This window comes from Undibacterium sp. Di27W, from assembly GCF_049340345.1.
Classification (GTDB): domain Bacteria; phylum Pseudomonadota; class Gammaproteobacteria; order Burkholderiales; family Burkholderiaceae_D; genus Undibacterium.
Window position 1 is genome coordinate 1 of the sequence record NZ_JBMPOS010000005.1, and the last position, 57,671, is coordinate 57,671.

The following is a 57,671-nucleotide window of genomic DNA, read 5'->3' on the forward strand; positions in this document are numbered from 1 at the left end:
TAGTAATGCCACGTCAATCACTCCTGCTCCCTACTCATCAAGATAAGTAGGATTGTGTGCTAAACGTGGGTCAATTTTAGATGCAATTTATCCAGCAAAGTGGGTCAATTTTCAGTGCAAATCAACATATTGAACTCAAAGACCAACTTGTCAGCGCCGCCAAGACCTTTAATCTGTCTTTGCCACTGACCATCAAAGGGCGTATTGAAAATGAAGATAGCGGATATACAGGACCGCGCTTTGCTGGTTAAATAGGGCAAGACGAAGAATTTATTCGCGCATCGTCCTAGGTGCTGATGAAACGCAGTCACAACTTGGGGCAATCCTTGAACGTTTGCTGTCTACTGCGCAGGAAATGCGGGTAGCTGCTCTAGTGACACTGCCAAATAATTAGCCTTTAAACAAAGGGACTTTAAGGCTTAGATTTGAAGCTGCTAGAGCAAATGCGGTACAAAAGGCTGCAGCAGGTGGTGATATTGCTTTATCGACGCGGATATCAAATTTTCAATTCAAGAATATACGTATCAAAGCAGCAACGGAAATCGTAGATATCAGTGGTACAAATAAATTACTTGGTCACACTGAACAGGAAATCACTAAAAAGATCTACCGCGGGCTTGGTGAAGAAGTAAAACCCACCCGTTAAATATGAGAGTTGCGGAAGTAGTTTCCGCAACTCGGCCCTTTTTGGTGTTTCGCGTGGTTTCTTATACAAGAGAAAAACCACTGCACAAATAAAAAAGCCCTTGATAATCAAGGGCTTTTTCGTATTCGTTGGCGGAAGCTGTGAGATTCGAACTCACGAAGGCTATAACACCTCGCCAGTTTTCAAGACTGGTGCATTCAACCGCTCTGCCAAGCTTCCGAGCCCAGAAGTATAACCTGAGTGTGCGGCTTGAGCAAGGATCAAATCTCGAAATGGAAGTTTTTATCTAGCAAAGTAAGTAATTGCTGGGGGCTGACGGGTCGAGAATAGAGGTAGCCCTGCACTTCGTCGCAACCGGCATTGATGAGGAAAGCCAGTTGTTCTGGGGTTTCTACGCCTTCGGCGATGACTTTGTGGTTGAGTTGCTTGGCCATCATGATGATGGCGCTGGCGATGGCGCAGTCGTTTTGGTCTGTGGGGATGTTGAGGATGAAGGAGCGGTCTATCTTGAGCGTATCTATGGGGAAACGCTTGAGGTAAGAAAGGCTGGAATAACCTGTGCCAAAATCATCCAGCGCCAGCACGACATCCTGGGCAGTGATTTGTTCCATGATGGCGATGACGCTCTCCGTGCTGTGCATGAGCATGCTTTCGGTGATTTCCAGCTCCAGCCATTGCGGGGAAATCTGATAGCGCTGCAGGGCCTCTTTAACGCGCAATGGCAGGTTGTTGGTGAACTCCCTTGCAGTGACATTGACCGCGATGCGGAATGGCGCTATGCCGCTGTCTTGCCATTCCCTGGCCTGAGCACAGGCGGTTTCGAGTACCCAGGCGTCGATTTGCAGTATCAGGCCGGTTTCTTCTGCGACGGGGATGAATTCTGCCGGAGAGATCAAACCCTTTTCTGGATGCTGCCAGCGCAGCAAGGCTTCTGCACCGATGATTTTGCCGCTTTTTATATCGACCTTGGGTTGGTACTGTAAATAGAATTCCTGGTTTTCCAGGGCCTTGCGCATGCTCGATTCAAGGTACAGCCTGCCAGCAATACTCTGATTCATGCTGTCACTGTAAAAAACAAAGCTGCCAGATACATTTCCGGCGCTGCGCTTGGCCTTGTACATGGCGATGTCAGCTTTTTGCAGCAAGGCATTGGCGTCATTACCATCTTGTGGGAAAACGCTGATGCCTATGCTGGCACCGACGCGCAATTCATGGCCAGAGACGATGAAAGCATCATTCAAGGCATGCAGGAGTTTTTGCACCACCAGGCTGGCATGAAAATGCTGGTTGATATCTAGCACAGCAATGGCGAATTCATCACTACCTAAACGGGCAACAATATCGTTTTCACGCAGGGTCAGTAAAAATCTGGCGGCTACCTGACGCAGCAATTCATTCCCTATATCGTGACCCAGGGTGTCGTTAATGAGCTTGAAACGATTCAGGTCAAGAAAGATGATGGCGGCGCTGGTGTTATTTCTTTGTGAATGCAGTAGCGCATTATCAACCAGTTGCCTGAACAGGCTGCGATTGGGCAAATTGGTCAGGCCATCGTAATAAGCCAGGTGATTAATCTTTTGTTCGGCTTCTTTGCGGGCGGTGATATCGCTGAGGTAACCTATGATGCCTATGGGTAGTCCTTGTGCATCACACAAAGGAGAAAGATTGAGGCTGGCCCAAAAGACTTCACCAGATTTTTTCTTGCGGCGCACTTCCATTTCACGGCCGCCATGCTCCAGAAAACTGTCATACATTTGCATGCCAGTTTCATCTTCATCGTCGTACAGAAACAGAATGTTCTTGCCTATGACTTCTGGTGCAGCGTAGCCAAACAGTTTTTCTGCGCCACGGTTCCAGCTCAGGATGAAGCCTGCCAGGTCCATGGTAACGACAGATTCATGAATCTGATCAATGATCTGGTTCTGCTGCCATTGTGCCTGTGTCGACGCCTGCATTTCCTCGTCAAGTTTGGCACGCCTGGAAAACAATTTGGCTGTCAGGCTGGCGAGGGTGTTTAATTTTGCCAGGTCGGCTTCGTTGATTTGCCCTTTTTTGCCAGACAAGACGTAATAGGTTTCAGGCGACGCCATGCACAGTACATCGGCGTGCGCTTTTTGGGTATCAATCTTGCCGCGTTTAAATGCGGCATTGGCATTATGAAAAACTTCTTTGACTATGCGATTTAAAGCAGCGTCCAATTCTTCGCCGTGCAGGCACAAGACTGCCTCACCCAGACTGGCACCGACTTCAAGATCGTCTATCGCAGGTAGTCTGTTCATCTCTACATGTCCTGACAAACCTGATTGACCCACGCATAAGCGGTGATCACGCATTCATAATAATCGTCGGCGCTCAGGCCAAGCTCTTCTATCAAGCCAGAATTAAAATCCTTGAATGGCCGGTCTGCCCTTTCGACCAAATCCAGGCTTTTACCCAGGGCACCTGCCTTTTGCAGTAAGGCGCTCAGCACTTCAGAATTCAGGTTCAATGGCTGCAAGACTTCAATCAAGGGATTGCCAAACAATTTATCCAGCAAAGAAAACATGCCGACCATGAAGGCACAATCCAGTTCGTCTTTATTGCCGCCGCGTTTAAGGCAAATTGCTTCCATCAGGCTGGCACGGAAAGCGGCACGTGGCATCAAGGGATTTAAGCCACCATGATGATCTTGCTGACGGGCGTACAGCAATAACTGCAGCCATCTTTGCAACTGTCTGCGCCCCAATAAATTAATAGCCTGACCAAAGCTGGATACGCGTACAGTTTGCGCAAATGCGGCCGAGCTAACGAGCTTGAAAAGCATGAAGGAGAGCGTCGCATCCTGCTTGAATAATTCTTCCAGCTCGCGCGATTCAGCATCGCGTGCAACCAAGCCTAGCAGTTTGAGCAGGCGCGTTCTGGCTGTTGCATCCGCGGCCTTGTTATTGACGGGTGGATGGAATGCATAATCACCTGAGAACCATTTGAAACCAGCTTCATTGGCTTGTTCCTGCAAGGCGGCATTGGGCAGGTTGTGGGCTATATGATTGCCACCATGCAGACGTATCATCAAGGGTTTGACTTGTGCAGGGATATCTTTGCTACAGTCAGCACTGATTTTTTTTGCACCTTCCCAAATGGGATTGTCATATGCCTCAATTTCATCAATAACGATGCGTGCACCATGAGAGCTGAAATACTTGAGCCTGGTTTGCGCTTCTTTATCTTCTGTTGCCTTGGCGGGTACGGATAACAGCAGGCGCGCCAACGGCAGACGCGTATCAATATCGGACGGAACAAGAACAGGATCTGCAGCCCGGATCAAAACTGAGATGCCAGTGAGTTTGGAGAAAATCTCTTTTTCTTGCAAAAACTGGAGCAAAGAAATGACTTCACTGACAGGCAAGACGCCAAAATCAGCTTGCAAGGCAAGCAGTTGTTGCTTGCTATTCATTACAGGCAAGAAAGTGCCAATTCCACGGGCCAGTGTCATAGAGGGCGTACTTCAAATGTTACAAAAATTGGTAGAGATATTAGTTTGGGAATTAACCAATTGCAACACAATTTAAAGCGACGGATGAGGTTTTTTGATACTTTTTGGACGGAGCTGACACAATTATTAGAAACTTGGCGAAAAATCGCCGAACAGCTGCAGAACTGTTGATTTAGCAGCAGGTATTGCAATTACTGCTACATAGCTATCAGGATAGAGGATATTTTAGATTTCACCAATAAAGCTATAGCAAATATGCCATGCTTTATTGGTTAAATTATGTGAATAAATTAGTCACTGCCGAGGAATATTTGCTGCAGATCATTCAAAAATTGCTTGCCTAATGGTGTTGGGCAAATGATTTCATGATCGCGATAAAGCAAACCCTTCTTTTCGGCGATCAGCAATTCTTTTTCTATGCTATTGAGTAACATACCGGTGCGCTCTTGAAACAGGTTGACCTTGAAACCCTGCTGCAAGCGCAATGCATTCAACATGAATTCAAAACCCATTTCATCCGTTGGAATTTCAAGCGACTCTTGTACGCAATTACCGGCAGCCATGGCATCCATATAAGCCCTGGGTTGCTTGTAACGCGCCTGACGTATCACGCGATGCGGGAAGGATATTTTTGAATGTGCACCCGCACCTATGCCGAGGTAATCGCCAAAATTCCAGTAGTTCAGATTGTGTTTTGATGCCCTGCCCGCTTGCGCATAAGCAGAGACTTCATAATTGCCATAACCTGCAGCAGCCATGCGACCATGGATGATGTCCTGCATTTCTGCGCTGAGGTCATCATCAGGTATGGCAGGCGGGAATTTGGCGAAATAAGTATTGGGCTCCAGTGTCAGGTGGTATAGCGACAGATGCGGTGGCGCGAATGAGATGGCAGCCTCCACATCATCCCTGACTTCATCCAGAGTCTGGCCTGGCAACGCAAACATCAGGTCAAGGTTGAAGTTATCAAAATTTGCCTGGGCGATTTCTATGGCACGGCGCGCCTCATTACCATCATGGATACGACCCAGAGCTGCAAGGTGTTTAGAGTTGAAGCTTTGTATACCTATCGATAAGCGATTGATACCGCTTTGGCGATAAGAGCGAAATTTTTCTGCTTCAAAGGTACCGGGATTGGCTTCCATAGTGATTTCTGCGTTGCCATCAAGTGGCAACAGCGTACGTACATCAGAAAGCAATCTATCCAGCCCCGCTGCTGACATCAGGCTGGGCGTACCACCACCAATGAAAATGGTATATATCTTGCGACCCCAGATCAATGGCAAAGCAGCTTCCAGATCAGCACGCATGGCATCCAGGTAGGCTGACTCGTCAAAACTGCCTTTGACTTCATGCGAATTGAAATCGCAATAAGGACATTTGCGCACACACCAGGGGAAATGGATGTACAGCGATAGCGGTGGCAACTGCGTCAGGTTGAGGCTGCCTGGTGCAAGATACTGGCTGGCCACGTCACCGGGTATATTCGATAAATCCGGTGATTTTTTTGGTACAGGCTGGCTTGCCGCTATGGGCTTGATGGGTATCATTTCAGTTTTTCAACAAGGGCGCGCAAGGCTTGCCCACGGTGTGACAATTGATTCTTTTCTACTGCTGCGAGTTCTGCCACAGTCTTATTCAAACTGGGGATGAAGAAATGTGAGTCATAGCCAAAGCCATTTTCACCACGGGCATCGGCAATGATTTCACCCGCCCACACACCATCAGCGATGACAGGCTGCGGATCAAATTCTGAACGCACAAATACCAGCACACAATAATAATAGGCCGATTTGTCTGCTACACCAGCCAAATCTGCGATGAGTTTTTGGTTATTGCGCGCATCAGACTTGGGCTCACCGGCAAAACGGGCTGACAACACACCTGGCGCGCCCTTCAGGGCATTGACACAAATGCCGGAATCATCCGCAAGGGCAGGCAAGCCTGTCAGGCGGGATGCGTGCCTGGCCTTGGTCAGGGCGTTTTCTACAAAGCTGGGATAAGGCTCTTCAGCCTCAGGCACCTCAAATTCAGATTGCGCCCTGAGGTCTATGCCCAGAGGCGACAATATCTGATAAAACTCCTTGAGCTTGCCTTGGTTATTCGAGGCCAGGACTATTTGTTGGTTTTTGCTCATGCTTGTACTTATGTTCATGCTTACAATCAACTTACCTGCAAACCCAGGACTTCTTTTTGCAAGGCAATCAAATCAGCGATGCCGTCATGCGCCAGATTCAGCAAGGTGTTCATGGTCATGCGGTCAAATGCTTCACCCTCAGCAGTGCCCTGCACTTCCACAAAGTGGCCGTGTTCAGTCATGACGACATTCATGTCGGTATCACATTGCGAATCTTCAGGATAATCCAGGTCCAGCACAGGGTGCGATTGATAAACGCCCACCGAGATCGCTGCAACAAAATGTCTGAGTGGTACGCAGGGTATGAGTTCACGTTCTACCAGTTTGGAAAACGCATCATAAGCGGCAACCATGGCACCAGTGATGGATGCAGTACGCGTACCGCCATCAGCCTGAATGACGTCGCAATCAATATGCAGGGTACGTTCGCCAAAAGCTTCCAGGTCAAAAGCAGAACGCAGGGAGCGGCCTATCAGGCGCTGAATTTCCTGGGTACGTCCAGATTGCTTGCCCTTGGCCGCTTCCCTGTCCATGCGGCTATGGGTGGAGCGTGGCAGCATGCCATATTCTGCGGTCATCCAGCCCTGCCCTTTGCCCTTTAAAAAGCCGGGGACTTTATCTTCTATGCTGGCGGTGCAGATAACACGGGTATCACCAAATTCGATGAGGACTGAACCTTCTGCATGTTTGGTGAAATGACGGCTGATAACCACCGGACGCAATGCATCCGGTGCACGCCCGCTAGGGCGAAATGAATTTGACATGATATTTAGTTCTTGGAGGTGATGCGTGATGATTTGTGTATCGCGTTACGAATTTCTGCTATGGCTTTTTCAATTTCTGCGTCGTTAAAGACATCGCCATCAGTCACTTCCATTTCAGCATCAACAGGCGCTTGTATGGTAGTGGTGACCGAACCTATGGGCAAGGTATTGGTAGAGATGATGGTGGAGTTATCCATTCTGTCATCACCTTCCCACATCATGGCCAGGGCGGTGACATTGTCGCTTTGCTTGCCAGCGATATCGACTGCCGAGCGTATCAACTCAGGCACAGCACGCACGATGGTGTGATCATGCAGGCGCTGGGCCAGCATATGGTCAGGCAGGACAGACCAAAGGCCGTCAGAGCATAGCAGGAGCAAATCACCAGGCTGCAAAACGGCGCGGCGCGACAATTCAACGATAGGCGCGTTGGGTGCACCCAGGCAATTAAACAATTTATTGCGGTCAGGATGGGTATGTCTTTCTGCCGGATCAACCTTGCCCTGGGCAATCAATGTTTCGAGACGGGAGTGATCTTTAGTGCGCAGCAAAATCTGCCCCTGGCGCATCCAGTACAAACGTGAATCACCACAGTGCGCCCAATAGGCATAGCCATTTTGTATGAGACAGGCAACGATGGTGGTGCGCGGGGTTTCCGGCAAATTATTGATGGCGCGGTAACGATGTATCTCTTGATGAGCGGCCAGGAAGCTGTCCTCCATGAAACGCTCAGGTCGCCCTATCATGGGGTGGGCCTGTTGCTGGAACAGGTTGCCTATGGTTTGCATGGCAATGGCAGCGGCCATCTCGCCCATGATATGACCACCCATGCCGTCCGCCAGCAAAAGCAAAATCGAATCGCGGGTAAAGCTATACCCCATTCGATCCTGGTTAACCTTGCGGCCACCAATATGACTTTCTTGATAAACGGAAAAACGCATGAGATTTTAAAAACTTATAATAACTATTAATAGAAACAAAACCAATGATAAAGCATAGTCATTTATCCTGGGTTTTGGCCAGAAGCGGCATTCAATTCAGGGTGCTTTCCTGTATCGTTGTATGGTCGCTTTCTACTTTCTTTCTCTTGCCACTACCAATGAAAGTCTTGAACTTCAAGGTCATTTTTTCCATGAAAGTCAATTCGCGCTGCGGTTGCGCCTGAATAGCCAGGGCTTTTTGCAAGGCAAATACACTTTGTGGCCGTTCCAGCGGGTCAAGTTGCAGGCACCAGCGCACTACTTCTATCAGTTCAGAGGAGTACAAACCTTCCAGCTTGCGATAATGACCTTCCATCTTGTCACTGGTCTTGCGCTGATCGGATGGCTGCGGCGGCGCGCCCACCATACAGGCGAAGATAGAAGCGCCAATACTATAAATGTCAGTCCAGGGACCCAGATTACCATTCTTTTGATACAACTCTGGCGCAGCAAAACCCGGAGTATACATTGGGTAGAGCTTGGGGATGTCGGTTTTCAGGGTTTGGCGGGCTGCACCAAAGTCCAGCAAAATAGGTGTGCCGTCCAGACGCAGGTAGATATTGGCAGGTTTCAAGTCCAGATGCAGCAGCTTATTGGTATGCACTTCACGCAAACCATTCATGACCTGATTGAACATCCGACGTATGAAGCGCTCAGATACCAGCGGTTTCTCACCTTTGTCGCGACGACGTAGTATATGTTCTTGCAGTGAGCGGCCAGATTCGTAGGCCATGACCATGTAGACAGTCTCGTTGGCTCTGAAAAAATTGATAACACTGACTACATTGGGGTGAGAGATACGTGCCAGTGCACGCCCCTCTTCAAAGAAGCATTTCAAACCTATACGGTAAATCGGCAGATTTTCATTGGAAATAGCCGGAACCAGCTCACCCTGTTGGCGCAAAGCCAGGGAACTGGGTAAATATTCTTTAATTGCAACTGCGTTGCCATCTTCATCAGAAGCCAGATATACAATACTAAAGCCACCGGACGCAATTTTCTTTACAATGCGGTATCCGGCAATCTCCAGTCCATCTGGCAGAGGTGCGTTATTTTGTGCGGCCATCAATCGTCCAATTCACTATACAAAACGGATTGTGTTGATTATTGCGGTATTTGTAAAGAATATCCTAGTGTCCAATGCGCAATTTTGCCAATCTAATCCACAGTTCACGCCTTTTTAAGGAAATACCTTGAGCATTTTTAGCATGACAGGTTATGCCACCAGCACCAATGAAACCGAGGCTGGCACCATCACTATAGAGATTAAAAGCGTCAATTCTCGCTTTTTAGACCTGCAATTTCGCATTAATGACGAGTTTCGTTCGGTTGAGTCGCAATTTCGCGAGGCCATCACACGCAAGCTGGCACGCGGCAAAGTGGAATGTCGCTTCAGTTTTGGCAAAAAACTGACAGAAACACACAACAAGAGCCTCAACAGCACTTTGCTTGAGCAACTTTCCAGCTTCCAGGCGGGTCTCAAGCAGCAATTCCCGGATGCAGCCCCTTTGAGCACCAATGAAATCCTGCGCTGGCCTGGTGTCATAGAAGAAAGCGAGATCAATGCAGAATTCTTGCAAACTGCGATCACTGACACCATCAACAAGACTCTGGAAGCATTTGTTGTCAGCCGCGAACGTGAAGGTGCAGCCTTGGAGCAGGTACTGCTGAGCCGTATCACCGCCATGGAAGAAATCGTTACCCGCATTACCCCGCTGATGCCACATATCGTCCAGCAATTCCAGCAAAAAGCCACTAGCAGACTGGAAGAAGCTTTAGGCCTGGCCCTGCAATCCAGCGGTAGCAATGCTGGCCAGACCATCACCCGCGAAGAAGCTCTCGACCGCATACGCCAGGAAGTGACCATGTACGGCATACGCGTGGACGTGGCGGAAGAGCTGGCGCGCCTGTCGGCACATCTGACAGAAACCAGGCATATACTGAAAAAAGGTGGCCAGGTAGGCAAGAGACTGGATTTCATGATGCAAGAGTTGAATCGTGAAGCGAATACTCTGGGATCTAAAGCTGCCTCTAAAGAATTGTCCGATGCATCCATGGAATTGAAGCTTTTTATAGAACAAATGCGTGAACAAGTACAAAACCTTGAATAAACAGGCGCATTTGCTTATACTCGCGCACTCTTTTTCTTGGGAAAGATGACAAGATCAGGTGCGCGCCGTAGACCAGAAGTCAAAGTGCCTCTTGCAGTCTTGCAGATGAACTCAACAACCACACCGGAGGATACTCATGCAAACCAATAATTCGACTGCAGGCAGTCTGTTTGTGGTGGCCGCCCCCTCTGGTGCTGGCAAGTCCACGCTGGTCAATGCCTTGCTGGCGCAAGAACCGGCCATAAAATTGTCGATTTCCTACACCACTCGCCCGCCGCGCCCAGGTGAGCAAGATGGTCGCGAATACCATTTCACGACACCGGAAGATTTTTTGGCACGCAAGGCGCAAGGCGAATTCCTGGAGTCAGCAGAAGTCCATGGCAATTACTATGGCACTTCACGCATCATCATAGAAGAGCAGATGCGTTCAGGCACCGATGTCTTGCTGGAGATAGACTGGCAAGGCGCACAACAAGTCAGGAAACAGTTCCCTGGCGCGGTTGGCATATTCATCCTGCCGCCGTCCATTCCGGCACTCGAAGAGCGTCTGAAGAAGCGCGGCCAGGACGAACCGCATGTCATCACCAAGCGCATTTTGGCAGCAGGCGGTGAAATGGCGCACTCTCCAGAGTTCGAATATGTTATTATTAATCAAGACTTTGCGACAGCCTTGTCAGAATTGAATGCAATCGTGAGGGCAACACGCTGCCGATTTGCACAACAGGCAACACGCCACTACGAGCTGTTTGCTCAGCTTGGCATTCACGCCAACGCGAATTAATTCGCACACCCAATTTAGTTATTTAGTTCGTATTGAGGAAAAAACATGGCACGTATTACCATTGAAGATGCATTGAAACAAATCCCTAATCGCTTTCAGTTGACATTGTGCGCCACTTATCGCGCACGTCAATTGTTACAAGGCCACACACCTAAAGTTGACTCCAAGGACAAGCCTACAGTGATCGCCCTGCGTGAAATCGCTGAAGGCAAAGTTGGTATAGAAATGCTCAAAAAAGTGCCGGTGTAAACCGCAGCACCTGCATTCTTAGCCGCTCCTTCATAAAGCCTTTATCCGGCCGGGAATCACAGAATGAACCTTAATGATAGTCATTCATCCCTGGAAAGCAATCCGGCCGATTCAGCTTCAGTCGCGCTGGCTGCCATGCGCAGCCCAGCCAACGCTATCAACAAACACACCTCTCCTCTGGATGAAATAGACAGTATTCGTGCATCTTCGACGAATACCGGTGTTGCTTCGATTACTGACTTAACCAATCGCATCAGCGACTATATGTCAGCCAGTGAATTGAAACTGGTCAAGGAAGCCTATCGCTTTTCGGATGAAATGCATCTGGGCCAGGTACGCAAATCTGGCGAACCCTATATCTCTCATCCCATTGCTGTGGCAGAAATCTGCGCGGAATGGAAGCTTGATGTGCAGGCCATCATGGCTGCGCTGTTGCATGACGTCATGGAAGATCAGGATGTCAAAAAAGATGAGTTGATAGAACGTTTTGGCGCACCTGTCGCCACCCTGGTAGATGGTTTATCCAAACTGGAAAAGATAGAATTCCAGAGCCAGATAGAAGCGCAGGCAGAAAACTTCCGTAAGATGCTGCTCGCGATGGCGAGAGATGTACGTGTCATCCTGGTCAAACTGGCAGACCGTTTGCATAATATGCGCACCCTGGGCTTCATGTCGGCAGAAAAGAAGCGCCGCATTTCACGTGAGACCATGGATGTCTATGTGCCTATAGCGCATAGACTGGGTCTGAATAATATCTATCGCGAATTGCAGGATCTGGCATTTTCGCATCTTTACCCCATGCGTTACCGCACACTGTCAAAAGCGGTCAAGGCAGCACGTGGTAACCGACGCGAAGTCGTCAACAAGATCATGGATGCGGTGAAAACCGCACTGATCGAAGCAGGCCTGAAGGCCGAAGTGTATGGCCGCGAAAAAACCCTGTACGGTATTTATCGCAAAATGCATGACAAGAACCTAAGTTTTTCCCAGGTACTGGATGTGTATGGCTTCCGTATCGTGGTCAATGATTTTCGTGACAGCTACTATGCCTTAGGTAGCCTGCATGCCTTGTATAAGCCCATGCCTGGGAAGTTCAAGGACTATATTGCCATCCCCAAGACCAATGGCTATCAATCCCTGCACACCACGTTGATAGGTCCTTATGGTACTCCGGTGGAATTCCAGATACGCACGCGCGACATGCATCATGTGGCAGAATCGGGCGTGGCTGCACATTGGCTGTACAAAAATGAAGAAGGCAGTCTGACTGACTTGCAACAGCGCACGCATGCCTGGCTGCAGTCTTTATTGGACATCCAAAAGCAGACCGGCGATTCCGCCGAATTCCTGGAACATGTCAAAATTGATCTGTTCCCTGACTCCGTCTATGTATTCACCCCAAAATCCAAAATTATTGCCCTGCCACGCGGAGCAACAGCTTTGGACTTTGCCTACACCATCCATACTGATATTGGCGACCAGGCGATTGCCACCCGCATCAATCATGAGCCGGTACCATTACGCTCTGAGCTGAAGAATGGCGATATCGTCGAGATTATCACCTCGCCCAATTCGCGTCCTACGCCAAACTGGCTGACCTACGTGCGTACCGGTAAAGCCAGATCCGCCATACGCCATTATCTGCGCACCATCAATCTGAATGAGTCGACAGAACTGGGCAAGCAATTGCTGGCGCAGGCTTTGGTGTCCGTGAATTTGAATCCAGATTTGCCAGTAAGCCTGGTCGATAAATTGCTCAATGAATCCAGCGCCAAGTCCCTGGATGAAATTCATACCGATATCGGTATAGGCAAGCGCATGGCGGCATTGGTAGCGAGACATATCCTGGACTTGGTAGAAGATGATTCACCTTCCATCCCTTTCCAGCAATTCGGTGAAAAAATCAATAACAAGCGCGATCCTGTCATTATCTATGGCAGTGAAGGCTTGTCGGTACAACTGGCTCCATGTTGCCTGCCCATCCCTGGTGATGGCATTGTCGGCCAACTCAAGCGCGACCAGGGCCTGGTGGTGCATACAGATGATTGTGAGCATGCCAAGCGCCTGCATATCAAGGAGCCTGACCGCTGGATAGACGTCAACTGGGGCGAAGACCTGAACCGTCGCTTCGACTGCCGTATTTCCGTCACCGTCACCAATGAACGTGGCGCCCTGGCACGCATTGCTGCTGAAATTGGCGAGTCAGATGCAAATATCAGTCATGTCAACATGGAAGATGGCGATGCCAATGACATGACCAATATTCATTTCACGATACAGATAGAAGACCGCACCCACCTTGCAAAAATCATGCGCAACATCAAGCATTTGAACGGCGTGACGCGCATAGTCAGGGAACACGGTTAAAAAAACGCAGCCACAAAATCACGACGTTTCAGCTGCGTTCTTTTTATTCACCTAATGCATGGTCTTGTGCAGTTTGCGCAATCCCCACCACACCACACCCGCAATCACCGGCAGCAATAAGCCAGCCAGCAAATCTGGATTGACCGGCAAACCCGCAGCCTTGAGCCCCTTGCCAGCATAATAGACCAAACCTGTCATGTAATAACTGATCGCCACGACGGACAAACCCTCTACCGCCTGCTGCAAGCGTAGCTGCTGGGCAGCACGAGCGTTCATGCTTTGCAATATCTTGCGATTTTGCTGTTCCTGCACTATGCCCACTCTGGTACGCAGCAAATCATTGGTGTGGGCAATACGTTCAGCCAGCGTTTCCTGGCGGCGCACAATCGCTTCACAAGTATTCATCGCAGGTGCCAGGCGCCTATCCATAAATTCACCTATGGTGGGTACACCCTCTACCCTGAATTCACGCAACTCTGCAATGCGTGACTGCACCAGCTTGAAATACGCCTTGGAGGCAGCAAAACGATAACTGTTTTCCAGAGCCAGTTTTTCTGTTCGGGCAGCCAGGTCAATAATCTGGCGCAACACCCCTTGCTCAGCATCGGTAGAACTAGTTTCAGCTTGCGTATTGCCTGACACGGTCATGGCCGCTGTCAGTGTTACCAGCTCATTTTCTATGTCATTCAAGACCGAAGAAGCACCTTGCGCATGTGGCAGACCCAGCAAGGCCATCATCCTGTAGGTTTCAATTTCCAATAAGCGCTGTACAGTCCGCCCGGCTTGCTGGTCCAGAAAACCATTATCCTTGACGACAAAACGGCTGAAGCCATCTGCCTGTATCAAAAAATCTGTCCATACTTCGCCACGACTGAGGACCTCACTACCTACCACGACCCCGCCTTCAAATATCTGTTTTACAGAGGAAGGAGGGTTAAATTCCTGGCTAGCAGGAATCAGTGCCACATGGGTCGCCACCATGACTTTTTCTTGCAACTCAAACAACCACTGTTGGGGTAAATGTCGCAAAGGCGCCTGCGCAAATACTTGTGCCAACTCGAGCTCTTGCGGGGCGGCTTCTGTTTGCTCTGACGCATTCTCAACGAAAGTATAAGTGGCAAACTCTGTATGGCATTCCCATTTAAGTCGAAAACGCCCAAAATCGTGGAAAAAATACTTGGCATCGCCAGACGGGCTGGCTACCGCGAAATGACGGCAAAAATCACCAAGTATCACTTGCTGGGTAAACAGGTTATCGCCACCCAAATGAGCGTCATTCCTGGCAAAAATCGCCAGATGGGTCAGCGTTTCCGGGGCATGCAGACGCAGTGAAGGCCGGGAATGAACTTCAGCGGCGAGTGGTATGCGTAAGGGATGATTAAGTTTCGAGTAAGCAATAGACATGGGACATCACAGGAACATTAGAAATCTTATGCCGGATAATCGACCTCAAGTACGGTCAACTCCTCTATCCCGCCAGGCGTACGCAGCGTCACTGTATCGTCAACCCTGGCCTTGATAAGTGCTCTGGCCACTGGGGAAATCCAGCTGATCTTGCCTTGCAGGGGATCAAATTCATCAACACCAACGATAGTCACCGTATGCATTTCGCCGTGTTGGTTTTCATAGGTGACTGTTGCACCAAAATAAATCTGGTCAGACCCATGATGTATGCGCGGGTCAAATACTTCGGCAATATCCAGGCGCTTGGTCAAAAAGCGTATGCGCCTGTCTATCTCACGCAAACGCTTTTTGCCATAGATATAGTCACCATTCTCTGAACGGTCACCATTGGATGCAGCCCAGTGCACGATATTGACAATCTCAGGGCGCTCAACATCCATGAGATGTAAAAACTCATCCTTCATGCGCCTATGTCCTTCTGGCGTCATATAGTTTTTCACACCTGCCGGAATAGCTGGCGCGCCGAATTCTTCTTCGTCGTCAGGATCTGATTCTTTGATAAATGCTTTGCTCATATAGGCATTGTAGCGGACTTGATCAAAATAATTTTCTTTGTGGCACCGAAAGTCCACACTTAGCTTATAAAATAGACGAATACTTTACTTGTCATTACCATTCGCTATATTTCGATATATTTCGCTATATCTCTGGATAAAATTGAACTCTCAGATTGCGTAACAGGCTTAATTTTACCAATCACACACTGGTATTGATAAGTTGCCTGAACTAGAAATGGATTTTGCATGACAGAAAAAGCAGCAATCAATGTACTCATCGTCGATGATCATGCCGTGGTCAGGGAGGGGGTAAAAAGTATTATCTCAACCACAACAGATATCGCCGTTATTGCAGAGGCAGAAGCAGGTCTGGAGGCAATACGCTTAAGCCGCCAACTCGATTTTGAAGTCATGTTATTGGATATTGTCCTGCCAGACAAAAATGGTATTGAGGTATTAAAACAAATCAAATCTGAAAAACCCGGTATTGCCGTATTGATGTTTTCCATACACAGGGAAGACCAGTATGCAGTACGCGCCCTGAAGGCAGGTGCATCCGGTTTTTTGAACAAGCAATGCAGCAGTACGCAAATACTGGATGCCATCCGCCAGGTTGCGCGCGGTTTGAAATACATCAGCACTCAATTGGCACAAGAGTTGGCCAACAACCTGAATCAGGAGCATGAAGATGCACTGCACAAAACCTTGTCTGACCGCGAGTTCCAGACCATGACCTTGATTGCATCCGGTAAGTCTGTCAGCGATATTGCCAAAGAATTGTCACTTTCTGTAAAAACCATTAGTGAATACCGTTCCAGAATTCTATTGAAGATGAAATTGCGGCACAATGCTGAATTAACGCATTACGCTATCAAAAATCAGCTTGTAGATTAAACGATAACTTCGATGTCGCCGGCAACACTCTTGTTAGCAAGATCATTGGCAAAGCAAAATGTCAAAAACTCCAAATAATACGCAATTCAAAAGCCCTACCGATATTGCGCGTGAGACATTCAGACAATTGGCGATACAAAGAATTGCGCCAACGCCAGAAGCTTATCGCAAACTTTATAATGACATCGCCGGCATACCAGATACGCCAGATGTTCCGCCAGAACCTCCAGTAGAAGCAGCTCCTGAAATCTCGGAAGCAGAAATTTTGCTCGCCAATTTCGCCAACAGTCTGCAAATCTCGACGGGTGAAATGGCAACATATGGCCAACGCTTCAGCCGGGCGATCAAGACAGGTAACTGGCAAGATTATGGCCGGGGCCTGGTGCAATTGGCCGAGCGCATTACAGCACCGCCAAGTACATCCAGTAACAATATCAGCCTGGTAGATGACCCACTCCCAGTGCCTGCCGCCAGCAAGAATATCTCCCTGGTAGACGACGGTCCGGTTGAAGACCCACGTCTGCGCATACTCAAGGATTTGCTCTATCGTACCCTGACGCTCGCCCTCACCTCTTTATTGAAGCCAACGCCTCAGCTCGCTGGCGAATCCGAGAGTCTGGGCATGTCGGTGAAAGCCGCAGTCAATGAAGGTGAACTCAATCAAATTGCTGGTCGTCTCAAGCAATTATGCTTTCAAATTGAATTGCAAAGCGGTGATAGTGCAGAGCAGCAGGAATTGTTATTGCGCTTGTTTGATCTGCTGCTGACCAATATCCATGATTTGCTGGACAATGATAACTGGCTGCGTGGTCAAATCGAAGTCGTACAAAATCTGATCGCAGGCCCTATCGATCATCGCGCATTGCAAGAAGCTACACGCAGCCTGAAGGATGTCATCTACAAGCAAGGTGTACTGAAAAACAGTATTGCCGAGTCGAAAACTTCTGTCAAAAATATGATGACAGCGTTTATCGACAGATTAAATGCCATGGCCGATAGCACGGGTGCTTATCAGAACAAGATGGGGGCTTACTCTCAACAACTGAGCTCAGCCAAGAATGTATCTGAAGTCAGCGCCCTGATAGCCAGCATCCTCAGCGAAACCAAGGAAGTACAGTCTGAAACCTTGCGTTCACGCGACATGATAGTCGCCGCACAAAAAGAAGTCAGCGAAGCAGAAGCACGCATCAAGGAACTGGAAAACAAGCTCGCCCATATGAGTGAGCTCGTCAGAGAAGACCAGCTTACCGGCAGCCTGAACCGCCGTGGCATGGACGATGTATTCGAGCGCGAAGCTGACCGTGCCGACCGCCGCAACACCCCGCTGTGCGTCGCCCTGCTGGATCTGGATAATTTCAAGAAACTCAATGACACTCATGGTCATGCAGCGGGTGATGAAGCCCTGGTGCATCTGGTGCGTATCGTCAAGCAAACCCTAAGGTCCATCGACGTTGTAGCCCGTTATGGCGGTGAAGAATTTGTCATCATCATGCCCGAGACGCAACTTGATGAAGCGGCCCAGGCCATGATGCGGGTACAGCGAGAATTAACCAAGCACTTCTTTACCGCAAACGAGCAAAGGCTGTTTATCACCTTTAGTGCCGGTGTTGCCTTGCGCAATCCGCGCGAACCTCAGGATGCCACCATCAAACGCGCGGATAAAGCCATGTATGAAGCCAAACAATCCGGGAAAAACCGGGTGATCAAGGCCAGTTAAATCAAATACTGCCTAGAAAACGCTCAGTGTGGGGATGGCAGTGACAAATTTGCCACCCCATGCACGGATATAGCTTAACTGCCCCTCGATTTCCTGACGTAAATTCCATGGCAAGATCAGGACATAATCCGGCTTGTCAGCAATCAGCTCCACTTCAGTCAAAATCGGTATGCGACTGCCTGGCAAGTATTTGCCCTGTTTATGTATATTGATATCGACAACATAGGATAAAAGGTCGGGCCTGACACCAGAAAAATTGAGCAAAGTATTACCCTTTGCAGCAGCACCATAGGCCACCACCTTCTTGCCCTCTTTCTTGCAGTTCAATAAGAACTCCAGCAATTCAAACTTGGCTTTTTCTGCCTGTTTTTGCGCTTTTTGATAGAAAGCCACATCGGCGATTCCTGCTGCTCTTTCCTTCTCCAGCATGCCAGCAACGCTGTCGCGCTGATCGCGCTGCCCAGTATCACTACGCTGCGCAAGTACACGCAAGCTGCCACCATGGGTAGGCCATTCCTGCACATCAAAAACCTGTAAACCATTTTTTTCGAAAATTGCCTGCACTGCATGCAAAGACAAGTAGGAATAATGCTCGTGGTAGGCTGTATCGAACTGATTTTCCTGCACCATGTTCAGCAAATGCGGAAATTCAAAACTCGCCACACCCTGCGGTTTAAGCAAGGCAGCGAAGCCAGCAACGAAGTCGTTGATGTCTGGCACATGCGCCAGCACATTATTGGCTACCGTGAGGTCTGCAGACTGTTGATTTGCCTTTAACTCTTGCGCAAGTTCAGTGCCAAAGAACTTTTCTATAACAGGGATGCCCTTATCACGTGCGGCATTGGCAGTGCTGGTAGTCGGTTCTATTCCCAAACAAGGAATGCCTGCTGCCTTCACGTATTGCAATAAGTAACCGTCATTGGCCGCTACCTCTACGACCAGACTATTGCTATCCAAAGCCAATTCTTGCCGCATCGTGGTAACGAACTGTTCTGCATGCTTCAACCAGCTCGCAGAACAAGAGCTGAAATATGCATAATCTGCATCAAACAAATTTTCACGGCCAGTAAAATCCAAAGTCTGGGCCAGCCAGCACGTATCACAAACCATCAGCTTCAAAGGTAGCCAGACTTCCGGGTTTTCCAGTGTGTCAGCGCGCAAATACGCATTCGAAGGCGGAGCGCTGCCCAAATCGAGAAATGGTTTTGTCAGCTCATGTTCACAATGCCGGCATTTCATACACTAACTCCACTAAATTCATTGTCAAGCATGGGGAAGGCACGATCTTTCCCGGATATTTCAGATATTGCCAAAGGCAGATTGATTCGCAATTTTTCATCCAATATATTCAAGCCCAGCTCATGTGTGGGCATATAAGGCTGACTGTGGCAATACATCATTTCTACCTCATCAGTGAGAGTTTGAAATCCATGTGCAAAGCCTTCAGGCAGCAAGTAACTACATTTATTTTCTGCCGACAAGATCACAGCATGCCATTGCAGGAAAGTCGGAGAGTCTTTTCTGACATCGACAGCCACATCCCAGACTTCGCCTTTCAGGCAGGTGATCAACTTCATCTCGGCAGACGGCGGACGCTGCATATGCAGGCCACGGAACGTGCCCTTTTTTACTGTCAAGGTACGATTGATTTGGCTGATAGGCTGTTGCCATCCGAATTGCGCCAGCTCATCAGCACAAAACATGCGTTCCAGATAACCACGCTCATCACCCAGCGGCTTGCGTTTCAAGACGTGCAAACCTGTTAGTGGTGTCGCTACTAATTCGAAGCGTTCAGACATAATGCTCTATCGTAATTTTTTTCATGGCAGGGTCAAAAGTAAGCATCGAGATCGCGCTGACACAGTTCTTGTGCCGCAACGCCCGCCAGAAAATCTGCATACCAGCGCACACTGCGTGATACCGCTACCGATAAATCCCAGCGCGGTTGTATCGATAATTGTTCCCTGGCCTTGCTGGCATCGAGTGACAATAAGCCAGCCTCATGCACGCCTTCGACATTGACTGCGAAATCGACATCACCGTGGCCAAACTCTTGCCTGGCCAATTCCACTACTTCGCGCACTGTTGCAGCACCATCAGGGCCAAAATTCCAGGCCTGGGCAAGGCTGGCATCTTGATACCCGGCCTGGGCCAGCGACAAATAAGCAGCCAAAGGTTCCAGAACGTGCTGCCATGGGCGCACCGATTGTGGTCGGCGCACTTGCAAAGTCTGACCGTTTTCCCACGCACGTATCGCGTCTGGCAGCAATCTGTCTTCAGACCAGTCACCACCACCTATTACATTGCCAGCGCGGGCAACAGCCACCGTCAATCCCTGCTCCGCCAAAAATGAATCACGGTAGCTGGCAATCAACAATTCAGAAGCAGCCTTGCTGGCACTATAGGGGTCATGTCCACCCAATTCCGCAGTTTCAGGATAGGGATGTATTTGCTCAAGATTGCGATAGACTTTATCCGTCGTCACCATGACGGCAACCTTGGCACTAGTCTGACCGCGCAAGGCTTCCAGTACATGGGCGCTACCCATGATATTGGTCGCGAAAGTTGCCAGTGGCTCGCGATAACTGGGTCTGACCAGGGCTTGAGCAGCGAGATGCAAAACCACCTCAGGCTGACAATCTTGCACGACCTGCTTAACCAATCCAGCATCCCTGATGTCGCCAATATGACTGCGCATATTCTGCTCCAGCTTTAAAGCTGTAAACAAGCTGGGTGCAGTATTTGGTGCCAGGGATAAGCCTGTCAGCTCCGCGCCAAGATTGTTGAGCAAGAAGGCTAACCACGCACCTTTAAAACCAGTATGCCCTGTCAGCAATACTCTGCGTCCGCGCCAAAACTCTGTATCCAGTTGCATACGGTTTACCATTTCCGCCAAGGTGCGCTCCCCGATTGCCACAATTCTTCGAGCAGGTTTTTCTCACGCAAAGTATCCATGGGTTGCCAGAATCCGGCATGTTCAAATGCCATTAATTGCTGCCCGCTTGCCAATCCAGACAAAGGAGCTTGTTCCCAACTGATGCCATCGTGCTCAATCAGGTCAAGCACCTTGGGTGACAAGACAAAGAATCCGCCGTTGATCCAGCCACCATCACCTCTTGGTTTTTCTATGAAACCCAGAACTTCGTCGCCATTACGCTGCAATACACCATAGCGCGCTGGCGGCAAGACTGCAGTGACGGTAGCAAGTTTGCCATGGCTACGGTGAAAATTGATCGATGCTGTAATATCAACATCCGACACACCATCACCATACGTAAAACAAAACGCTTCTTCATCCTGTATATAAGGCGCAACTCTTTTGAGTCGCCCACCAGTCATGGTCTCTTCACCAGTATCAACCAGAGTGACTTTCCAGGGCTCAGCATGGCGCTCATGGACTTCCATGTGATTTTTTTGCATGTCTATGGTCACATCCGACATATGCAGGAAATAGTTGGCGAAATACTCTTTAATCAGATATCCCTTATAGCCGCAACAAATCACAAAGTCATTCACTCCATGGGCTGAATATGACTTCATGATATGCCAGAGTATGGGGCGCCCGCCTATTTCTATCATAGGCTTCGGCTTGAGATGGGTTTCTTCAGAAATCCGTGTTCCCAGTCCACCTGCCAGAATTACCGCTTTCATGCGTATTGCTCCTTACTATAAATTTCCGACATTTTACGACAGGTCTGCCCCAGACCCCGTAAGGACGCAAGAATCTCAATTTTTGAGATCAATTTCAGCCAACTTTACCCTGTCAATTTTGCCATTCGCATTTTTGGGTAAAGCATCCAGGAAAAACAAATGCCTGGGCACCATGTAGGTGGGCACAATAGCCGCAATTCTGGCGAGCAGATTTGCTGGCTCGCTCACTACATTGGTAGCAGCATAGGCAATAATCTGTCCCAGGCCGTTATCAAATTTTTTGTAAATCACTGCACACTCAGTCACTTCGCCCAGAGTATTGATTGCAGCTTCGATCTCTTCGAGTTCTATGCGATATCCCATATGCTTGATCTGGAAATCTGCCCTGCCCTGGAAATGCAAATTACCTTCTGCATCGCGCATTACGATGTCACCGGTACGGTAGCCCACATCTGAATAGCGTGTATGCAGAGGATTTTGCACGAAGGCCAGCGCGCTACGCTGGGCATCATTGTAATAAGCCAAGCCGACCTGAGGCCCGCGCAAGAATAATTCGCCCTTGTCTGGATTTTGCTCATCCAGTGCCAGAATCTCATAATCAAAATTTTGTGCCAGCTTGCCCAGGGGGGCGAGATTGCTCATATCATCAAAATCTGTAGCCTGAACATGATAAGCAGAACAGATGCAGGTACATTCGGTCGGGCCATACACATTTTCCAGATCGGCCCGCTCTGCAAACAGATCAAATAATTGCTTCAACTTGGATTTGGGGAAACCCTCGCCACCGAAAATGATTTTTCGTATATTGGGCAAATCAGTTTTGCTTAAAGCACGCGTCGTCAGCAAATACACCAGCATGGATGGCACAGAAAACCAGATAGTACAAGCCGCCTGATTGAGCAGGCGCACCAGCGCACGAGTATCATGCACTTGCTTCACCGTAAATGGCAGCAAAGTTGCGCCAGAAAACAATGCTGTATAAAAATCAAAGACAGAATTATCGAAATAACTGGGGTTCACATTGGTCAGCACGTCGTGCTCAGTCACACTGAATCTGTCCCGCGCCCACTGTATGAACCACAACAGATTGGCATGAGACATCACTGCGCCCTTGGGTGTGCCGGTGGAACCAGAAGTGAACATGATGTAGGCAGGTGAGCTGCCAGACACTGCCCTGCAGTCTGGCAGCTCAATACTCTCGACAGCAATGAGTAATTCATCAAGTCTCAAACACCGGACTTTTGCTTCTTCAAATTGCCCATCATTGAATGACAAATCCGGAAAGCTATTGACCAACAATGCTGGCTGACAGGTATGCAGTATCTTACGCAAGCGCTCCCAGGGGCTGGCGGGATCAAGATTGGTATAGATCAAACCCAGTCGCAAGCAAGCCAGCATGCAGGCGAAAGCATCTGCTGATTTGTCATTGAACAAGGCTACTACCTGCCCTTGCCGCAAGCCTCGCGCATGAAGTGCACGTGCCAACTGCTCCACCTTATCGCTCAGACAGCGATAACTGATGGCCTCGTCGGTAGAGGGATAATACAAAGCGCGCCTGTCCGCAAAGCGACATACGATTTCATTAAAAGCCAGAGCCAGATTTGAGATATAAGTCATATGCCAAGCAAGAACAAATTAAAGCACCAGGCCGCCATCTACTTCAAGTATGCTGCCTGTCAGATAATCGTTTTCTATCGCGTAGTGGACCGCTTGAGAGACTGCTTGCATACCTCCAAGGCGTCGCAATGGCACTTGTTGTTGCAGTTTCGCCAGCATGGCCTCGCTCAATGCTGCGCGGGTTGAAGGTGTATCGATAAATCCGGGAGCAATGGCGATAAAGCGCAAACCCAGTGGCCCCAATTCCTTGGCCCAGGTATGCGTCAGCGCATTGACCCCAGCCTTGGCAGCAGAATAGGCGGATTGACCGGCATTGCCATTGGCAGCAATAGAGCTAATGGAAATCACCACGCCTTTTTTTCGCTTGACCAGCATGTGATCGACAACACGACTGGTCACAAAAAATACAGAATCAAGGTCAGTCGCCATGACTTTACGCCAATTATCACGTGAATGCGTACGCTCGTTCCTGGACAACATATTGACCAAAGGCTCGCTATGAATAATGCCTGCATTATTGATGAGTACATCAATATCAAAGCCCGCATCTGCCACTGTCTGTATAGCGATATCCACGGCTTCGGCATTTGCCACATCACATTGCACGGCGCGCACACGACCGGAAGCAAGCTGAGTCAATTCCTGACAAAGATGCTCGTCATATTCAAGGACAAACAAGCTGGCACCTGCCTCATCAAGCTGCTCTACCAGATGCCGGCCTATGCCGCGCCCGCCGCCGGTGATCAGGACATTGATGCCGTTAATCTTCATATACTGGCACCTTGCACCAGCAGGGCTTTACGTGCATCGCCAACTGACTTCATATCGGCAATCTGGTCACCGCTAAACTGGATCTGGTAAGTGTCCTCAAGGCGAGTGATCAAAATCATGTGCGCCAGAGAGTCCCAGCTACCTATCTCTGTCAAGATCAAGGTATCGATAATGCTGGATTCTGGCAAGCCGAAAACTTCCGAGAATATTTTTTCTATAGTCATATCTATTTTTTACTTTTGCTGCAAATTTAATACAACGGAGGGTATTAATTAAATTGTACAAATAAGGCCTTGCCACAAACGAAAGACAAAGCAATATCCTTTGCCCTATCCACCAATAACTGGTTGCCAATACGATACGGGCCATCACCATGTGCCCAGATGTAATCATCAAGTATCAGCCATGCGCCTGGTTTTAATAAAGTTAGCCAGTGCGCGCAATCTTCTTGCACTCGCGCAAAATCATGGTTACCGTCTATATGTATCAGTGAAATTTTTCCAGAGAAATTGACGGCATCGCTGGATGGCGACGCAAAATCTCTCTTGTTTGCATATTCTGTAAACGCGGCGACTGATGGCAATTGCAAATGCGCATGCTGGCCCCGATTGAAGGGCACCATATTGACATAAAATCCCTCACTCAAGACCTTGAAATCCCAGTCATCTACCAGGGCCTGGAATGAAGTAGTCGAGTCGGTTTGTATAGCCTGCTCCCGTCCCCAGGGGTCCACAGTCAAGAGTGGACCTATATTGTATTTCATTGCCAGATAAGACAAGACAAAAGCAGAACGGCCCATCAGGGAACCTATCTCTATAACGTCTCCTGGTACAACGGTAGAGGCAATCCCCATCAGTGCAGCGAGCTTGTCGTCATTGGATTCGCCATAAATCAAGCTGACCTGCCGTAATACCCCAGCCACTTCGATTAAAGATAAAGCCTGTTTTCCAGCGGTACACAATTCGACAAAGGCCAATAAGCGCGTAGCGCGCGCCATCAATTGCCGATGCTGCTGCACTTGCTGCCGTATTGGTGACTGCCCTACCATTTCTATTTGCAGTTGATGCGTATTGATAAATCGCTGCATGAAATCATAGACACTGGACACCGGACTGTACAATCGCCGCACAGTATGAGTTTGCAGCAAATCCAGGAAGTGATGACTAAAGTCTTCAGCGTAAATTGAGGGTAAATGCAATACCTCAGCACCATTGCTGGCCAGCAGATCACTCTTTACTGAGGCTGCACATAAGGTGCTTTCTGCACGGTGCTGCGCTGCAGTCAGATAATCCAGTGCCGACTGGTCTACTGCCGGGAAGATCAGCGTCACATCGCCTTGTTTAGCATTGTCCATGGCCGAGGTCCGTTCAGTCTTTCTGACCCATGTCACGTTGGGCTGCTTCGCGCACTACTTCATCCAGCCACTGATGCATGCTTTTGCCAGTTTTTGCGCGCGCCTCGTAGGCCATGCGCTTGGCTTCGGGGCTGACGCCTTCGAGTTGCCCATACAGACGGGTTCTGTGGGTACCGCCACGTGCGCCAGGGATGTCGAAATCAAGGTCAGCGCCTGGTTCACCTTCGCCCACGACAAAGTCGATCAAATAAAATACCCCACCTATGATCCATTCCAGACGGGTTTTGCGCGCTTCGAAGGGTAACTTGTCCAGTGGCAGTGTGTAGACAAATTCAGGATTCGAATTCATCAATATCTTGCCGAACTCGGTTTCTCTTAACCATGGCGGCATGCTTTCATCACCAACCACTACTTTGCCACCCGGTTTGGTGACCCTGGCCATTTCAGAAAAGGCCCGCTTAATATCGCCAAATGCATTGATGCCACCAAAATGGAAACAGGCATCAAAACTGTTATCAGCAAACGGCAGATAATAACCATTGGCGAGCGCAGGTTCGACATGGGTATCCACGCCATGCATGCGCTCCAGATTCTTGTTCAAGAATGAGGGCGACAGGTCCTGAACATACAATTTGCCGTCCGGCCCCAGCCTTTTGGCAATGATCTCTGAATCACGTCCGGTCCCTGCGCCAGTTTCCAGCACGATGCTGCCAGGAGTGAGATTGAGCTTGTCGACCATGGCATTGCGGACCACTTGCTCGTCCTCACCATAGGTACTGAAAGTCAAAGGCAAAAACCGGTCATAGGCGTCTGCCCTGTCTTCATATTGTTGCAAGGCTTTTTGATCTGCCACAGGCAATTCAAAGGGGTAAACAAAATTGGGAACGCCTTTGACGATCTCAAAACGATTGCCCGATGCGCTACTCAGTGTGCCCGACACTATTCCAGCCTCGTCCTTAACCTCATTTGACAAAACCAGGGGTTCCAGTGTGATGGGATCTACATAGAAATTCTCTTCGCCAAAACGCATGTTCGCTCCAGGTATCGTGTTAAATAGGTTTATGCCATAGTGTATGTGCATTTAAGCAATTTCTTAGCCCCGAATTCAAGGGAAAGACCCACTTATTTCTCATAATGAAGCGCAGCAAGCCCTTCCAGATGTTTTATAACAACGATTTCGATGGAAATGACCAGCCTGAGCAAAAAATAGCACGGTTTCAAATCATTCTTTTATGCAATCAAAAGATAATAAAAAGCATATACAGTATAGTGAGAAAATCTCTCGAAATCGATCTGAAGACAAGCAGGCCCTCACATGAAAAACATGAAACCCATAGTGATTTTTGGTTTAGGAAAAATTTCCGATGTTGTCTATCAACATATAGTGCGTGATCAGAGCTTCCAGGTCCTGGCATTTACCTGCGACAGACAATGGCTGGACCAGGCAACTATAGACGAGGGCACACATCAAGGCTTGCCCGTGATCGCATTTGAAGACCTGGAAAAAACATATCCACCAGAATCGGTAGACATGATCATCGCCATGGGCTATCAAAATCTGAATGCCAGCCGTCTTCAGAAATGTGCTGAGGCTAAAGCCCGGGGTTATCACCTGGTCAGTTATGTCAGCCCCAAAGCAGACCATGGACAGTGGCTGAATATAGGTGAAAATTGCGTCATTCTTGACGGTGTAGGCATACAGCCGTGTGCCAGCATAGGCAATAATGTCTTCATCTGGAATAACGCGTTGATAGGTCATCACTCCACCATCAAGGACGATTGCTGGATTGCCGCCGGTGTCACCATAGGCGGCAGCACAACTCTGGGAGAGCGCTGCTTCGTCGGTCTGAACGCGACTTTGGGCGGTGAAATCACGGTTGGTGCCGATAACCTGCTGGGCGGAGCAAGCCTGATATTAAAAAACACCTCAGACAAAAGTGTATTCATCGCCGCAGGGACAGAGAAATTCAGGCTGGACAGTCCTACCTTCCTCAGAATGACTTCTTTGCCAGCCATGGGCAGCGGGCAAAAAAAGGAATAATGGCATGCTGAAATGGAAAAAACTGGGTCAGATATTCAATCCCTGCACCAGCCAGCCTCGCCCGTGGATGCAGGAATATGCACAATGCCCGACCGCATTCATTCTGAATGAAAGCACCGTCCGGGTTTTTATTGCATCCCGACCCAAACCTGATTCTGAGCTGAAATATGTGTCTTATCCGGGCTATATCGACCTCGACCGCCATGACTTGTCAAAAGTCGTGGCAATTGCAGAATCCCCTTTGCTCCCCCTGGGTGGCTCTGGTGCATTCGACGAATTTGGCATCATGCCCAGCAGTTTTATTGAGACGGGTGATAACATTCATGCCTATTACACTGGTTGGACCAGGATGGCGTCTGTCCCTTACACCCTGGCCGTCGGACTGGCGATCAGTACAGATGGTGGCAGCAACTTTGCCAAACTGGGCCAGGGCCCCGTTCTGGGATTAAGCCTGAAAGAAGCCTATTTTGTCACCGGCCCCAGTGTCTTGAAAGTCGGTGATGCATGGTATATGTGGTATCTGAGCGGTAAAAAATGGTTATTTGCAGAAGGAAAGCATGAACCCGTTTACCAGGTAGCCCTGGCAACTTCCTCAGATGGTATCAACTGGCAGCATGATGGCCAGCCAGTGGTTCCACGCCTCAGTGAAGATGAATGCCAGGATATTTTTTCGCCCTTTTTCCTGAATGGCAAATGGCATGCCGTTTTCGCCTGGCGTCACCCCTCCACTTCGGGTGGCGCGTACCGCATTGGTTATGCCTCATCGAGCGATCTGAAAACCTGGATAAGAGACGATGCACAAGCCGGCATATCCACCTCGGACAGCGGCTGGGATGCACAAATGATTTGCTACCCGAACATCAAGGAAATTGATGGTCGCATTTTCATGTTCTATTGCGGCAATTCCTTTGGCAAGGAAGGCTTTGGTGTTGCAGAACTGATTTCGGAAGAGGAACAATGACTATCGTTGAGCAATTGCTGGATGAACCAAATCAGCAAAGAATATTACTGGCCCAGTTGAAAACCAGCAGCAAACCCATCATCATCTATGGCGCAGGTGTCTACGCCTATGTATTGAAACGTTTTCTGGAACTGAATGGCATCAAAATCCAGGCGGCAATGGTGGACGCAGAATATCTGGCGCAACAGGCATTTACCGATCTACCCGTTGTCAGCACTGAGGATTACACAGCTCAATTAGGAGACTGCCACGTCATTATCGGCATCACCAATTACCCCCCCATGCTTGAAAAACTCAGGCGACTCGGTGCCAGTGATGTCCACGTCATTGATATCCCTGACTATTTGAACATGCCTCACGCTTTCATGGAAAGGCAATTTCTCATACAAAATAGCAGTAATTTTGATCAGGCATATGGTTTGTTTGAAGATGAATTATCCCGGCAAACCTATGTCGCAGCGATCAACACCAAGCTAAGTGAAAATCTGGCTCATATTGCACCCTGTGTCAGGCTGGATAATCTTTATTTCCCCAGCTCGGAATTTTCACCTGGCGATCATGAAAGCTTTCTCGATGTAGGTGGATTCACCGGTGACACCATCAAGGAATTTCAGCAGATCAAACATGGCGCTTACGACAAAATCATATCGCTGGAACCGGGTGACAAGAATTTCCAGGAATTACAACAGACTGTAGCAGACCTGAATATTCCCAGAGTCATGGCCATTAAGGTCGGTGCCTGGCATGAGAAAACCGTATTGCGCTTCACTACGAAAGCCATGCACATCGACAATGAGATCAGTGAGACTGGAACTAGCGAAATCCAGGTAGACACGATAGATGCGATATTGCAGCAATCAGGCAGCGCTGTCAGCCTCATCAAACTCGATATTAATGGTGCAGAATACAATGCCTTGAGCGGCGCACGCCTGAGCATTAATAAGTACAGGCCAAATATCGTCGTCCGGTTACACAAGAAAGAAGATTTTTACCGCCTGCCCATCTTGCTCAAGGAGATTGCGCCTGACATGAAACTATATCTGCGGCAGCGCAATTACATGTCCATGATGTTGATCATGTATGGGATTTTTGATCTACATCAGTAATCTGGCTAATCCAAAGCCATGGCGGCCAAATTCATTGCCGTTATACAGCATGTAAATCTGGCCCTGGCAGGCAAACACATGCGGGTAGCAAGTCATGCCCGAATCCCAGCCAGCATCAGATAAACCCAGACTCAGTTCATTATCATCCCGTTGCCAGTTCTGCAAATCTGTAGAGATGGCATGATCAATGCGATAAGAGCGTTCGCGATTATGACGAAAATCATTGGCCTCGCGATAACAAAAAAACATATGGAATACGCCAGCTATATTAATGACCGTTGGCAGTGCCTGGCATTCATCTGGACCTAGTCTGGATGCGATAATCTCTTGCCCATCATTCTTTTTCCAGTCTATGCCATCTGCAGAAATTGCATGGCCTATCTTGTACACCCTGTCATGCTCGGCTTGCGCATCAAAATGCTGCCAGCCTTTGCCAAAGATATACCACATATGAAAACGTCCGTCATACACTTGCACAAAGGGGTCGGCAATCAGGCAGGGTTCATGCAATGAAGCTGATAATACCGGGCCATCCCCCAGGCGCTGGAAGGTCTTGCCCTCATCATGACTAAGCGCTATACCTATGGCGCTATCTACCGGGACGGAACTACGCCGGTTGACACCACCTATATAGCCGTAGATCTGACCAGCATGACGCATGACATTCAAAGGGAAAATACCATGTTCGTCAAAACAGCCAGGCTTTCCCAATGAAATCACTTCGTGCCTGGAAACTGCAAGAATGTCCTTGAAATTCAATGCCATATCCACGTAGGCGATATGGCTCAGGTATTTGCCATTGCTGGCATCCAGGCTGCGTGTAGAAAAATAAATGCGGGCAAAAGTGTCAAACAATAGCACTTGCGGTGCTTGCGCAAATGACTGGCAGTCATTTGGCAGTTGATGCCCGGCAGGATCAAAAATTTGCCCCAGTTTTTCCCATTTCATCATGCAATCGCAGCTTTCATAGCAAGGTGTAGCCGTTTTTCAGGTAATCACTGATGTCATCGTCAGAATTGAACATCATGAGATCTATGATAGACAACCAGGGCACGAATTCTGCGCCAAATTGCTTATATATGCGTAATTCTGACTGAATAAAATGCAAGGCAATATTGCAAGATGAAAAATCCTCTCTGGAATACAAATCCTGCCCACCAATCGCATTGACGTAGTCGCTTGCGCCAAGCACCTGGCATATCGCCAGCACTTTGTCCTGGCCCTTTAATTCATGATCGATAGCCAGGCTGGAGGAAATGATGATATTTGTCGAGATATTCAGGTAAGCGCAAATTTTCACGACTGATTGATGTAAAAATTCAAATAAATTGCGCTCTGGATTATTCAATATCGATTCCAGCAAGGGATAAACCTGGGCAAAGTAAGGCGCATGCAAATAAGCAGCCCTGATTTGATTCAGCATTTTTTTTGCATCGAAACTATCCGCTAGCGCACGCTCGACGACATCTAAAGAATCAGACGCATTTTTCAGGGGCAAGGAAATTAATTGATCCCTGCCCTCCTGCAAAATACGATTCCGGTTGATCCAGCCTTTTTTTGTGTATTTAATGTTATCGTAAATAACAAATACATCGACTGCCGAGATCAACTGAAAGTAAGCGATATAGGGGAAAAAATAGGGCTGCATGATTGCAGCCTTCTTCTGCACTGGTTCAGGCAGGTGCTCGGTGTTGTTATTGAAATTTGATAAACTTGTCGCCAGCATTTCTTTTTCCAGAATATTTTCTTCGCGTCGGCCACCTATATGCTATCGCTTCAAACCAGTCTCAATGAGCGATCAGATCAGCAATTCTTTCCACATCTGCCTCACTCAAATCTGGATAGATAGGCAGGCAAATCACCTTGCTGGCAATTTCTCTGGCGACGGGCAGATTCTGATGTGAAGCTGAAGGCAGGCCGCGATACATGGGGAAATCACTGATCAATGGATAGAAATAGCGGCGAGCATAAATCTCATGTTCACGCAGTTTCTGGAACAAGGCATCGCGCGACATGACATAATCAGCTTCCACCAGGATAGGGAAATAGGAGTGATTGGGCTTGCTGTCGGCAATATCGCTGACGCAAGTGATGCCAGTGACATTTTCCAGTCTGAAGCGATACTGTGTAGCGATTTTCTGGCGTGCGTCCAGCACAGCATCTATGCCCTTGAGTTGCAGCAAACCCAGGGCAGCATTGAATTCACTCATTTTTCCATTGATGCCCGGTGCAACTACAGTCACTTCATCAACAAATCCGAAGTTTTTGAGATGATCTATATGCTGTTTGGTTTTGGCATCAGGGCAGACAATTGCGCCCCCCTCAAAAGTATTGAAAACCTTGGTCGCATGGAAACTCAATATGGACAAATCACCAAAATTAAGCAAGCTATTGCCATGGTATTGCACGCCAAAGGCATGCGCAGCATCGTAGATCAGCTTTAGTCCATAATTGTCAGCGATTTTTTGTATACGGTCGACATCACAAGGCCGGCCATAGCAATGCACGGGCATGATGGCTGAGGTTTGTGGTGTGATGGCCGCTTCGATTTTATCTGCATCCAGATTGAAGGTGACGGGATCAATGTCAACAAATACTGGTTTGATACCATTCCATAAAAGCGAATGTGCAGTCGCGACAAAAGAATATGGGGTGGTAATCACCTCACCATTGATACGCAAGGATTGCAGAGCCGTGATCAAGGCGATGGTGGCATTGGCAAACAAGCAAAGATGCTTAACCCCCAGGTATTCGCACAGTGCCTGCTCCAGCTCATGATGAAATGGACCGCTATTCGTCAAAATTTTATTCGCCCAGATCTTTTCCAGATAAGGCATGAACTCTTCCAGAGGCGGCAGCACTGGCTGAGTGACATAGATAGATGAATTGCCGTCCGCTTTTTTCATATTCTTTTCCAGGAGGATGCATCAGAACCACATTACACTTTTAATTCATTCTTACGAATTTGAAACTTTAAGTTGAAACTTATCTATGGAGAATGCTTCAGGCCCTCTGCCATCACACCAGATACTCCACATTTTTCGCATAGCCAGATTCAATGCATCAGCAATTAATTCTGGCTTGCATTTGATGGAGTTTTCACAAATGGATCTCAAAGTCATCCTGACTTCAGACAATCTTTCCAGATTGTCACACCAGTATTTACCTCTTACAACAAAATCATCAAGGTCACGCGCCAGAAAATCTTGCATGCCGACCTGTCCCAAAATTGCTGCCGCACTTCTGGATGCAAGCAAGCTTCCATCGATCGATAAAGTTGGTACGCCCATCCACAGGCCATGATGTGTCGTTGTACCACCATTAAATGGAAATGAATCCAGGCAAATATCTATCTTATTATAGAGAGCCAGATAATCTTCTACCTTGGTTCTCCCATAATAACTGATGCGCTCGGGAGATATCCCATTTGCAGCAAAAGTCGCAGCCAGCGTTGACTTATCAAAACCAGACGGCATGGCGCCCATCAAAATTCTTGAATCCTTGACCTCATTCAATAATTGCGACCATGCTCGTATGGTCACTGCATTGACTTTACTCAAGCGGTTGAAGCTGCCGAAATTGATATAGCCCTTGCTTAATACTGGCAATGCTTCTACTGCCGGTGCCAATGGGCTGGGCAAAAATGGGGCGGCACAAGGCAAACTGGCAATTTTCTCAGTAAATAAATGATCAAATTGTCCTCGTGGCAAATAAAACGGGTCGCCAATAAAATAATCCATGGCTTGCAAACCCGTTGTTCCTGGATAACCGATCCAGCTGAACTGTATGGGAGCAGGCTTATGAGCAAACACCATGAGCCGGTTTTTTGCGGTATGCCCCGACAGATCGCAGAGAATGTCTACCTGATCTGTCAAAATTTGCTGAACTACCTCCGCGTCGTCGCTCCCATTAATTTTTCGCCAATGCTTGAAATAAGTACGGATTTCAGCCGTGACTTCGTCTTCTAATTTATTGTTATCGTAGGCATACAATTCAAGCGTAGTGATACGTGACAAAGAATCAAGCACAGGAATCGCAAACGTTGCCACTGCGTGATTATGAAAATCACCGGACACAAAGCCAATCCGCAAAACACGGTCTTTTACTTTGCTATTCTGATGTATGGGCCAGTGCGTAATTAAAGGCAGCTCATATCTTGCACTGTAATTCAAATGTTCTTGAAACAGCTCCTGGGAATCCAGTTTTCCGGTCTCACTTAAACAAAACAAGAGGCAGGTATTTGCCTCGGTTTCATTCTTTCCAAATTGGATAGCGCGGCGAAAATGTTGCTCTGCCATGTCAATATCAGAATCCAGGGAAATGCATATCTGCCCCAGGCAACGGTGAGCATTGCTTAATTTCGCATCGTTTTCCAGCGCCTTTTCAAAATAAAGCCGTGCTGTAATGAAGTCTTTTTTATCCAGATAAATAATCCCTATATTGTTATAGACCTCGGCTAATTTAGGATTTAACTCTATAGCGCGCTGCAAGTAAGGCAAGGCTTCATCATCCCTGTCCATCAATGACAAGACTGATCCAAGCGCATGATGTGCCTCAGCCATGGCAGGAAATTTTTCCAGGGCTTGCTGCGCTAATTTCAAGGCTTGGGGGAGCATTTTTCTTTCCCTTAATATCCCCACCAAATTGAAACTGGCAACGGCAAAATCCGGCGCCAGCGTCAATAGCTGGCGCAGACAAGCTTCTGCTTCTGGCAATTTACCTGTAGCTCTCAGCAGATTTGCCAGATTATTGTAAGCGGCCAGCATCTTATTATCGAGATCCAGGGCTTTCCTGTAATGCGCCTCCGCAATATCCAGTTTCTTGTTTTTTACAGACACCAGTGCATAGTTAAAGTGGGCCACTGCATCATCTGGCAATAATTCGAGAGATTTCCACATGGCTTGTGCTGCCTCTTCCAGGCGAACTGAGTTCAACAGAACCAGACCTAAAAATCGCCATGCTATGCCATTGCGGGCATTTTTCTGTATCAGTTTGCGCGCAAGCCGCTCTACTTCCTTGAAATTGGCTTGTTCATACAATAAAGATAATTTATTTAGCTCTGTTGCGCTACCCACAATATGCTTTGCTGAACTCGCTTTGGCAGGCACCGGATTTTCAGTTGCTGTCAATTCAGATTCGGGCTGCACATTGTCAGACTCAGTCATCTGGCTGCTTTGAAAGACTGAAGCACGCAAGTCCATCGCCTGGCGTACTATTTCTGCATCGCCAAGTAAATTTAGTACTTCTATGTATATATCCCAATACTCTGCGCGCTGTGGGTCGCCCTGAATTGCGGTTTCAAGGTAGATCAATGATTCATCAGCCGAACCTGAGGAAGCCAGCAACTTGCCCAATTCATAATTTGCATCGGGCCGCTCCGGGACATTTTTTAAAATTAATTTGTAATGCGCTATCGCATGTGACAGGTTTCCGGCTGCATTTGCCGCTTGCGCCAGTTGCAATAACTGCTGGATGGCCTGTTCAAGCGCCTCGCCCGCTGTCATTTCGGCATTTTTTTCATCCAGGCTGGCGGGAGAAACATGTTGACTCATAGCAAAACCTTAATAAAAAGGGCCGGGCGCTGCGCCCTGCTAATAATGATTGTCTTAAAAAAGAGGACTTTTCACGGTCGACAATAGCAAAAAAATGTTAACTTAAAGCCGAAAATAAACCTATAAATGGTCTCAAGTATTTTGAAATGCTGTCGTTTAGCGGAACATTGAGAGCAACTTTACCCCGAAAATAAAATATTTACTTTGAGCAACCCATTAAACTTTTGAAATAAGCGTCCGATACCTGATTGCAACGGCGGTCCAATATCCTGGTAAAACAGACCAAAGTTTAAGGCCACCGGCCATATTTACATAACTTGGGTAAGGAGAACTAACATGGCTTCATTTATTAATACCAATATTGCGTCTTTGAATGCACAACGCAATCTGACTACTTCACAGTCTTCCCTGAACACTTCTTTGCAACGCCTGTCTTCTGGTCTGCGCATCAATAGTGCAAAAGACGATGCTGCGGGTTTGGCGATTTCTGAACGTTTGACTTCTCAGATCGGCGGCTTGAATCAAGCTGTTCGTAATGCGAATGACGGTATCTCTCTGGCGCAAACCGCTGAGGGTGATTTGACACAAATCGGCTCCAACTTGCAACGTATCCGTGATCTGGCAGTACAAGCAGCCAACGGCTCCAATAGTGCCAGTGACCGTGCCGCTCTGAACAACGAAGCTTCACAACTGATCTCTGAGATCAACCGTGTTGCCAGCTCTTCCAACTTTAACGGCGTTAATCTGCTGGACGGTAGCTTCACAGCACAAACTTTCCAAGTTGGCGCAAATGCAACATCGAACGATCAAATTTCCATCTCTTCCATCGCCAGTGCCAAGTCTTCCAGCCTGGGTGTTGGTGCTAGCTCCAGCTACTCCACTAGTGTTTCTGGCGGTGTAAATGGTGTAGGCGGCTTCCAGTCTGGTGACCTGGTCATCAATGGCTTCAATATTGGCGCGACCACCAGTGACGGCGTATCTTATGCAGACAGCAAAGGTAGCGCGATTGCCAAAGCAGCAGCCATCAATGCTGCGAATGGCACCACTGGTGTAACAGCCACTGCTCAGGCAACCACAACCAGCGGTACTGCTGCAACTGGCTTTGCCACAGCAATCGCCTCTGGCGACGTCTTGATCAACGGTGTTGACATTGGTGCCCTGGCAGCTGCTGGTAGTGCCGCTGAACGTGGTGCTCAAGTGACTGCCGCCATCAATGCAAAAAGCTCTCAAACAGGCGTTACTGCTTCGTTTGACTCCACCACTGGCGCTGTTGCCCTGAATGCTGCTGATGGCAGAAACATCACTGTATCCAAAACAGATGCTTCTTCCGGCTTGGCAGCAACAGTAACTGGTCTGGGTAGCGCTACTACTGGTGCAGCAACAGCGATCGGTACTGCAGCTGCAACAACAACTACTGCTGGTACGGTCAAGCTGTCATCCAGCAGCTCTGCCGGTATCGTTTTGGCAAATGGTGGCGCAGGTGTGGCAACAACAGGTGCGACCATTACTGGTACTAACTCCAACATCGCTGCTGGCGACATCCAGATCAATGGCGTCGATATCGGTGCGATCACTGGTGGTGCTACTGCGACCTTGCAAGGCGATGCGATCCGCGATGCGATCAACCAAAAAACCAGGCAAACTGGTGTTACTGCAGCCAATGTCGCAGGCGTGATTACGTTGACAAGTTCACAAAATGCGGGCTATACCTTCACAACTAAAGGTACAGCAACTGCAGCGAACAGTGGCTTCACAGTAGGTACTACTACCGTAGCAGGTGCTGGTGCTACTGCCGCAGGCTTGACTGCAGGTGCAACAGCAGCTACAGCAACAGTTGGTGCGGGCCTGTCATCACTCGACCTGACCACAGCATCTGGTGCAACATCTGCTCTGACAACGATCGATGCAGCTTTGGCTTCTGTCAATAGTTCACGTGCTTCTCTGGGTGCTTATCAAAACCGTTTCTCTTCAGCAGTCAACAGCTTGAATACGACTTCTGAAAACTTGACAGCTTCCCGTAGCCGTATCCGTGACGCTGACTTTGCTCAAGAAACAGCACAATTGACACGTGGCCAGGTATTGCAACAAGCTGGTACTGCAATCTTGGCTCAGGCGAACGCGTTGCCACAAGGTGTATTGGCTCTGCTGCGTGGCTAATCAATGAGACTAGATTAGTCTTTCATTGAAAATGAGTGGTCCCCTGGTCAAATTTATGATCAGGGGAATTTTACTTTAAGGAAACATCATGGACGTCCTATCGATTACCAGTTCATCGTCAGGAGCACCTGTTTCAGATAGAGTGAGCGGTACAGCCCCCATCCCTCAGATAGTGCAAAGCGCTGCGCCGCTGCAGACTGCCAACCCTGTGACAGCTACTGGCCAGAGTCCGAAGCCAGCCTCAGCCGACGATGTCAACAAGGCGGTTGCGGAAATCAACAAGTCTCTTCAATTGAGTTCACAAAATCTGGAATTTAGCGTAGACAACGATGCTAAAGAAGTCGTGGTCAAGATCGTTGACCAGCAAACCAAACAAGTCATCAGGCAAATTCCTACCCAAGAAGCATTAGAGATTGCAAAGTCTCTGGATAAATTGCAAGGTTTACTGATAAAACAGACTGCCTAAGATGAAATTTATGTCTATATTGAAAACAAGCAGGTAAATTCCCTTCTAAAGTCTGATTTACCCTTGCCGTTAATAAAGTAAAGTACTTCCAACAAAAGGGGAATCACGTGGCAGGAATTCAATCAACAGGCATCGGTTCAAATCTTAATGTGAACGACATCGTCTCCAAGCTGATGCAGGTGGAGAGCCAGCCATTGACGACGTTGGCAAAGAAAGAAGCGAGCTACCAGGCCAAACTATCCGCTTACGGAACCTTGAACGGTGCCGTTAGTGCATTCCAAAATGCACTAACATCACTGAACAACCCCACTACCTTTCAATCATTGAATGCCAGTGCTGGCGACTCCACCATTGCATTTGCGACTGCCAATAGTGCAGCAACTGCCGGTAGCTATAGTGTTGCCGTAAGCAAATTGGCTCAAGCGCAAGGGATATCCAGCGTTGGTCAAGCCAGCTCTACCAACGCTATTGGCGCAGGAACAGAAACCACCATCAGTTTTGCTTTTGGCACAATTACCGGAACTGCCGTTGCAGGCACTTATCCCGGCGGAACCACATTCGCGCAAGATGCGAATCAAACCGTAGGCACAGTCAAGATCAATAGCAGTAATAATTCCCTGCAAGGGATACGTGACGCTATCAATGCCGCCAATGTGGGTGTTTCCGCATCCATAGTCGGTGATGGCAGTGCCACCCCTTACCATCTGGTATTAAATTCAAGCAAAACCGGGGCTGCATCCAGCCTGAAAATCACTTCTTCTGGTGAAGATGCCGCTGTCACCTCTTTGTTGGCTTATGATCCAACTGGCACTCAAAATTTTACTGAAGTCAGTACAGCGCAAAACGCTAGCCTGACAGTAAATGGTATCGCCATTTCCAGCGCTTCCAATACAGTAACGGGTGCTATTCAGGGTGTTTCACTGACGGTATCCAAAGTAGGTACCACCTCTATTTCTGTTTCACCGAACACAACAGGCATCACGGCGGGCGTGAATAGTTTTGTCAAAGCTTACAATGACCTCAATACAACGATAAAAAGCCTGACTGCCTATGATCCCAATACCAATAAAGCAGGTTTATTATTAGGTGACTCAACAACACAAAGCGTGCAAAACCAGATCAGGAAAACTTTGTCCTCGTCTGTCAATGGTTTGGGTGGTGGCTTGACGACTTTATCACAGATAGGGGTCAGCTTTCAGAAGGACGGCTCCATTTCACTGGATGCCTCCAAGTTATCCACTGCTCTGGCGACTAAATTTAGCGATGTCGGCGGCTTGTTTGCCTCATTAGGCTCAGCTACCGATAGTCTGGCCAGCATTACCGGTTCATCTTCTGCCACCAAAGCTGGCAGTTATGATCTGGCCATTACTCAAATCGCCACCAAATCCAGCCTGACTGGCGATCTGACCCTGCCCGTCTCCACCACCATAGACCCCAGCACTAAAATTAGCGTCACCCTGGATGGTGTGACTGCGGATGTCAGCCTCGCAGCTGGCAGCTATAGCTCTGCAGACCTGGCAACGCTGATACAATCGTCTATCAATAGCACCTCAGCCTTTACGGCTGTAGGCGCAACTGCAAAAGCAAGCATAGTCGGTGGCGCACTGGTTTTGGAGTCCAATAAATATGGCTCCACCTCTGCCATCAATATCGCTGACAAAACCGGCACTGGCGTTGCGTCGCTGACTGGTACGGTAACTACAGGAAGTGCGGGCAAAGATGTGGCCGGTACTTTGAATGGCATTGCAGGCACTGGCAATGGACAGACACTGACTGGCGCAGCAGGCAGCACCGCCGAAGGACTTAAATTACTCATCGCCGGCGGCTCCATTGGAGCACGGGGCAAAGTCAATTTCTCTGTTGGCTATGCAACCCAGCTAAGCAGTCTGGTGAGCGGTTTCACCGGCAGCTCAGGCACTATCACCAGTACCAGTTCTGGTGTTACTGCCAGCATCAAAGACATAGGCAAGCAGCGAGATACCTTGAACAGCCGCTTATTTGATGTGGAAGCACGCTACAGGGCGCAGTTTACTGCCCTGGATAGTATCGTCAGCAGCCTCAACAATACCAGCACCTTTTTGACTCAACAGTTGTCAGCATTGACTGGTAGCAGGTAACTCAAGTTATTGAGTAATTTGTTCAGCAAGCAAAAGAATATAAGGAAACGAGATTATGTTTGGCTCTTCACAAGCACGCGGCGCAAATGCCTATGCAAAAGTTGGCATTGAGACTGGCGTAGTCGCCGCCAGTCCACACAAGTTAATTGTCATGCTGTTTGACGGGGCCATAGTCGCGATTTCAAATGCCGTGCATCACTTGGGGGCGGGAGAAGTCGCGTCCAAAGGACAAGCCATATCAAAAGCCATTGCCATCATAGAAAATGGCTTGCGGGCCAGCCTGGATAAAAAAGCTGGTGGCGAAATTGCACTCAGCCTGGATTCACTCTATGAATATATGACTGCCAGATTACTCCAGGCTAATCTGGAAAACAGCGATGTGATGTTGACAGAGGTCCAGAATTTATTGCGAGACTTAAAAACTTCCTGGGAAGCCATTGCTCCTAACAAAGAAATCGTCAGTGAAGCCCCAAAAATGAATATTGACCCTTTGTCACCTCGTCCTGCTAACTTTGTTGAGGCTTGAATCAAGATGAATAGTCTGGAACTGATCTCATTATACGAAAATGTTGCTACGTTAACAAGCAACATGCTGGAAGCTGCACGCTCGCGCGACTGGGAATTATTGGAACAATTGGAGACTGATTGTTCAAGTCACGTACAAACCATACGTGAAAGTGAGATTCCCTTTGATCTGCCAGCTGATATGCGCGATAAAAAAATTCGCATCATCAAACAGATACTCGCAGACGATAAAGAAATCCGTGACATCACCGAGCCATGGATGGCGCAATTGTCTGATTTGATGAAAAATTCCAGCACCAGCAGGAAATTATCGAATGCTTATGGTGCAGGTAATCCGGCCTGATTCTCATGGCTACCCAGCTTGATATTCTGAATAAGCCAATTGCCAATATAGAGGCACCCACTGCGGCAATTGGCATTAATGAGACCAGGCAGGACATCACTCCCAAATTGGCCCAGCTTGTAACTGGGCAATTGTTAAAAGGGGAAATTCTTTCGAAGTTGGTGGACGGCAGTTTTACTGTCAGAGTGGCTGGCATTACGGCCAAAATGATGTTGCCAGAAGGTAGCAAAACCGGCGACCAGATTCCTCTGCGCCTGATTGCCACAGAACCCCGCCCAACCTTCTTGCTGGAACATGATGGCGATGTTCATTTTCCGACACCCCTGCCGCAAAATTACGCGTCCAGCCCGGACAAGCGCGCAACGACCAATACAAGCAATTACCTCGGTGTTCCTGCCCAGGAGTTAGAAGCGCCAGGTCGCACTACATCAGGTGTCACCCAAAATGTCATCCCAAATAACACTCCCGAACCGAATGTCAGAGTTGATACGGCAAGTATCGTCAAATTATCAATACACGAGCTTGGCGCAAAGATAGCCGAAGAACCAGGAGTCAATCCTGGAAACACCGCGCCGCAGCAAGCCACAACATCAAAATCGCTTGAAATCAATACAAAGACCAGTATCATCGGCACCAATGCAAGTGATATCAATACACTGGCTCACGATATTGTCGATACCCTCCCCTCACACTTAAGCAGCGCACCGACCTCTCTCAGCAGTACAGGCAAATTCATTACACAAATTTTGCAGTCAGCGCCACATCCGTCTGAAAAACCCAGCCTTGCCAGTTCTGTACCTTTACTGACCACAGCTACGGAATTAAAGGATACCCCTGCAACTGCATCCAAATTGCAGCACCAAATCAGCACCAGTGGCTTGTTTTATGAATCGCATGTTGCAGAATGGGCACAAGGCAAACGCCCCATTGCCGACATTAAGGCCGAACCGCAATCCCAAATTGATACAATCAGCACATCCAGCAACGCAACGGGTAGCACACTGAACACGGTTAGCAAGGAAATGGGACAAATAATTCATCAGCAATTAAATGTTCTGGAACAAAATATTGTACGATGGCAAGGAGAGCTGTTCCCCGGACAAAAAATTGAATGGGAAATAAAAAAAGAAATGCCAGGCAAGCATGCTCAGCAAGAAGCAATAGAAGACACGACCTGGCAATCGGTAGTCCGTTTTGATCTGCCAAATTTGGGGCAAATCACAGCAACCATCAATTTGCAATCAACAAATTTAGGCCTGTCCTTGCGAGCCGAGCAGAGTGCAACTGTCTCCACCCTGAAGGAGCATGCAAGTGAACTAGCTGCTGCCATGCAAATGGCTGGCTCGCCGCTGATGTCTTTTGTGGTAAATAAAAATGAGCGCACCTGACCCTCCGGTCAAGCCTGTACAAAATGCTGTTGCACTGGCGTATCAGACTGGCGATGCTGCGCCCAAAGTGGTTGCCAAGGGCAAAGGTTTGATTGCAGAAGAAATCATTGCCAGGGCCAAAGAACATGGAGTGCATGTACATCAATCGAAAGAATTGGTATCTTTACTCATGAAAGTGGATCTTGACCGGGATATTCCTCCGGCTTTGTATCGCGCAGTTGCAGAACTACTCGCTTGGCTTTACCATATTGATACGGAAAAGTCTGAGACGATTTCGGAGAATTCAGGGCAAAAACAAATTTAACAGCCCCACTTTTTGAATGCGACTATAAAAATATGCCATCCACACCTCCGAGTCTGGGGACCGAAAACCAGAGCCCTTTTCAAGTTGACTCCCGCCGGGAGATCATCGGTTTATTGCGTGGCCTGAAAGATAGCAAGCAACTCATCAGCATGTTGATCAATAATGGATCGGAAGTCTTTATCACGTCCATACTTGATGTCGATGACAACAGCAACCTGGTGATCATCGATAGTGCACCTGGCCAATTGGCAAATCAGCGCATAGTCGAGGCACCGCGTGTCTCTTTTGAGGGCTTGCTGGATAAAATCAGTATACAGTTTTCAGCATCAAATCTGGAACGTATCATCTTTGAAGACCGACCTGCCCTGCAGCTCACGATACCCACGAATATGATACGCCTGCAAAGGCGCGAATATTACCGTATCAATACGCCACTATCGAACCCCATACGCGCGCTGATTCCTGTGCAAATGGACGACAGGCAAGAGACATTAAAACTGGCACTGGTCGATATCAGTTGCGGCGGCATCGCCATTCTGGATGAAAGAAAAGTCCTGGATAGCACCATAGGCATCATCTATGAGCATTGCAAACTGGAATTACCCACGATAGGCCTGGTGGATCTCGTTTTGCAGGTAAGGAATTCCCAGGATTTGATTTTATTGAACGGCAAGTCAAATCGCCGCCTTGGCTGTCAGTTCATCAATATGTCCAATGGTGTGCTGGCCAGCATACAACGCTATATCATGAAACTCGAACGCGAGCGCAATGCCAAGCTGACTGGCATACGCTAAACAGAAGACACAATAAGCCCGGCTATGGATAGCCGGGCTATTAGTTACTGTCAATACTCATCTTTGCAAACTGCAAAAGATCATATCTGCATATTCATGATGTCATGATAGGCTGATACCAGCTTGTTTCTGACTTGCACCGTCGTCTGAAAAGAGATATTGGCTTTCTGCATGGAGATCATGACATCAGACAAGCTGACCTTGTCGTCGCCCATGGCAAATTTTTGCCCCAGTTGCTGTGAACTGACTTGCGCCTGATTCACGCTTTCCAAAGATGCCTTCAAGGCTTCTGAAAAGTCCAGTCTGCCCGGGGCTGGGCTCTCTGTCTGATTGACACCCAGGCCAGTATTCGCCTCCATTTTGGCCGCAGTTGCTTTTAGCTGCGCAACCATGGCCTCAATGCGACTTGCGTCTATGCCGCCCATTTTCATTACATCACCTCTATAGTGGACTTTTACAATTGCTACATTAACAGTTGAAAAGCAAATGTGAGCTTGGAAAAGAGCAGTAAAGGCCTCGTTTTTCCCGGGTTTGATTTAAGCAATTCAGTGGACAATCGCTATCAAGGAAAAAACCATATCTGGAACAGCAAGCATGCAATCCACTGACACATTACTTCGCACAAGGTGAGCTATGGCAACCGCAGAAAATACAGCAATTGCCCCACCTGGCCCGGCACTCCCGGGCTTGTTTGGTTTGCCGCAAACGCCAGTGACACGCAACATCATGTTATCCGTCGGTGCCGCCATCACGGTCGCCATCATGATAGGTGTATGGCTATGGAGCCAACAACCAGATTACAAAGTCTTGTTTTCCAACTTTAATGACAGGGATGGCGGCGCTATTGTTGCCTCATTGCAACAATTAAACATTCCTTACAAATATTCAGACGGGGGCAACGCCATCCTGGTGCCTGCCAATCAAGTGCATGATGTGCGCCTGAAGCTGGCAGCACAGGGCTTACCCAAAGGGGGTAATGTAGGCTTTGAACTCATGGAAAATCAAAAATTGGGAATTTCTCAATTTCTGGAACAAGTCAATTTCCAGCGTGCACTGGAAGGTGAACTGGCACGTTCGATACAAGCTGTGTCTGCCGTTCAAACCGCCCGCGTCCATCTGGCTATCCCAAAATCACAAGTATTTATCCGCGACCAGCAAAAACCGACGGCCTCGGTCTTATTGAACCTCTACCCTAGCCGCATATTGGATCAACAACAAGTCAGCGCAATCATTCACCTGGTAGCCAGCAGCGTTCCCGAATTATCAGCAAAAAATGTCACCATCGTTGATCAGAATGGTAATTTGCTGTCTGATCCCAGCAAACAGATGGCCAATAATGGCCTGGATCCGTCCCAGCTCAAGTATGTGCAGGAATACCAGCAAAACATCATCAAGCGCATAGAGTCGATTATCTCGCCTATCGTAGGCCCCAATAATGTCAGGGCCGAGGCGACTGCCGATATCGATTTTTCCCGCACCGAGCAAGCGGCAGAAAGCTATAAACCGAACTCACCACCTGAAGCATCTGCCATACGCAGTCAGCAAACCAGCGAATCCTATAATAAAGCTGGCAACCCATCTGGCATACCTGGTGCATTGAGTAATCAACCGCCAGTGCCAGCAACTGCGCCCATCGTCGCCAGCGGCGCTGCCAATACCCAAGGTACGGCAGCATCCAATGCAGGACTGATGCAAAAAGACTCGACCATGAATTTTGAAGTCGACAAAACCATACGTTATACCCAGCAACCCATGGGTGGCGTGAAACGTCTCTCAGTCGCTGTCGTCATCAATTACAAGACAGAAACAGATAAAAATGGCAAAACCTCAACACGCCCTCTGACAGATATAGAAAAAACCCAGATCACCGATCTGACCAGGGAGGCAATGGGCTTCAACAAAGACCGGGGCGACACATTGAACGTCGTCAACAGCCCCTTTGCCAGCCCTGAAAAAGAGCCTATAGTAGATTTACCACTGTGGAAACAGCCCGATGTATTGCAAATGGCTAAGGAAATCGCCAAATACATAGGAGTTGCCATTGTCATTGCCTACTTGTTTTTTGGCTTCCTGAAACCCATGTTACTTAAGATGATGGGCAAGGACAAAGAAACCCTGGAAGCAATCGAAGCTGAAAAACGCGCCCAGGAAGAAGCAGAAAAAGAGGAAGAAGAAGCTGCCATTGTGAACTTGTCGAAAGAAGCAGAATTGCAAAATACCAGACATGGTTCCACCTATGAAATGAACTTGGAAATGGCAAAACAATTGGCAAAAGACGATCCCCGTATTGTAGCTAACGTCGTAAAGGCATGGGTCAGCAATGAGTGAAGATGGAGTTCAAAAAGCCGCCACCCTGATGTTGGCAATGGGTGAAGATGCAGCCGCCGAGGTCATGAAATATCTTGGCCCACGCGAAGTGCAAAAGATTGGTGCTGCCATGGCAGCGATCGGCGCCATTCCGCATGAAGCTATCGCCAAAGTCCTGGATGAATTCAAGTCAGCGGCGGATCTCAGCTCCTCCGTTGGGCTGGATTCAGACGAGTACATCCGCAATGTGCTGACAAAGGCGCTGGGTGACGACAAGGCTGCTTCACTGTTGAACCGCATTCTGGGCGGCAAGGACGCGAGCGGCATAGAAAGCCTGAAGTGGATGGATTCTCCCTCAGTCGCTGAACTGATCAAGAACGAGCATCCGCAAATTATTGCTACCATTCTGGTCCACCTGGAAAGTGATCAGGCTTGCGAAATTCTGAATCAATTTACCGAGCGCCTGCGTAATGACATCGTCTTGCGTATCGCTACCCTTGACGGTATCCAGCCTACAGCCTTGCGCGAATTGAACGACGTGCTGACTAAACTGCTGACCGGCAATGAAAGCCTGAAGAAAAAATCCATAGGCGGCGTGCGCGCAGCAGCAGAGATATTGAACTTCATGAGCGGTGAAAATGAAGCGTCGGTCATGGACAATTTACGCAAGTACGACGGCGATATGGCAGAGAAAATCATGGATGAAATGTTTGTCTTTGATAACATCCTGGAAATTGATGACAAGGGCATACAACTATTGCTCAGGGAAGTGCAATCCGATTCCCTGATCGTCGCCCTGAAAGGTGCGAACCAGGATATGCGTGAAAAAATCTTCAAGAACATGTCGCAGCGTGCCGCAGAAATGATGCGCGAAGACCTGGAATCCAAAGGTCCGGTACGCCTTTCTGAAGTTGAAGCACAGCAAAAACAAATCTTGCTCATCGTCAGGCGTCTCGCCGACGAAGGTCAGATCATGCTAGGTGCAAAAGGCGAGGATGCCTATGTCTAATCCTGTGCGCTCTGGTGATATGACAGCATTCCAAAGATGGGAAATGGCATCTTTTGGTGACAATCGCCCTGCGCAAGTGGAAGAAGTCAAGGCTGTCAACGCCCAGCTCGCGAGCCAGCAACGCGCGGAAGCGGAAAGAGCCAGGGAAGCTGCCAAGCAGGAAGGCTTTGCCGCTGGCTATAAAGAAGCCTATGAGCGTGGGCTCAAAGATGGCCAGGAAACTGCCTATGCAGAGACCATGGAACAAGTGCACACTGAAATCCAGTCACTGCAGCAACTGGCGCAGGCCTTTTCCGAACAATTGCATTCTGCATCCCAGCACATGGGCAATGAGCTAATGCAGTTGGCCCTGGATTTGGCGCAAACCATGTTGAAAGCTAAACTTGATACCGACCCCAGCGTCATATTACCGATAGTAGAAGATGCCATCGCGCAATTGGCCAGCGTACAACAGCCTGCCCAGATACACCTCAACCCTGAGGACGCAACGATAGTCAAAGACCAATTGGGCGAAACCCTGAGTGAAGATGGCTGGCGCATCGTCGTGGATGCTCATATGGAGCGCGGCGGCTGCAAGCTTGAGACCTTGCACAACCTGGTGGATGCCAGTTACTCAACACGCTGGCACAAGCTGCTCGACAGCATGCAAATCAGCCCTCCTAAATAAGCTGCATCAGGCAGCATCAGGCACCCACAGGTCGACATAGGCAGACAACCATGCAGGACAGCTTTATCAAGGACTGGAAATCCAAACTCAATCTTGGCCGCGAGCAAATTTCGCATGCCCAGACCACCACCATGTCGGGCCGCGTTACCAGAGTCACGGGCCTGGTGATGGAGGCAGTCGGCTTGCGATTGCCAGTCGGTAGCGCCTGCACCATCCATTTACAAAGCGGTGCAAAAATTGATGCAGAGGTGGTTGGCTTTGATGGTGACCGGCTGTTTCTGATGCCCCATAGCGATCTTGATGGCGTCACTCCAGGCGCGCCCGTCTTTCCGGCGGAACCTGAGGCTAATGAAATCGTCAATCACCCGCGCCGTCGCCCCAGCGACAGGAGCCGTCATTTACCGGTAGGCTATGAATTACTGGGCCGCGTGCTGGATGGCAATGGCCGCCCCCTGGATACCCTGGGACCACTAGGGACACACGAGTCTGCCCCTTTAGGTGCACGCATTTACAATCCGCTGGAACGCGCCCCTATCGTCGATACTCTGGACGTGGGGGTGCGCGCCATCAATAGCATGCTCAGTGTAGGCCGGGGCCAGCGCCTGGGCTTGTTTGCTGGTTCTGGTGTAGGCAAGAGCGTCTTGCTGGGCATGATGGCGAGGTATACCGCGGCAGATATTATCGTCGTCGGCCTGATTGGTGAACGGGGTCGTGAGGTCAAAGAGTTCATAGAACAAATTCTTGGTGCTGAAGGCCTGGCGCGTTCCGTGGTGGTGGCAGCACCGGCAGATGCCCCACCCCTGATGCGCCTGCAAGGGGCTGCATACGCAACTACGATAGCCGAATATTTCAGAGACCAGGGCCGTAGCGTCTTGCTGATCATGGACTCACTCACCCGCTATGCAATGGCGCAAAGGGAAATCGCCCTGGCGATTGGCGAGCCACCGGCAACCAAGGGCTACCCTCCCTCGGTTTTTGCCAAACTACCGGTGCTGGTTGAAAGAGCTGGCAATGGCAAATCGGGCGGCGGCTCAATTACCGCGTTCTACACTGTATTGACTGAAGGTGATGACCAGCAAGATCCTATCGCCGACGCTGCCAGGGCCATTCTGGATGGCCACATCGTCTTGAACCGCACTCTGGCAGAAAGTGGACATTACCCCGCCATTGATATTGAACAATCGATCAGTCGTGCCATGCACAGCATCACCACGCCAGAACATCAAGCCCTGGCCAGAAGACTAAAACAATTGTATTCCCGCTATGAACGCAGCCGTGATTTGATCAGTGTTGGTGCTTATTCGCCCGGGTCGGATCCCTTGCTTGACGAAGCAATTCGTCTTAATGGCAGAATAGTTTCCTTCTTGCAACAAGATATCACGGAAAAATGCAGCATTCCCGAAAGCTTGGGGCAACTTCAGGCCCTATTCAATGGATAGAATTTTCTCGCAGCGACTATACTTAAACCATTATGGCGTTGAAATCACCGATTACTACACTGATAGAAATTACAGAGAGAGAAGTTGACGACGCCGCCAAACTTCTGGGCAAGACTATACGTGCACATGAAGATACAGAGAAGAAACTGCTGCTATTGCAGCAATATCGCGACGATTACGCGCAGCGATTGCAAGACGGTGCGGCAAAAGGATTGAGTGTTTCGCAATATACTAATTTTTTATCGTTTTTGGCCAAACTGGACTCTGCCATCGATGGGCAGAAACAGGTCGTCAAGGATGCGGAATATCGTATTGTGATGGCAAAAACAGAATGGCAGGCATGTGAAAAAAAGCGCCTGTCTTATGACACTTTGCAAAACCGAGCGCAAACGGTACAGCAAAAGAAAGAAGCAAAACGGGATCAGAAGCAAACCGACGAAATGGCTGCTCGCGCCCTCTTCTACAAGCGCTAATTTATTGACAGGTACCTCAAATGCAAGCAAATAACATACTGACGGCGATAGACAAACCAGGTACAAGTGCCAAGTCAGGTAAAAGCAATTCTTCGTCCAGTCCTGAAGTCAGCTTCAATCAGATGCTCAATAAAGAAATTTCCAGTGCGAGAAAACCGGAAGTTGAAATGGCACGCCCCGCTGCAAAAGCCCCAGCACCCGTCAAAAGCAATAATAGCAACAACAATAATGGCAATAGCAGCAATACCAGCGTCAATGCCAATAACAACAATAACGACGGCAATACAGGTAACAAACTCAGCAACAACGACAATACCAGTGCCGCACCCGTATCTGGAAAAACAGAGAAAACTGATGACACTGGCACGGATGGCGCATCAGTCAAGGAAGAAGACAGCGCAAAGAAAGAAGATGATCTGAGCAGCCAGATATTGGCACTGGTAGGCAATCTTAATGCTGCGCCAGTTCCCCTCGATACCAGCAAAAGCAAAGCTACCGCAATAGTGGACACAGGTAAAAACGACAGTTTGCCAGCAATAGCCAATATTGATGCAAAGACCGTCAGCGATCTGCCTGATGGCAATGCCGTTGCCGCATTGGTGCAATCTGTTGCAGATACCTTCGATAAAACTGTCGCGCAGGCCAAAACTACAGTTGCAGCAAGCTTGCCACAGGGCCAGGTGGATACGACTGCCAAACCTGAAGTGGTCGCGACTATCGCCGCGCAAATCATCAGCAATACGACAGCAACTCAAAGCACAGACAAATTGCCTGAAATTAGCTTGAAAACAGTCGCGTCTGCCGCAGGTACAGAAAAAGCCATGTCCGGCGAAATAACTGCTGACAGCGCCGTCCCACTTACACCAGTCGCGCAAGATATCCGGACAGGTCAGCCCATTGCTGCAAACACCCGCGCCACAACAGACAAAGTCGATACTGGAGCAGAAAAAAGCAGCGAAGTTACGCTGAATGAACTGGACCTGAGTCAAAAAGTGAGTGATAAGCCCACAGATACCCGTCCAGCAACAAGCACCGCCAGCGATGCCACAAAAGCCTTTGCCAATGACATTGCGCAAGCCAAGGACGTTTTGACAGAGCGTATGACTGAACCTAAGCTAAATCCGGCAAGCAAAGACAGCCAGCAAATCATTGCTCCGCCCGCCATGGCCGCCACCAATACTGTCAGCAGCACACAGTTCAATGCGGCAGCGCTCGCCGCAGAACAAATCGCACCACGCGTAGGAAGCAATGGCTGGGACAAGGCGGTAGGTCAGAAAGTGGTATGGATGGTGGGCGAAGGTTTGCAATCAGCAGAATTAACCTTGAACCCGCCAGACCTGGGGCCATTGCAAGTCGTCTTAAAGGTCAGCAATGACCAGGCCAGTGCCAGCTTCACTTCTGCACAACCAGAAGTCAGAGAAGCGCTGGAAGCCGCCTTGCCCCGCCTGAAACAAATGCTCAGTGATGCGGGTGTGCAATTGTCAGGTTTTTCTGTTAATTCCCAGGCTGCCGGTCAGGGACAAAATTTCACTCAACAACAGGCAAGAACAAATGCAGCGCCAAGGGCTGGCAACAATACGACTGACAACAGCACGATCAGCACCGTTGCCAGCGCACCAGCCAGGGTACAGACAAATAATGGCCTGGTAGACACTTTCGCCTGAACATCCAGGCAATTGACGACCTGGCTGCTTTAGCCAACTGTCATCCCGAGACCTGCACTTGTTAGCACAGTCACTATTGCAACAAGTGCAGATTTCACTATCTGGCACACAACATTCATCCATCCTCAGCACGATAGCTCTCTGTACTCTGGAAAAAAGCCTGCACATACATGTAGAATGATCGTGAAAAGCCTGATCTTCGCAGCACAGTGTGTGAGGCCCCCTTGCAAACTACAGAGCTAAGCTGAAATACGCCCTCTTTTTCTTGGATATTAGCTGCCTGTGATCAAGGATAATACTTAAAAATCATGGCATTTAATGCCTACAGAGAGGAAAACCATGGCGAAAGCACCAGCCAAAGCAGCAGAAGCAAGCGATGCACCACCAGCAGGAAAATCAAAAAAGAAACTCCTGATCATCATTGCAGCTGTTGTGTTTTTATTGGTCGCTGCAGGCGGTGGCGCTGCGCTGTTTTTATCTAAAAAAAGTGCAGCCGGAAAAGAAAAAGAACACAAGGCAGAACCGGCAAAAGCACCAGTATTTCTGGCCCTGGAACCATTTACTGTCAACCTGCAATCCGACGGTGGTGATAAATACCTGCAAATCAGCATGACATTGCAAGTGCAGGATGAAGAACAAGTGACTTTAATCAAGGCCAATATGCCCCAAGTGCGCAGTCGCTTGCTATTGCTATTATCAAGTAAAGATTCGACAGAAATTTTGTCGGCAGAAGGCAAGGAAAAGCTGGTCAGTGACATCATAGAAAAGGTTGCCCAACCATTTACCGCCAAAGGGGAGCCACAAAAAGTCAGTGGTGTTTTCTTCACGTCTTTTGTAGTTCAATAAAGCCATGTCAGATAATTTTCTCTCCCAGGAAGAAGTCGATGCCCTTTTGAAGGGCGTCACGGGAGATCAGGACGACTCACAATCGCTGGAGGATACCTCCGGTGTCAGGCCTTACAATCTTGCCACGCAAGAGCGTATCGTCCGCGGTCGCATGCCGACATTGGAAATTATCAATGAGCGTTTTGCCCGTTTATTGCGAATAGGCCTGTTCAACTTCCTGCGCCGCAGTGCCGAGGTCTCGGTGGGTACAGTCAGGGTATCCAAGTACAGTGAATTCATTCGCAACCTGGTGGTGCCAACCAATCTGAATCTGGTACACATGAAGCCCTTGCGTGGCACCTCCTTGATCGTGCTTGATCCTGGCCTGGTATTCCTGCTGGTAGATAATCTGTTTGGTGGCGATGGTCGTTTTCACACCCGTGTCGAGGGTCGTGATTTTACCCAGACTGAGCAGCGTATCATTCACCGCATCCTGGAAATCATTTTCGAGACGTATTCCAAATCCTGGGAGCCGGTTTATCCCATAGAATTTGAATATATCCGTTCTGAAATGAATACCCAGTTCGCCAATATTGCGACACCAAATGAAGTCGTGGTATCCACCACCTTCACGATAGAACTGGGGCCAGTCAGTGGTGAAATGCATCTGTGCATGCCCTATTCCACTATAGAACCCATACGCGACATCCTGACCAGTAGCCTGCAGGGTGAAACCCTGGAGGTGGATAAACGCTGGGTGCGTCTGATGACGCAACAGATACAGATTGCAGAAGTCGAGATAGTTGCTGATTTGGGGACCACGCGTGTCACTCTGGGCGATATACTGAATATGAAAGAAGGCGATATCATTCCCCTTTCTATACCAGAGATCATTTCGGCAAAAGTAGATGGCACTCCAGTCATGGAGTGCAAATACGGTGTATTTAACGGACAGTATGCCTTGCGTGTGGAAAAGTTGATCAGTTCCAGCGTACAGGAAGTAGCACAAGGAGAAAATCATGGATGACAACGGCGATACACCCATCAGTGAAGATGATTGGGGTGCTGCGATTGCAGAGCAGGAAAGAGCAGAAGCTGCTGCAGCTGAAAAACCCGAAGCACCGCCGGCCAGTGCTGCTATTTTTAAAGAATTCAGCGGCAAGAGCAGTACTGCGCCTGAAACCCATAATGACATCGACTTCATTCTGGATATCCCGGTACAGCTGACAGTGGAACTGGGCCGTACCAAAATCGCCATCAAAAACCTGCTGCAACTGGCACAGGGCTCTGTCGTCGAACTTGATGGCCTGGCGGGTGAACCTATGGATGTACTGGTCAATGGCTGCCTGATCGCTCAGGGTGAGGTGGTCGTGGTGAATGATAAGTTTGGTATCCGCCTGACGGACATCGTCACGCCTGCCGAACGCATACGCAAGCTCAACAAATGAGTGGATCATCGCGCTATTTTTTGTTGATGAGCATGGCCGTAATCAGCAATTGCTCGTTTGCGGCAGAGACTACCCCCACCACCCCTAGTGCTGGTTTATTGCAAATTGCAACTGCCCTGCTTTTAGTACTGGGGCTGGTCGTCATGGCAGCCTGGCTGATGCGACGTCTGGGGCCCCTGAATGTGGGAAACAAAATCCCGGTCAAGATCATAGGCGGCATCAATGTAGGCAATCGCGAACGGGTGGTGGTGGTGGAAGTCGGCGATCAGTGGTTGATCCTGGGTGTGACGGCAAACAATATCAATAGCCTGGGCAGCATGCCCAAACAAGAAGAATTGCTGAACCAGTCTGCACAAGCAGCTGCCAATGATCCATTTTCTGCCTGGCTCAAGCGCACGCTGGATAAGCGATCTGCAGAGCGATCTGATAACAAGTAACCAGATAACACATTGCATGAAAACTATGCGCTCTTATTTGCCGCTGATCTGGCTGGCTTTATCGCTGGGCGGATTGCTATTGCCAGAAACGGCTTTCGCCCAGGCCAATGGCGGCTTGCAAGCCATTACCAGCACACCTGCACCGGGTGGCGGGCAGAATTATTCCCTCAGCGTACAAACCCTGCTGTTCCTGACGGCACTGAGTTTTTTGCCGGCAGCGCTGCTGATGATGACCAGTTTTACCCGCATCATCATCGTCTTGTCCCTGCTCAGGCAGGCACTGGGTACGCAATCAGCACCGCCCAATCAGGTGATGGTGGGTTTATCGCTGTTCCTGACCTTGTTTGTCATGGGCCCGGTATTCGACAAAATTTATGCCGAAGCCTATCAGCCCTTCACTGAAAACAAGATCACCATGCAAGACGCCATGGATAAAGGTGCAGCGCCCCTGAAACAATTTATGATGAAGCAAACCAGGCAAACTGATCTGGCGCTCTATGTCAAATTATCCAATTCACCGCAATTGCAAGGGCCAGAAGATGTGTCCTTGCGAATTTTGATCCCTGCTTTTATTACCAGTGAGCTGAAGACTGCGTTTCAAATCAGTTTCGCCATTTTCATCCCCTTCCTCATCATCGATATGGTGGTCGCCAGTGTGCTGATGTCCATGGGTATGATGATGGTTTCACCTGCGATTGTGTCGCTACCCTTCAAGCTCATGTTATTTGTGCTGGTGGATGGCTGGCAATTATTGATAGGCTCACTTGCACAAAGTTTTTACTGAGGTCGACCATGACACCCGATAGCGTAATGACATTAGGCCGCCAGGCCATGGAAGTCACCTTACTGGTATCAGCCCCCTTATTATTGGTGGCACTGGGCATAGGCCTGATCGTCAGTATCTTTCAGGCAGCTACACAGATCAACGAAACCACCTTGTCCTTTATTCCCAAGCTGATAGGTATTTTTGTCACCCTCATCATTGCCGGGCCGTGGATGCTTTCCATCTTGATGGATTATATGCGCCAGATGTTTTCCAGCATTGCCACCATGGCAGCCTGATTTGCCAGCCATTGCTGACTCATGATTTCCTTTTCCAGCAATGAGCTGATTGCGCTGATCAATTCCTTTATCTGGCCCTTGACCAGGATACTGGGCCTGATCGCTGTTGCCCCGCCATTTGGGAATAATACTGTTCCTGTACAAATCAAAATTGCATTGGGCATCGTCTTATCCCTTATCGTTGCGCCCAACTTGCCAGCCGTATCCGACCTTGATCCTGTGTCGCTGAATGGCATCCTGGTACTCGGTCAGCAACTCATCATCGGCCTGGGGATGGGCTTCGTCATGCGCGTGGTCTTTTCCGCCATAGAAATGGCTGGCGAGGTTTCTGGCCTGACCATGGGCCTGGGCTTTGCCACCTTTTTTGATCCTCAGACGCAGGGACGGTCTTCTGCCATTGCACAATTCCTGGTGCTCACCTCGACCTTGCTGATGCTGACGCTGAATGTGCACCTGACCATGCTGGCGGCCTTGGTAGAAAGCTTCCAAACCATACCGATTTCCACCTCATTCCAAACCGGCCTGAATTACCAAAAACTGGCGATCTGGGGAGAGCAAATTTTCAGCGTGGGTATGCATTTATCCTTGCCCATCGTTGCCGCCCTGCTGGTCACCAACGTCGCATTGGGTATATTGACGCGCGCCGCACCGCAATTGAATTTGTTTGGCATAGGCTTCCCCATCACCATAGGTACAGGTTTTTTAATGCTGGCCCTGATCATGCCCTATCTATTGCTGCCCCTGCAAAACCTGTTCCAGAGTGGCATAGAGATGATACAGTCGCTAGGCCAAACCGCACCCTTGCTTACACCACCTCACAAGTGAGCCATGCAAAAACAGTCCTACACTTTTGATGCAAGGCTATATAGCCTGGAACAGATACGCGCTATAGAGAACCAGGCGCTAGCCCATCAAAGCGATATCAGCTTGATGCAAAAAGCCGGATTGGCAGCAGCACAACTGGCGATACAGATAATAGCCGGGGATCAGCAGACCCCCATACTGATACTGGCAGGCCCGGGCAACAATGGTGGTGATGCTTACGAGGCTGGATATCAACTGTCCATGCAAGGATATACCGTCACCTGCATCCAATGTGGTAAAACTGAAGGCTATCCTGAAGATGCACAAGCAGCACTGGCAAGGGCAAAGAGGACCAACCTGTCATTTCTGGATATTGCAACACTCTTTGCAGCACCAGTGCAAAATTGGAGCCTGGTCATCGATGGCCTATTTGGCATAGGATTAAAACGCGCTCCTGAAGGTGAGATTGCCAGCTTGATAGAGTTCGTCAACCAGTTCACGCATAAAAAAAACATACCTGTGTTGGCGATAGATATTCCCAGTGGCCTGCATGCAGATACCGGGCAGCCTGTCCGCCCTGATGCTGCCATCATTCAAGCAAGCCATACCATCACCTATATCGCGAACAAACCCGGTTTGCATACAGCATCTGGCAGAGATTTTACTGGCAAGCTAAGTGTCAACAAGCTGGATATTCCTGAACATTTTTTTCCCGCATGCCATAGCCATCTGAACGAACGTGCTTCCCTGCTATCAGCGTTAACACCACGCAAACAAAATAGTCACAAGGGCAGCTTTGGCGATGTCATTGTACTTGGCGGCGCCAGGAGTATGGCTGGTGCTGCCATACTCGCCGCCAGGGCAGCCCAGTTTTCAGGCGCTGGAAGAGTGTATTGCAGCATGCTGGCAGAAGCACCTGTCTATGATAGCCTGCACCCTGAAATCATGTTTCGTCTGGCTGAAGACATCAATATGGTAGATGCCTGCGTCGTCATAGGCCCAGGCCTGGGTACCTCAGCCAGGGCGCACGCATTGCTAAGCACAGCCTTACAAACTGCCAGGGCCCTGGTCATTGATGCAGATGCCCTGAACCTGATGGCAGCGGATAAAACCCTGCAAAAATTATTGAACGCCAGAAGTGGCCCATGCATCATCACCCCACACCCACTGGAAGCCGCCCGCTTACTGAATAAAAAAGTCAGCGATATTCAGAAGGATCGCCTGCAGGCAGCTCACGAACTGGCACAACAATATCATGCCACTGTCATACTCAAGGGCTCAGGCAGCGTGATATGTGACCCCGATGGGAATTTGCTCATCAATACGACGGGTAACCCTGCCTTGGCCAGTGGCGGTACGGGTGATGTACTGGCAGGCGTAGCAGGCGCTTTATTGGCACAAGCTTGCACAGCCATGGATGCTGCCCGGATTGCTGCCTGGGTACATGGTCAGGCAGCTGATGAATTGGTCGCAAATGGAACGGGGCCGATAGGATTGACGGCCAGTGAACTTCTACCCGTGATCAGGGCCAATATCAACAGACTGGCCTATGCATCTTGAGTTTATTGAGTTTAAGGCTCAATCAACCAGGCTATTGATTTGCTCAGTATTCAGTTTTTCTGCCTGCGATGCAGCGTCACAAACAATACCTGCTTGCGCCAGGGCGATTGATAACTTCTCTATTTGCTCTTGCTGTGCAGCAGCGTGGTCTATCAACTTATGCAAGACTTTGGAGACCGGGTCATCACTGTTTTGTGTTACGCCATAAGCAGTGAATAAATGCGCAGTTTCTGAATCTGCTGAAGCCACTTCTTTTTTGATGACATGGGCAGGATTACCAACTGCTGTGCCACCTGCAGGAACGGGTTTAAGCACCACCGAGTTAGACCCTATCTTGGCACCGGCACCTATGGTAAAACCACCCAGCACCTTGGCACCTGCACCAACGATCACACCAGCTTCCAGAGTAGGATGGCGTTTTGCCCCGCGCGACAAAGATGTCCCACCCAGGGTCACGCCCTGATAGATCGTGCAATCGTCGCCGATTTCTGCCGTTTCACCAATGACCACACCAAAACCGTGGTCTATGAATACCCGTCGGCCTATGGTTGCGCCTGGGTGTATTTCTATACCAGTCAGCACACGGGCAATATGGGAAATGAAGCGTCCCAGCCATTTCAAACCACGTTCCCAGCACCATTGCGCCCAGGCATGCATGAGAATAGCCTGAAAGCCAGGATAACAAGTGACCACCTCCCAGGCATTACGGGCGGCAGGATCTTTCTTGATAATACTGGCGATATCTTCTCT

General features: G+C 48.9%; 56 protein-coding genes and 1 tRNA gene (1 of these 57 running past the window's edge). 32 read left to right on the top strand and 25 right to left on the bottom strand.

Annotation, left to right across the window (positions count from 1 at the left end):
- Nucleotides 1-80 precede the first annotated feature (80 nt).
- Nucleotides 81-251 carry a hypothetical protein gene (locus ACO0LF_RS11465; RefSeq protein ID WP_423014227.1) on the top strand — a complete coding sequence of 57 codons (171 nt, stop codon included), beginning with the start codon at nt 81-83 and terminating at the stop codon, nt 249-251.
- Between the two features lie 524 nt (nt 252-775).
- Here ACO0LF_RS11465 and ACO0LF_RS11470 read toward each other — a convergent pair.
- From ACO0LF_RS11470 to ACO0LF_RS11505, 8 genes are all read right to left on the bottom strand, one after another.
- A tRNA-Ser gene (locus tag ACO0LF_RS11470) sits at nt 776-865 on the bottom strand.
- Nucleotides 866-906: 41 nt separating this feature from the next.
- The gene (locus ACO0LF_RS11475; protein ID WP_423014228.1) at nt 907-2,925 is read right to left on the bottom strand and encodes a putative bifunctional diguanylate cyclase/phosphodiesterase; all 2,019 of its coding nucleotides are present in this window, start codon (nt 2,923-2,925) and stop codon (nt 907-909) included.
- Between the two features lie 2 nt (nt 2,926-2,927).
- Nucleotides 2,928-4,118, bottom strand: coding sequence for an HDOD domain-containing protein (locus ACO0LF_RS11480; protein ID WP_423014229.1), 1,191 nt, complete (start codon nt 4,116-4,118; stop codon nt 2,928-2,930).
- Nucleotides 4,119-4,408: 290 nt separating this feature from the next.
- On the bottom strand, nt 4,409-5,668 hold the full coding sequence (hemW, locus tag ACO0LF_RS11485; protein WP_423014230.1) for a radical SAM family heme chaperone HemW: 1,260 nt from the start codon (nt 5,666-5,668) through the stop codon (nt 4,409-4,411).
- A complete protein-coding gene (gene rdgB / locus ACO0LF_RS11490) occupies nt 5,665-6,255 on the bottom strand; it encodes an RdgB/HAM1 family non-canonical purine NTP pyrophosphatase (protein WP_423014231.1) in 591 nt (196 codons plus the stop codon). The genes hemW and rdgB overlap by 4 nt, the downstream gene beginning before the upstream one ends.
- 26 nt (nt 6,256-6,281) lie before the next feature.
- Nucleotides 6,282-7,019 carry a ribonuclease PH gene (rph, locus tag ACO0LF_RS11495; RefSeq protein ID WP_423014232.1) on the bottom strand — a complete coding sequence of 246 codons (738 nt, stop codon included), beginning with the start codon at nt 7,017-7,019 and terminating at the stop codon, nt 6,282-6,284.
- A 5-nt stretch (nt 7,020-7,024) separates the two neighbouring features.
- Nucleotides 7,025-7,960 carry a PP2C family protein-serine/threonine phosphatase gene (locus tag ACO0LF_RS11500; protein ID WP_110253225.1) on the bottom strand — a complete coding sequence of 312 codons (936 nt, stop codon included), beginning with the start codon at nt 7,958-7,960 and terminating at the stop codon, nt 7,025-7,027.
- A 91-nt stretch (nt 7,961-8,051) separates the two neighbouring features.
- The gene (locus ACO0LF_RS11505) at nt 8,052-9,065 is read right to left on the bottom strand and encodes a serine/threonine protein kinase (RefSeq protein ID WP_423003667.1); all 1,014 of its coding nucleotides are present in this window, start codon (nt 9,063-9,065) and stop codon (nt 8,052-8,054) included.
- A gap of 142 nt (nt 9,066-9,207) precedes the next feature.
- On the opposite strand from ACO0LF_RS11505, the gene ACO0LF_RS11510 reads away from it, so the two are divergent.
- From ACO0LF_RS11510 to ACO0LF_RS11525, 4 genes are all read left to right on the top strand, one after another.
- On the top strand, nt 9,208-10,110 hold the full coding sequence (locus ACO0LF_RS11510) for a YicC/YloC family endoribonuclease (RefSeq protein ID WP_423014664.1): 903 nt from the start codon (nt 9,208-9,210) through the stop codon (nt 10,108-10,110).
- 136 nt (nt 10,111-10,246) lie between these two features.
- Nucleotides 10,247-10,891, top strand: a complete 645-nt coding sequence (gene gmk / locus ACO0LF_RS11515; RefSeq protein ID WP_423014233.1) for a guanylate kinase — start codon at nt 10,247-10,249, stop codon at nt 10,889-10,891.
- A gap of 45 nt (nt 10,892-10,936) precedes the next feature.
- Nucleotides 10,937-11,140, top strand: coding sequence for a DNA-directed RNA polymerase subunit omega (gene rpoZ, locus ACO0LF_RS11520; RefSeq protein ID WP_110253221.1), 204 nt, complete (start codon nt 10,937-10,939; stop codon nt 11,138-11,140).
- 63 nt (nt 11,141-11,203) lie between these two features.
- Nucleotides 11,204-13,507 carry a RelA/SpoT family protein gene (locus ACO0LF_RS11525; RefSeq protein ID WP_423014234.1) on the top strand — a complete coding sequence of 768 codons (2,304 nt, stop codon included), beginning with the start codon at nt 11,204-11,206 and terminating at the stop codon, nt 13,505-13,507.
- Nucleotides 13,508-13,558: 51 nt separating this feature from the next.
- On the opposite strand, the gene ACO0LF_RS11530 is transcribed toward ACO0LF_RS11525, so the two are convergent.
- Entirely contained in the window at nt 13,559-14,911 is a 1,353-nt protein-coding gene (locus ACO0LF_RS11530) for a DUF3422 family protein (protein WP_423014235.1), read from the bottom strand.
- Between the two features lie 26 nt (nt 14,912-14,937).
- The gene (greB, locus tag ACO0LF_RS11535; protein ID WP_423014236.1) at nt 14,938-15,486 is read right to left on the bottom strand and encodes a transcription elongation factor GreB; all 549 of its coding nucleotides are present in this window, start codon (nt 15,484-15,486) and stop codon (nt 14,938-14,940) included.
- Nucleotides 15,487-15,714: 228 nt separating this feature from the next.
- Between greB and ACO0LF_RS11540 the strand changes: the two genes are divergently transcribed.
- Both ACO0LF_RS11540 and ACO0LF_RS11545 read left to right on the top strand, forming a co-directional pair.
- On the top strand, nt 15,715-16,362 hold the full coding sequence (locus ACO0LF_RS11540; protein WP_423014237.1) for a response regulator: 648 nt from the start codon (nt 15,715-15,717) through the stop codon (nt 16,360-16,362).
- 58 nt (nt 16,363-16,420) lie between these two features.
- Nucleotides 16,421-18,079 carry a GGDEF domain-containing protein gene (locus tag ACO0LF_RS11545; RefSeq protein ID WP_423014238.1) on the top strand — a complete coding sequence of 553 codons (1,659 nt, stop codon included), beginning with the start codon at nt 16,421-16,423 and terminating at the stop codon, nt 18,077-18,079.
- 12 nt (nt 18,080-18,091) lie between these two features.
- Here the strand turns inward: ACO0LF_RS11545 and ACO0LF_RS11550 are convergent, their stop codons facing one another.
- The 9 genes from ACO0LF_RS11550 to ACO0LF_RS11590 form a co-directional block, all read right to left on the bottom strand.
- Nucleotides 18,092-19,318, bottom strand: a complete 1,227-nt coding sequence (locus ACO0LF_RS11550) for a methyltransferase domain-containing protein (protein ID WP_423014239.1) — start codon at nt 19,316-19,318, stop codon at nt 18,092-18,094.
- A complete protein-coding gene (locus ACO0LF_RS11555; RefSeq protein ID WP_423014240.1) occupies nt 19,315-19,878 on the bottom strand; it encodes a dTDP-4-dehydrorhamnose 3,5-epimerase family protein in 564 nt (187 codons plus the stop codon). The genes ACO0LF_RS11550 and ACO0LF_RS11555 overlap by 4 nt, the downstream gene beginning before the upstream one ends.
- A gap of 32 nt (nt 19,879-19,910) precedes the next feature.
- Nucleotides 19,911-20,954 (bottom strand): CDP-glucose 4,6-dehydratase, encoded by a 1,044-nt coding sequence (gene rfbG / locus ACO0LF_RS11560; RefSeq protein ID WP_423014241.1) that lies wholly within the window; start codon nt 20,952-20,954, stop codon nt 19,911-19,913.
- 5 nt (nt 20,955-20,959) lie between these two features.
- Nucleotides 20,960-21,730 (bottom strand): glucose-1-phosphate cytidylyltransferase, encoded by a 771-nt coding sequence (gene rfbF, locus ACO0LF_RS11565; RefSeq protein WP_423014242.1) that lies wholly within the window; start codon nt 21,728-21,730, stop codon nt 20,960-20,962.
- Between the two features lie 75 nt (nt 21,731-21,805).
- Nucleotides 21,806-23,347, bottom strand: a complete 1,542-nt coding sequence (locus tag ACO0LF_RS11570) for an amino acid adenylation domain-containing protein (RefSeq protein ID WP_423014243.1) — start codon at nt 23,345-23,347, stop codon at nt 21,806-21,808.
- Between the two features lie 18 nt (nt 23,348-23,365).
- Complete coding sequence (locus ACO0LF_RS11575; RefSeq protein WP_423014244.1) at nt 23,366-24,118, bottom strand: SDR family NAD(P)-dependent oxidoreductase; 753 nt, start codon at nt 24,116-24,118, stop codon at nt 23,366-23,368.
- A complete protein-coding gene (locus tag ACO0LF_RS11580) occupies nt 24,115-24,342 on the bottom strand; it encodes an acyl carrier protein (protein ID WP_423003693.1) in 228 nt (75 codons plus the stop codon). Before ACO0LF_RS11580 ends, ACO0LF_RS11575 begins: the two co-directional genes overlap by 4 nt.
- Nucleotides 24,343-24,386: 44 nt before the next feature.
- Nucleotides 24,387-25,472, bottom strand: a complete 1,086-nt coding sequence (locus tag ACO0LF_RS11585; RefSeq protein WP_423014245.1) for a class I SAM-dependent methyltransferase — start codon at nt 25,470-25,472, stop codon at nt 24,387-24,389.
- A 13-nt stretch (nt 25,473-25,485) separates the two neighbouring features.
- The gene (locus ACO0LF_RS11590; protein ID WP_423014246.1) at nt 25,486-26,502 is read right to left on the bottom strand and encodes a class I SAM-dependent methyltransferase; all 1,017 of its coding nucleotides are present in this window, start codon (nt 26,500-26,502) and stop codon (nt 25,486-25,488) included.
- A 285-nt stretch (nt 26,503-26,787) separates the two neighbouring features.
- Here ACO0LF_RS11590 and ACO0LF_RS11595 point away from each other — a divergent pair, with 285 nt between their 5' ends.
- The 3 genes from ACO0LF_RS11595 to ACO0LF_RS11605 are packed head-to-tail and all read left to right on the top strand — an operon-like array spanning nt 26,788 to nt 29,580.
- Nucleotides 26,788-27,513, top strand: a complete 726-nt coding sequence (locus tag ACO0LF_RS11595) for a transferase (RefSeq protein ID WP_423014247.1) — start codon at nt 26,788-26,790, stop codon at nt 27,511-27,513.
- A 4-nt stretch (nt 27,514-27,517) separates the two neighbouring features.
- Nucleotides 27,518-28,474, top strand: a complete 957-nt coding sequence (locus ACO0LF_RS11600; protein WP_423014248.1) for a hypothetical protein — start codon at nt 27,518-27,520, stop codon at nt 28,472-28,474.
- Nucleotides 28,471-29,580, top strand: coding sequence for an FkbM family methyltransferase (locus ACO0LF_RS11605; RefSeq protein WP_423014249.1), 1,110 nt, complete (start codon nt 28,471-28,473; stop codon nt 29,578-29,580). The genes ACO0LF_RS11600 and ACO0LF_RS11605 overlap by 4 nt, the downstream gene beginning before the upstream one ends.
- On the opposite strand, the gene ACO0LF_RS11610 is transcribed toward ACO0LF_RS11605, so the two are convergent.
- The 4 genes from ACO0LF_RS11610 to ACO0LF_RS11625 form a co-directional block, all read right to left on the bottom strand.
- Entirely contained in the window at nt 29,569-30,531 is a 963-nt protein-coding gene (locus ACO0LF_RS11610) for a hypothetical protein (protein WP_423014250.1), read from the bottom strand. The genes ACO0LF_RS11605 and ACO0LF_RS11610 overlap by 12 nt on opposite strands.
- Before the next feature lie 13 nt (nt 30,532-30,544).
- The gene (locus ACO0LF_RS11615) at nt 30,545-31,306 is read right to left on the bottom strand and encodes a WbqC family protein (protein ID WP_423014251.1); all 762 of its coding nucleotides are present in this window, start codon (nt 31,304-31,306) and stop codon (nt 30,545-30,547) included.
- A gap of 61 nt (nt 31,307-31,367) precedes the next feature.
- On the bottom strand, nt 31,368-32,486 hold the full coding sequence (locus ACO0LF_RS11620; RefSeq protein WP_423014252.1) for a DegT/DnrJ/EryC1/StrS family aminotransferase: 1,119 nt from the start codon (nt 32,484-32,486) through the stop codon (nt 31,368-31,370).
- Between the two features lie 51 nt (nt 32,487-32,537).
- A complete protein-coding gene (locus ACO0LF_RS11625; RefSeq protein ID WP_423014253.1) occupies nt 32,538-35,132 on the bottom strand; it encodes a tetratricopeptide repeat protein in 2,595 nt (864 codons plus the stop codon).
- 336 nt (nt 35,133-35,468) lie between these two features.
- On the opposite strand from ACO0LF_RS11625, the gene ACO0LF_RS11630 reads away from it, so the two are divergent.
- The 8 genes from ACO0LF_RS11630 to ACO0LF_RS11665 all read left to right on the top strand — a co-directional run bounded on the left by ACO0LF_RS11630 (nt 35,469) and on the right by ACO0LF_RS11665 (nt 43,226).
- Complete coding sequence (locus ACO0LF_RS11630) at nt 35,469-37,289, top strand: flagellin (RefSeq protein ID WP_423014254.1); 1,821 nt, start codon at nt 35,469-35,471, stop codon at nt 37,287-37,289.
- Between the two features lie 88 nt (nt 37,290-37,377).
- Nucleotides 37,378-37,755, top strand: coding sequence for a flagellar protein FlaG (locus ACO0LF_RS11635; RefSeq protein WP_423014255.1), 378 nt, complete (start codon nt 37,378-37,380; stop codon nt 37,753-37,755).
- A gap of 107 nt (nt 37,756-37,862) precedes the next feature.
- On the top strand, nt 37,863-39,872 hold the full coding sequence (gene fliD / locus ACO0LF_RS11640; protein WP_423014256.1) for a flagellar filament capping protein FliD: 2,010 nt from the start codon (nt 37,863-37,865) through the stop codon (nt 39,870-39,872).
- Between the two features lie 55 nt (nt 39,873-39,927).
- Nucleotides 39,928-40,398, top strand: coding sequence for a flagellar export chaperone FliS (fliS, locus tag ACO0LF_RS11645; RefSeq protein ID WP_423014257.1), 471 nt, complete (start codon nt 39,928-39,930; stop codon nt 40,396-40,398).
- A gap of 63 nt (nt 40,399-40,461) precedes the next feature.
- Entirely contained in the window at nt 40,462-40,740 is a 279-nt protein-coding gene (locus ACO0LF_RS11650; RefSeq protein ID WP_423014258.1) for a flagellar protein FliT, read from the top strand.
- A gap of 5 nt (nt 40,741-40,745) precedes the next feature.
- The gene (locus tag ACO0LF_RS11655) at nt 40,746-42,128 is read left to right on the top strand and encodes a flagellar hook-length control protein FliK (RefSeq protein WP_423014259.1); all 1,383 of its coding nucleotides are present in this window, start codon (nt 40,746-40,748) and stop codon (nt 42,126-42,128) included.
- A complete protein-coding gene (locus ACO0LF_RS11660; RefSeq protein ID WP_423014260.1) occupies nt 42,115-42,432 on the top strand; it encodes an EscU/YscU/HrcU family type III secretion system export apparatus switch protein in 318 nt (105 codons plus the stop codon). The genes ACO0LF_RS11655 and ACO0LF_RS11660 overlap by 14 nt, the downstream gene beginning before the upstream one ends.
- 32 nt (nt 42,433-42,464) lie before the next feature.
- A complete protein-coding gene (locus ACO0LF_RS11665) occupies nt 42,465-43,226 on the top strand; it encodes a flagellar brake protein (RefSeq protein ID WP_423014261.1) in 762 nt (253 codons plus the stop codon).
- An 80-nt stretch (nt 43,227-43,306) separates the two neighbouring features.
- On the opposite strand, the gene fliE is transcribed toward ACO0LF_RS11665, so the two are convergent.
- Nucleotides 43,307-43,657, bottom strand: coding sequence for a flagellar hook-basal body complex protein FliE (gene fliE, locus ACO0LF_RS11670; RefSeq protein WP_423014262.1), 351 nt, complete (start codon nt 43,655-43,657; stop codon nt 43,307-43,309).
- A gap of 202 nt (nt 43,658-43,859) precedes the next feature.
- On the opposite strand from fliE, the gene fliF reads away from it, so the two are divergent.
- The 14 genes from fliF to ACO0LF_RS11740 all read left to right on the top strand — a co-directional run bounded on the left by fliF (nt 43,860) and on the right by ACO0LF_RS11740 (nt 56,921).
- On the top strand, nt 43,860-45,554 hold the full coding sequence (gene fliF, locus ACO0LF_RS11675) for a flagellar basal-body MS-ring/collar protein FliF (RefSeq protein ID WP_423014263.1): 1,695 nt from the start codon (nt 43,860-43,862) through the stop codon (nt 45,552-45,554).
- Complete coding sequence (fliG, locus tag ACO0LF_RS11680; protein WP_423003733.1) at nt 45,547-46,542, top strand: flagellar motor switch protein FliG; 996 nt, start codon at nt 45,547-45,549, stop codon at nt 46,540-46,542. The genes fliF and fliG overlap by 8 nt, the downstream gene beginning before the upstream one ends.
- Complete coding sequence (locus ACO0LF_RS11685) at nt 46,535-47,209, top strand: flagellar assembly protein FliH (protein WP_423014264.1); 675 nt, start codon at nt 46,535-46,537, stop codon at nt 47,207-47,209. The genes fliG and ACO0LF_RS11685 overlap by 8 nt, the downstream gene beginning before the upstream one ends.
- Before the next feature lie 50 nt (nt 47,210-47,259).
- Nucleotides 47,260-48,648, top strand: a complete 1,389-nt coding sequence (gene fliI, locus ACO0LF_RS11690; protein ID WP_423014265.1) for a flagellar protein export ATPase FliI — start codon at nt 47,260-47,262, stop codon at nt 48,646-48,648.
- Nucleotides 48,649-48,680: 32 nt separating this feature from the next.
- Nucleotides 48,681-49,121: a flagellar export protein FliJ gene (fliJ, locus tag ACO0LF_RS11695; RefSeq protein ID WP_423014266.1), complete on the top strand. Its 441-nt coding sequence runs from the start codon at nt 48,681-48,683 to the stop codon at nt 49,119-49,121.
- Nucleotides 49,122-49,141: 20 nt separating this feature from the next.
- Nucleotides 49,142-50,785 carry a flagellar hook-length control protein FliK gene (locus ACO0LF_RS11700; protein WP_423014267.1) on the top strand — a complete coding sequence of 548 codons (1,644 nt, stop codon included), beginning with the start codon at nt 49,142-49,144 and terminating at the stop codon, nt 50,783-50,785.
- A gap of 339 nt (nt 50,786-51,124) precedes the next feature.
- Nucleotides 51,125-51,631, top strand: a complete 507-nt coding sequence (gene fliL / locus ACO0LF_RS11705) for a flagellar basal body-associated protein FliL (RefSeq protein WP_423014268.1) — start codon at nt 51,125-51,127, stop codon at nt 51,629-51,631.
- Between the two features lie 4 nt (nt 51,632-51,635).
- Nucleotides 51,636-52,637 carry a flagellar motor switch protein FliM gene (fliM, locus tag ACO0LF_RS11710; RefSeq protein ID WP_110253184.1) on the top strand — a complete coding sequence of 334 codons (1,002 nt, stop codon included), beginning with the start codon at nt 51,636-51,638 and terminating at the stop codon, nt 52,635-52,637.
- Nucleotides 52,630-53,058, top strand: coding sequence for a flagellar motor switch protein FliN (fliN, locus tag ACO0LF_RS11715; protein ID WP_423014269.1), 429 nt, complete (start codon nt 52,630-52,632; stop codon nt 53,056-53,058). Before fliM ends, fliN begins: the two co-directional genes overlap by 8 nt.
- A complete protein-coding gene (gene fliO, locus ACO0LF_RS11720; protein ID WP_423014270.1) occupies nt 53,055-53,495 on the top strand; it encodes a flagellar biosynthetic protein FliO in 441 nt (146 codons plus the stop codon). The genes fliN and fliO overlap by 4 nt, the downstream gene beginning before the upstream one ends.
- Nucleotides 53,496-53,520: 25 nt before the next feature.
- Nucleotides 53,521-54,279 carry a flagellar type III secretion system pore protein FliP gene (gene fliP, locus ACO0LF_RS11725; RefSeq protein ID WP_423014666.1) on the top strand — a complete coding sequence of 253 codons (759 nt, stop codon included), beginning with the start codon at nt 53,521-53,523 and terminating at the stop codon, nt 54,277-54,279.
- A gap of 8 nt (nt 54,280-54,287) precedes the next feature.
- Entirely contained in the window at nt 54,288-54,557 is a 270-nt protein-coding gene (fliQ, locus tag ACO0LF_RS11730) for a flagellar biosynthesis protein FliQ (protein ID WP_423014271.1), read from the top strand.
- A gap of 21 nt (nt 54,558-54,578) precedes the next feature.
- On the top strand, nt 54,579-55,382 hold the full coding sequence (fliR, locus tag ACO0LF_RS11735) for a flagellar biosynthetic protein FliR (protein WP_423014272.1): 804 nt from the start codon (nt 54,579-54,581) through the stop codon (nt 55,380-55,382).
- A gap of 3 nt (nt 55,383-55,385) precedes the next feature.
- Nucleotides 55,386-56,921 carry an NAD(P)H-hydrate dehydratase gene (locus ACO0LF_RS11740; RefSeq protein ID WP_423014273.1) on the top strand — a complete coding sequence of 512 codons (1,536 nt, stop codon included), beginning with the start codon at nt 55,386-55,388 and terminating at the stop codon, nt 56,919-56,921.
- An 18-nt stretch (nt 56,922-56,939) separates the two neighbouring features.
- Here the strand turns inward: ACO0LF_RS11740 and cysE are convergent, their stop codons facing one another.
- Nucleotides 56,940-57,671, bottom strand: partial view of a serine O-acetyltransferase gene (gene cysE, locus ACO0LF_RS11745; protein ID WP_423014274.1) — the 3' portion only. Its footprint extends 15 nt past the window's final position; 732 of the gene's 747 nt are visible here — the last part of the coding sequence; the start codon falls outside the window, past its right edge; its stop codon occupies nt 56,940-56,942.

Bases quoted from the DNA above. Each gene is read 5' to 3' on its own strand.
- ACO0LF_RS11465 (WP_423014227.1), top strand. From the start codon at position 81: ATGCAATTTATCCAGCAAAGTGGGTCAATTTTCAGTGCAAATCAACAT.
- ACO0LF_RS11475 (WP_423014228.1), bottom strand. From the start codon at position 2,925: ATGAACAGACTACCTGCGATAGACGATCTTGAAGTCGGTGCCAGTCTG.
- ACO0LF_RS11480 (WP_423014229.1), bottom strand. From the start codon at position 4,118: ATGACACTGGCCCGTGGAATTGGCACTTTCTTGCCTGTAATGAATAGC.
- hemW (WP_423014230.1), bottom strand. From the start codon at position 5,668: ATGATACCCATCAAGCCCATAGCGGCAAGCCAGCCTGTACCAAAAAAA.
- rdgB (WP_423014231.1), bottom strand. From the start codon at position 6,255: ATGAGCAAAAACCAACAAATAGTCCTGGCCTCGAATAACCAAGGCAAG.
- rph (WP_423014232.1), bottom strand. From the start codon at position 7,019: ATGTCAAATTCATTTCGCCCTAGCGGGCGTGCACCGGATGCATTGCGT.
- ACO0LF_RS11500 (WP_110253225.1), bottom strand. From the start codon at position 7,960: ATGCGTTTTTCCGTTTATCAAGAAAGTCATATTGGTGGCCGCAAGGTT.
- ACO0LF_RS11505 (WP_423003667.1), bottom strand. From the start codon at position 9,065: ATGGCCGCACAAAATAACGCACCTCTGCCAGATGGACTGGAGATTGCC.
- ACO0LF_RS11510 (WP_423014664.1), top strand. From the start codon at position 9,208: ATGACAGGTTATGCCACCAGCACCAATGAAACCGAGGCTGGCACCATC.
- gmk (WP_423014233.1), top strand. From the start codon at position 10,247: ATGCAAACCAATAATTCGACTGCAGGCAGTCTGTTTGTGGTGGCCGCC.
- rpoZ (WP_110253221.1), top strand. From the start codon at position 10,937: ATGGCACGTATTACCATTGAAGATGCATTGAAACAAATCCCTAATCGC.
- ACO0LF_RS11525 (WP_423014234.1), top strand. From the start codon at position 11,204: ATGAACCTTAATGATAGTCATTCATCCCTGGAAAGCAATCCGGCCGAT.
- ACO0LF_RS11530 (WP_423014235.1), bottom strand. From the start codon at position 14,911: ATGTCTATTGCTTACTCGAAACTTAATCATCCCTTACGCATACCACTC.
- greB (WP_423014236.1), bottom strand. From the start codon at position 15,486: ATGAGCAAAGCATTTATCAAAGAATCAGATCCTGACGACGAAGAAGAA.
- ACO0LF_RS11540 (WP_423014237.1), top strand. From the start codon at position 15,715: ATGACAGAAAAAGCAGCAATCAATGTACTCATCGTCGATGATCATGCC.
- ACO0LF_RS11545 (WP_423014238.1), top strand. From the start codon at position 16,421: ATGTCAAAAACTCCAAATAATACGCAATTCAAAAGCCCTACCGATATT.
- ACO0LF_RS11550 (WP_423014239.1), bottom strand. From the start codon at position 19,318: ATGAAATGCCGGCATTGTGAACATGAGCTGACAAAACCATTTCTCGAT.
- ACO0LF_RS11555 (WP_423014240.1), bottom strand. From the start codon at position 19,878: ATGTCTGAACGCTTCGAATTAGTAGCGACACCACTAACAGGTTTGCAC.
- rfbG (WP_423014241.1), bottom strand. From the start codon at position 20,954: ATGCAACTGGATACAGAGTTTTGGCGCGGACGCAGAGTATTGCTGACA.
- rfbF (WP_423014242.1), bottom strand. From the start codon at position 21,730: ATGAAAGCGGTAATTCTGGCAGGTGGACTGGGAACACGGATTTCTGAA.
- ACO0LF_RS11570 (WP_423014243.1), bottom strand. From the start codon at position 23,347: ATGACTTATATCTCAAATCTGGCTCTGGCTTTTAATGAAATCGTATGT.
- ACO0LF_RS11575 (WP_423014244.1), bottom strand. From the start codon at position 24,118: ATGAAGATTAACGGCATCAATGTCCTGATCACCGGCGGCGGGCGCGGC.
- ACO0LF_RS11580 (WP_423003693.1), bottom strand. From the start codon at position 24,342: ATGACTATAGAAAAAATATTCTCGGAAGTTTTCGGCTTGCCAGAATCC.
- ACO0LF_RS11585 (WP_423014245.1), bottom strand. From the start codon at position 25,472: ATGGACAATGCTAAACAAGGCGATGTGACGCTGATCTTCCCGGCAGTA.
- ACO0LF_RS11590 (WP_423014246.1), bottom strand. From the start codon at position 26,502: ATGCGTTTTGGCGAAGAGAATTTCTATGTAGATCCCATCACACTGGAA.
- ACO0LF_RS11595 (WP_423014247.1), top strand. From the start codon at position 26,788: ATGAAAAACATGAAACCCATAGTGATTTTTGGTTTAGGAAAAATTTCC.
- ACO0LF_RS11600 (WP_423014248.1), top strand. From the start codon at position 27,518: ATGCTGAAATGGAAAAAACTGGGTCAGATATTCAATCCCTGCACCAGC.
- ACO0LF_RS11605 (WP_423014249.1), top strand. From the start codon at position 28,471: ATGACTATCGTTGAGCAATTGCTGGATGAACCAAATCAGCAAAGAATA.
- ACO0LF_RS11610 (WP_423014250.1), bottom strand. From the start codon at position 30,531: ATGATGAAATGGGAAAAACTGGGGCAAATTTTTGATCCTGCCGGGCAT.
- ACO0LF_RS11615 (WP_423014251.1), bottom strand. From the start codon at position 31,306: ATGCTGGCGACAAGTTTATCAAATTTCAATAACAACACCGAGCACCTG.
- ACO0LF_RS11620 (WP_423014252.1), bottom strand. From the start codon at position 32,486: ATGAAAAAAGCGGACGGCAATTCATCTATCTATGTCACTCAGCCAGTG.
- ACO0LF_RS11625 (WP_423014253.1), bottom strand. From the start codon at position 35,132: ATGAGTCAACATGTTTCTCCCGCCAGCCTGGATGAAAAAAATGCCGAA.
- ACO0LF_RS11630 (WP_423014254.1), top strand. From the start codon at position 35,469: ATGGCTTCATTTATTAATACCAATATTGCGTCTTTGAATGCACAACGC.
- ACO0LF_RS11635 (WP_423014255.1), top strand. From the start codon at position 37,378: ATGGACGTCCTATCGATTACCAGTTCATCGTCAGGAGCACCTGTTTCA.
- fliS (WP_423014257.1), top strand. From the start codon at position 39,928: ATGTTTGGCTCTTCACAAGCACGCGGCGCAAATGCCTATGCAAAAGTT.
- ACO0LF_RS11650 (WP_423014258.1), top strand. From the start codon at position 40,462: ATGCTGGAAGCTGCACGCTCGCGCGACTGGGAATTATTGGAACAATTG.
- ACO0LF_RS11655 (WP_423014259.1), top strand. From the start codon at position 40,746: ATGGCTACCCAGCTTGATATTCTGAATAAGCCAATTGCCAATATAGAG.
- ACO0LF_RS11660 (WP_423014260.1), top strand. From the start codon at position 42,115: ATGAGCGCACCTGACCCTCCGGTCAAGCCTGTACAAAATGCTGTTGCA.
- ACO0LF_RS11665 (WP_423014261.1), top strand. From the start codon at position 42,465: ATGCCATCCACACCTCCGAGTCTGGGGACCGAAAACCAGAGCCCTTTT.
- fliE (WP_423014262.1), bottom strand. From the start codon at position 43,657: ATGAAAATGGGCGGCATAGACGCAAGTCGCATTGAGGCCATGGTTGCG.
- fliF (WP_423014263.1), top strand. From the start codon at position 43,860: ATGGCAACCGCAGAAAATACAGCAATTGCCCCACCTGGCCCGGCACTC.
- fliG (WP_423003733.1), top strand. From the start codon at position 45,547: ATGAGTGAAGATGGAGTTCAAAAAGCCGCCACCCTGATGTTGGCAATG.
- ACO0LF_RS11685 (WP_423014264.1), top strand. From the start codon at position 46,535: ATGTCTAATCCTGTGCGCTCTGGTGATATGACAGCATTCCAAAGATGG.
- fliI (WP_423014265.1), top strand. From the start codon at position 47,260: ATGCAGGACAGCTTTATCAAGGACTGGAAATCCAAACTCAATCTTGGC.
- fliJ (WP_423014266.1), top strand. From the start codon at position 48,681: ATGGCGTTGAAATCACCGATTACTACACTGATAGAAATTACAGAGAGA.
- ACO0LF_RS11700 (WP_423014267.1), top strand. From the start codon at position 49,142: ATGCAAGCAAATAACATACTGACGGCGATAGACAAACCAGGTACAAGT.
- fliL (WP_423014268.1), top strand. From the start codon at position 51,125: ATGGCGAAAGCACCAGCCAAAGCAGCAGAAGCAAGCGATGCACCACCA.
- fliM (WP_110253184.1), top strand. From the start codon at position 51,636: ATGTCAGATAATTTTCTCTCCCAGGAAGAAGTCGATGCCCTTTTGAAG.
- fliN (WP_423014269.1), top strand. From the start codon at position 52,630: ATGGATGACAACGGCGATACACCCATCAGTGAAGATGATTGGGGTGCT.
- fliO (WP_423014270.1), top strand. From the start codon at position 53,055: ATGAGTGGATCATCGCGCTATTTTTTGTTGATGAGCATGGCCGTAATC.
- fliP (WP_423014666.1), top strand. From the start codon at position 53,521: ATGCGCTCTTATTTGCCGCTGATCTGGCTGGCTTTATCGCTGGGCGGA.
- fliQ (WP_423014271.1), top strand. From the start codon at position 54,288: ATGACACCCGATAGCGTAATGACATTAGGCCGCCAGGCCATGGAAGTC.
- fliR (WP_423014272.1), top strand. From the start codon at position 54,579: ATGATTTCCTTTTCCAGCAATGAGCTGATTGCGCTGATCAATTCCTTT.
- ACO0LF_RS11740 (WP_423014273.1), top strand. From the start codon at position 55,386: ATGCAAAAACAGTCCTACACTTTTGATGCAAGGCTATATAGCCTGGAA.